At 65.6% G+C, this 57,671-nt stretch carries 50 protein-coding genes (2 of these 50 running past the window's edge); 20 read left to right on the top strand and 30 right to left on the bottom strand.

Features of this window, described 5'->3' with window-relative positions; translation table 11 throughout:
* Positions 1-1,199, top strand: the 3' portion of a protein-coding gene (locus DES52_RS14335) for an acetyl ornithine aminotransferase family protein (protein WP_110887508.1). It extends 163 nt beyond the left edge of the window; 1,199 of the gene's 1,362 nt are visible here — the last part of the coding sequence; the start codon falls outside the window, past its left edge; its stop codon occupies positions 1,197-1,199.
* Positions 1,200-1,263: 64 nt separating this feature from the next.
* Here DES52_RS14335 and DES52_RS14330 read toward each other — a convergent pair whose 3' ends face one another.
* Positions 1,264-1,452: a hypothetical protein gene (locus DES52_RS14330; protein WP_110887507.1), complete on the bottom strand. Its 189-nt coding sequence runs from the start codon at positions 1,450-1,452 to the stop codon at positions 1,264-1,266.
* 219 nt (positions 1,453-1,671) lie between these two features.
* Here DES52_RS14330 and DES52_RS14325 point away from each other — a divergent pair, with 219 nt between their 5' ends.
* From DES52_RS14325 to DES52_RS14310, 4 genes are all read left to right on the top strand, one after another.
* Complete coding sequence (locus tag DES52_RS14325) at positions 1,672-5,511, top strand: ExeM/NucH family extracellular endonuclease (protein WP_110887506.1); 3,840 nt, start codon at positions 1,672-1,674, stop codon at positions 5,509-5,511.
* 161 nt (positions 5,512-5,672) lie between these two features.
* Entirely contained in the window at positions 5,673-7,055 is a 1,383-nt protein-coding gene (locus DES52_RS14320; RefSeq protein ID WP_110887505.1) for an NCS2 family permease, read from the top strand.
* Positions 7,056-7,159: 104 nt separating this feature from the next.
* On the top strand, positions 7,160-8,299 hold the full coding sequence (locus tag DES52_RS14315; protein WP_170131062.1) for a PucR family transcriptional regulator: 1,140 nt from the start codon (positions 7,160-7,162) through the stop codon (positions 8,297-8,299).
* 18 nt (positions 8,300-8,317) lie between these two features.
* Complete coding sequence (locus tag DES52_RS14310; protein WP_110887504.1) at positions 8,318-9,004, top strand: SDR family oxidoreductase; 687 nt, start codon at positions 8,318-8,320, stop codon at positions 9,002-9,004.
* On the opposite strand, the gene DES52_RS14305 is transcribed toward DES52_RS14310, so the two are convergent.
* The 4 genes from DES52_RS14305 to recD2 form a co-directional block, all read right to left on the bottom strand.
* Positions 8,982-10,523, bottom strand: coding sequence for a GMC family oxidoreductase (locus DES52_RS14305; RefSeq protein WP_110887503.1), 1,542 nt, complete (start codon positions 10,521-10,523; stop codon positions 8,982-8,984). The genes DES52_RS14310 and DES52_RS14305 overlap by 23 nt on opposite strands.
* 27 nt (positions 10,524-10,550) lie before the next feature.
* Positions 10,551-10,736: a hypothetical protein gene (locus DES52_RS22595; RefSeq protein ID WP_146237301.1), complete on the bottom strand. Its 186-nt coding sequence runs from the start codon at positions 10,734-10,736 to the stop codon at positions 10,551-10,553.
* A gap of 131 nt (positions 10,737-10,867) precedes the next feature.
* Positions 10,868-11,980 (bottom strand): CARDB domain-containing protein, encoded by a 1,113-nt coding sequence (locus DES52_RS14295; protein WP_110887501.1) that lies wholly within the window; start codon positions 11,978-11,980, stop codon positions 10,868-10,870.
* Between the two features lie 99 nt (positions 11,981-12,079).
* The gene (gene recD2 / locus DES52_RS14290; protein WP_110887500.1) at positions 12,080-14,158 is read right to left on the bottom strand and encodes an SF1B family DNA helicase RecD2; all 2,079 of its coding nucleotides are present in this window, start codon (positions 14,156-14,158) and stop codon (positions 12,080-12,082) included.
* A gap of 252 nt (positions 14,159-14,410) precedes the next feature.
* Here recD2 and DES52_RS14285 point away from each other — a divergent pair, with 252 nt between their 5' ends.
* The gene (locus DES52_RS14285; protein WP_110887499.1) at positions 14,411-15,610 is read left to right on the top strand and encodes an exonuclease SbcCD subunit D; all 1,200 of its coding nucleotides are present in this window, start codon (positions 14,411-14,413) and stop codon (positions 15,608-15,610) included.
* Positions 15,607-18,360 carry an AAA family ATPase gene (locus tag DES52_RS14280; RefSeq protein ID WP_110887498.1) on the top strand — a complete coding sequence of 918 codons (2,754 nt, stop codon included), beginning with the start codon at positions 15,607-15,609 and terminating at the stop codon, positions 18,358-18,360. Before DES52_RS14285 ends, DES52_RS14280 begins: the two co-directional genes overlap by 4 nt.
* Positions 18,361-18,441: 81 nt before the next feature.
* On the opposite strand, the gene DES52_RS14275 is transcribed toward DES52_RS14280, so the two are convergent.
* A complete protein-coding gene (locus tag DES52_RS14275; RefSeq protein ID WP_245901011.1) occupies positions 18,442-18,990 on the bottom strand; it encodes a hypothetical protein in 549 nt (182 codons plus the stop codon).
* A 136-nt stretch (positions 18,991-19,126) separates the two neighbouring features.
* Between DES52_RS14275 and DES52_RS14270 the strand changes: the two genes are divergently transcribed.
* Complete coding sequence (locus DES52_RS14270) at positions 19,127-20,779, top strand: outer membrane protein assembly factor BamB (protein WP_170131061.1); 1,653 nt, start codon at positions 19,127-19,129, stop codon at positions 20,777-20,779.
* 15 nt (positions 20,780-20,794) lie between these two features.
* Here the strand turns inward: DES52_RS14270 and DES52_RS14265 are convergent, their stop codons facing one another.
* The 6 genes from DES52_RS14265 to DES52_RS14240 all read right to left on the bottom strand — a co-directional run bounded on the left by DES52_RS14265 (position 20,795) and on the right by DES52_RS14240 (position 27,325).
* Positions 20,795-22,480, bottom strand: a complete 1,686-nt coding sequence (locus DES52_RS14265; RefSeq protein WP_110887495.1) for a helix-hairpin-helix domain-containing protein — start codon at positions 22,478-22,480, stop codon at positions 20,795-20,797.
* Positions 22,473-23,261 carry a histidinol-phosphatase HisJ family protein gene (locus DES52_RS14260; RefSeq protein WP_110887494.1) on the bottom strand — a complete coding sequence of 263 codons (789 nt, stop codon included), beginning with the start codon at positions 23,259-23,261 and terminating at the stop codon, positions 22,473-22,475. The genes DES52_RS14265 and DES52_RS14260 overlap by 8 nt, the downstream gene beginning before the upstream one ends.
* Before the next feature lie 37 nt (positions 23,262-23,298).
* On the bottom strand, positions 23,299-23,748 hold the full coding sequence (locus tag DES52_RS14255; protein ID WP_110887493.1) for a hypothetical protein: 450 nt from the start codon (positions 23,746-23,748) through the stop codon (positions 23,299-23,301).
* A gap of 23 nt (positions 23,749-23,771) precedes the next feature.
* Complete coding sequence (locus DES52_RS14250) at positions 23,772-24,416, bottom strand: histidine phosphatase family protein (protein WP_110887492.1); 645 nt, start codon at positions 24,414-24,416, stop codon at positions 23,772-23,774.
* Positions 24,413-24,832: an acyl-CoA thioesterase gene (locus DES52_RS14245; RefSeq protein ID WP_110887491.1), complete on the bottom strand. Its 420-nt coding sequence runs from the start codon at positions 24,830-24,832 to the stop codon at positions 24,413-24,415. The genes DES52_RS14250 and DES52_RS14245 overlap by 4 nt, the downstream gene beginning before the upstream one ends.
* A 234-nt stretch (positions 24,833-25,066) precedes the next feature.
* The gene (locus tag DES52_RS14240; RefSeq protein WP_110887490.1) at positions 25,067-27,325 is read right to left on the bottom strand and encodes an ATP-binding protein; all 2,259 of its coding nucleotides are present in this window, start codon (positions 27,323-27,325) and stop codon (positions 25,067-25,069) included.
* Between the two features lie 589 nt (positions 27,326-27,914).
* Here DES52_RS14240 and lon point away from each other — a divergent pair.
* Both lon and DES52_RS14230 read left to right on the top strand, forming a co-directional pair.
* A complete protein-coding gene (gene lon / locus DES52_RS14235; protein WP_110887489.1) occupies positions 27,915-30,392 on the top strand; it encodes an endopeptidase La in 2,478 nt (825 codons plus the stop codon).
* A 149-nt stretch (positions 30,393-30,541) separates the two neighbouring features.
* Positions 30,542-31,066, top strand: a complete 525-nt coding sequence (locus DES52_RS14230) for a YqgE/AlgH family protein (protein WP_110887488.1) — start codon at positions 30,542-30,544, stop codon at positions 31,064-31,066.
* Positions 31,067-31,100: 34 nt separating this feature from the next.
* On the opposite strand, the gene dnaG is transcribed toward DES52_RS14230, so the two are convergent.
* The 8 genes from dnaG to DES52_RS14190 form a co-directional block, all read right to left on the bottom strand.
* Entirely contained in the window at positions 31,101-32,861 is a 1,761-nt protein-coding gene (dnaG, locus tag DES52_RS14225) for a DNA primase (RefSeq protein ID WP_110887487.1), read from the bottom strand.
* A gap of 142 nt (positions 32,862-33,003) precedes the next feature.
* Positions 33,004-33,993, bottom strand: a complete 990-nt coding sequence (gene ruvB / locus DES52_RS14220) for a Holliday junction branch migration DNA helicase RuvB (RefSeq protein WP_170131060.1) — start codon at positions 33,991-33,993, stop codon at positions 33,004-33,006.
* 52 nt (positions 33,994-34,045) lie between these two features.
* A complete protein-coding gene (locus tag DES52_RS14215) occupies positions 34,046-34,636 on the bottom strand; it encodes an SCO family protein (protein WP_110887485.1) in 591 nt (196 codons plus the stop codon).
* A 49-nt stretch (positions 34,637-34,685) separates the two neighbouring features.
* The gene (locus tag DES52_RS14210; protein ID WP_110887484.1) at positions 34,686-35,480 is read right to left on the bottom strand and encodes a PhzF family phenazine biosynthesis protein; all 795 of its coding nucleotides are present in this window, start codon (positions 35,478-35,480) and stop codon (positions 34,686-34,688) included.
* A 61-nt stretch (positions 35,481-35,541) separates the two neighbouring features.
* A complete protein-coding gene (locus DES52_RS14205) occupies positions 35,542-37,962 on the bottom strand; it encodes a cbb3-type cytochrome c oxidase subunit I (RefSeq protein WP_110887483.1) in 2,421 nt (806 codons plus the stop codon).
* A gap of 15 nt (positions 37,963-37,977) precedes the next feature.
* Positions 37,978-39,123 (bottom strand): cytochrome c oxidase subunit II, encoded by a 1,146-nt coding sequence (gene coxB / locus DES52_RS14200; protein ID WP_110887482.1) that lies wholly within the window; start codon positions 39,121-39,123, stop codon positions 37,978-37,980.
* 107 nt (positions 39,124-39,230) lie between these two features.
* Positions 39,231-40,127 carry a heme o synthase gene (locus tag DES52_RS14195; protein WP_110887579.1) on the bottom strand — a complete coding sequence of 299 codons (897 nt, stop codon included), beginning with the start codon at positions 40,125-40,127 and terminating at the stop codon, positions 39,231-39,233.
* A 2-nt stretch (positions 40,128-40,129) separates the two neighbouring features.
* Entirely contained in the window at positions 40,130-41,107 is a 978-nt protein-coding gene (locus DES52_RS14190; protein ID WP_110887578.1) for a COX15/CtaA family protein, read from the bottom strand.
* A gap of 210 nt (positions 41,108-41,317) precedes the next feature.
* On the opposite strand from DES52_RS14190, the gene DES52_RS14185 reads away from it, so the two are divergent.
* Both DES52_RS14185 and panB read left to right on the top strand, forming a co-directional pair.
* Positions 41,318-41,806, top strand: coding sequence for a DUF420 domain-containing protein (locus tag DES52_RS14185; protein WP_110887481.1), 489 nt, complete (start codon positions 41,318-41,320; stop codon positions 41,804-41,806).
* A 61-nt stretch (positions 41,807-41,867) separates the two neighbouring features.
* Positions 41,868-42,788, top strand: coding sequence for a 3-methyl-2-oxobutanoate hydroxymethyltransferase (gene panB / locus DES52_RS14180; protein WP_110887577.1), 921 nt, complete (start codon positions 41,868-41,870; stop codon positions 42,786-42,788).
* A gap of 6 nt (positions 42,789-42,794) precedes the next feature.
* Here the strand turns inward: panB and DES52_RS14175 are convergent, their stop codons facing one another.
* Positions 42,795-43,319 (bottom strand): OmpH family outer membrane protein, encoded by a 525-nt coding sequence (locus tag DES52_RS14175; protein ID WP_110887480.1) that lies wholly within the window; start codon positions 43,317-43,319, stop codon positions 42,795-42,797.
* 126 nt (positions 43,320-43,445) lie between these two features.
* The gene (locus DES52_RS14170) at positions 43,446-43,937 is read right to left on the bottom strand and encodes an OmpH/Skp family outer membrane protein (RefSeq protein WP_110887479.1); all 492 of its coding nucleotides are present in this window, start codon (positions 43,935-43,937) and stop codon (positions 43,446-43,448) included.
* Between the two features lie 103 nt (positions 43,938-44,040).
* On the opposite strand from DES52_RS14170, the gene DES52_RS14165 reads away from it, so the two are divergent.
* Entirely contained in the window at positions 44,041-44,667 is a 627-nt protein-coding gene (locus DES52_RS14165) for a CBS domain-containing protein (RefSeq protein ID WP_110887478.1), read from the top strand.
* Between the two features lie 18 nt (positions 44,668-44,685).
* Here DES52_RS14165 and DES52_RS14160 read toward each other — a convergent pair whose 3' ends face one another.
* Positions 44,686-45,486, bottom strand: coding sequence for a segregation and condensation protein A (locus DES52_RS14160; protein WP_211317932.1), 801 nt, complete (start codon positions 45,484-45,486; stop codon positions 44,686-44,688).
* Positions 45,483-46,508, bottom strand: a complete 1,026-nt coding sequence (gene trpS, locus DES52_RS14155; protein WP_110887477.1) for a tryptophan--tRNA ligase — start codon at positions 46,506-46,508, stop codon at positions 45,483-45,485. Before trpS ends, DES52_RS14160 begins: the two co-directional genes overlap by 4 nt.
* 46 nt (positions 46,509-46,554) lie before the next feature.
* Between trpS and DES52_RS14150 the strand changes: the two genes are divergently transcribed.
* Together DES52_RS14150 and DES52_RS14145 are read left to right on the top strand one after the other, a co-directional pair.
* Positions 46,555-47,169 (top strand): HD domain-containing protein, encoded by a 615-nt coding sequence (locus DES52_RS14150; RefSeq protein WP_110887476.1) that lies wholly within the window; start codon positions 46,555-46,557, stop codon positions 47,167-47,169.
* A 223-nt stretch (positions 47,170-47,392) separates the two neighbouring features.
* On the top strand, positions 47,393-47,830 hold the full coding sequence (locus DES52_RS14145; protein WP_110887475.1) for a cobalamin B12-binding domain-containing protein: 438 nt from the start codon (positions 47,393-47,395) through the stop codon (positions 47,828-47,830).
* A gap of 6 nt (positions 47,831-47,836) precedes the next feature.
* Here DES52_RS14145 and DES52_RS14140 read toward each other — a convergent pair whose 3' ends face one another.
* From DES52_RS14140 to buk, 3 genes are all read right to left on the bottom strand, one after another.
* Positions 47,837-48,157: a hypothetical protein gene (locus DES52_RS14140; protein ID WP_425451128.1), complete on the bottom strand. Its 321-nt coding sequence runs from the start codon at positions 48,155-48,157 to the stop codon at positions 47,837-47,839.
* 56 nt (positions 48,158-48,213) lie between these two features.
* The gene (locus tag DES52_RS14135; protein ID WP_110887576.1) at positions 48,214-49,176 is read right to left on the bottom strand and encodes a bifunctional enoyl-CoA hydratase/phosphate acetyltransferase; all 963 of its coding nucleotides are present in this window, start codon (positions 49,174-49,176) and stop codon (positions 48,214-48,216) included.
* Between the two features lie 70 nt (positions 49,177-49,246).
* Positions 49,247-50,326: a butyrate kinase gene (gene buk, locus DES52_RS14130; protein ID WP_110887473.1), complete on the bottom strand. Its 1,080-nt coding sequence runs from the start codon at positions 50,324-50,326 to the stop codon at positions 49,247-49,249.
* A gap of 136 nt (positions 50,327-50,462) precedes the next feature.
* On the opposite strand from buk, the gene DES52_RS14125 reads away from it, so the two are divergent.
* From DES52_RS14125 to DES52_RS14110, 4 genes are read left to right on the top strand one after another with little or no spacing between them, the layout of a single operon-like run.
* The gene (locus tag DES52_RS14125) at positions 50,463-51,734 is read left to right on the top strand and encodes a S1C family serine protease (RefSeq protein ID WP_110887575.1); all 1,272 of its coding nucleotides are present in this window, start codon (positions 50,463-50,465) and stop codon (positions 51,732-51,734) included.
* Entirely contained in the window at positions 51,731-52,810 is a 1,080-nt protein-coding gene (locus DES52_RS14120) for a tRNA nucleotidyltransferase/poly(A) polymerase family protein (protein ID WP_110887472.1), read from the top strand. The genes DES52_RS14125 and DES52_RS14120 overlap by 4 nt, the downstream gene beginning before the upstream one ends.
* 3 nt (positions 52,811-52,813) lie before the next feature.
* Entirely contained in the window at positions 52,814-53,440 is a 627-nt protein-coding gene (locus DES52_RS14115; RefSeq protein ID WP_110887471.1) for a hypothetical protein, read from the top strand.
* Between the two features lie 57 nt (positions 53,441-53,497).
* Positions 53,498-54,121, top strand: coding sequence for a site-2 protease family protein (locus DES52_RS14110; protein WP_110887470.1), 624 nt, complete (start codon positions 53,498-53,500; stop codon positions 54,119-54,121).
* Here the strand turns inward: DES52_RS14110 and DES52_RS14105 are convergent.
* From DES52_RS14105 to DES52_RS14095, 3 genes are read right to left on the bottom strand one after another with little or no spacing between them, the layout of a single operon-like run.
* Positions 54,108-55,418, bottom strand: coding sequence for a HAMP domain-containing sensor histidine kinase (locus DES52_RS14105; RefSeq protein ID WP_110887469.1), 1,311 nt, complete (start codon positions 55,416-55,418; stop codon positions 54,108-54,110). The genes DES52_RS14110 and DES52_RS14105 overlap by 14 nt on opposite strands.
* A gap of 11 nt (positions 55,419-55,429) precedes the next feature.
* Entirely contained in the window at positions 55,430-56,095 is a 666-nt protein-coding gene (locus tag DES52_RS14100) for a response regulator transcription factor (protein ID WP_110887468.1), read from the bottom strand.
* A gap of 53 nt (positions 56,096-56,148) precedes the next feature.
* Positions 56,149-57,225, bottom strand: coding sequence for a S1C family serine protease (locus DES52_RS14095; RefSeq protein ID WP_170131059.1), 1,077 nt, complete (start codon positions 57,223-57,225; stop codon positions 56,149-56,151).
* A 241-nt stretch (positions 57,226-57,466) separates the two neighbouring features.
* On the opposite strand from DES52_RS14095, the gene DES52_RS14090 reads away from it, so the two are divergent.
* Positions 57,467-57,671, top strand: partial view of a hypothetical protein gene (locus tag DES52_RS14090; RefSeq protein ID WP_110887466.1) — the 5' portion only. The gene runs 524 nt beyond the window's last position; the window shows 205 of its 729 coding nt (coding positions 1-205); it begins with the start codon at positions 57,467-57,469; its stop codon lies beyond the right edge, outside the window.

Here is a 57,671-nt window from a genome sequence, read left to right as displayed (position 1 = left end):
TGGACGGCAACACCATGCTCGACTTCATGGCGGGCATCGCCGTGAGCACGACCGGATACAACCATCCGCACGTCACGAAGGCCATCGCCGAGCAGGCGGGCAAGTTCATGCACGTGTGCCTCACGGACTTTCCGCAGGCGGTCACGACCGATCTCGCCGAGCGGCTCGTTCGTCACGTCGAGCGCCCCGGCGAGAAGTGGCGGGTATTCTTCGGCAACTCGGGCGCCGAGGCGGTCGAGGCGGCCGTGAAGCTCGCGCGGCACCACACGGGCCGCTCGCACATCATCTCGACGCTGGGCTCCTTTCACGGCCGCACGTACGGCGCGCTGACGCTCACGGGCTCCAAGACGAAGTACCGTCGAGGCTTCGGACCCTTGATGCCGAACGTGTCGCACATTCCCTACCCGAACCCGTTTCGTCCCGCCCTCGGCGCCACGCCTGAAACGGTGGGCGACGCGGTGCTGTCGTACCTCGAAGACACCTTGTTCAAGACCGTGATTCCGGCCGACGAGGTCGCCGCCATCATCATCGAGCCGTTGCAAGGCGAAGGCGGATACATCGTGCCGCCCGCCGACTTCCTGCCGAAGTTGCGCGCGCTCGCCGATCGCCACGGCATCCTCTTGATCTTCGACGAGGTGCAAGCCGGGATGGGCCGCAGCGGGAAGTTCTTGAGCTACCAGCACTTCGACGTGCAGCCCGACATCATCACGATGGCCAAGGGCCTCGCGTCGGGCATGCCGATCTCGGCCATGCTCGCCAAGGAAAGCGTCATGACGTGGACGCCCGGCACGCACGGCTCGACGTTCGGCGGCAATCCGGTTGCGGCGGCGGCGGCCATGGCGACCCTCGACCTGCTCGACGGAACCGTGAAGCATCCCGGCTGCGGCGAGAACCTCATGGAGAACGCCCGCGTGGTCGGCGACTTCCTGATGGACGAGTTCTGGAAGTTGCGCGCCGAGTTTCCGTTCATCGGAGACGTGCGCGGCAAGGGCTTGTTCATCGGCGTGGAATTCGTGGACGCGGCGGGCGGCCCGAATCCGAAGTTGCGCGACGCCGCCTCCCAAGCGATGTTCGAGCGGGGTTTGCTGAACCTCGATTGCGGCGAAAGCGCTTGGCGCCTCAGCCCGCCGCTGATTCTCACGAAGGACGAGGCGGCCGTCGGCTTGGACATCGTGCGAGACGCTCTGCGGTCCCTCTGATCGAGCCGAGCGGCGGACAAGTGAAGGGGACGGCCGTAAGCCGTCCCCTTCGTCTCGCGTTCTCTCAGGGTGTCGGGCCGCTCGGCGGGTCGCGGCGCTTCGTGGAGTTCACGCCCAAGATGATGCCGAGGCCGAGCAGGACGACGGAACCGATTAGAACGTACGACTGCGGCCACCCGAAGGTGTTTCCCGCGATGAACAAGGCGACGATCAGGACAATGATGCCGATCATGTAGATGCCGAACGATGACATACGCTCCTCCTCTTGTGATGGCAGTGTATGAGGAACCTGGACACGAGTGAATTGCGCGAGTCTTACGGCTTTCTCTGGAGGAGCGTCAGAAATGAAGAGCGAGGCAACTCGGCCAAAAGCTCTTAATCTATGGACGAAACCTGAATCTCTCCTGAAGTTCACATGACGAACGTTCGCTTCTCTTGATAGGCTTACGACCGCGCAGTTCAAAGGAGCCTAATGAAACGAACGTCGTTGCTTTCCGCCGCCCTGCTTATCACGGCCTGTTCGCAAAACGCTCAACTTCCCCCGGACGTTCAAGGCCACGCGTCCGTTCGCGTTCTCGCCTTGCCCGCCGAAGTCAAGAGCGTCACGCTCGACGTGGTCGGCAGCGGTGGTGACGCGGCGAACGTGACGCGTTCCATTGACCTCACCCTCGCCAACGGAACGGCCACGGCCACCGTCGACGGACTTCCGAAAGGCAACTACACCTTCACGGCGCGCGCCTTCGACGGCACGGACGCCGACAAGGTCGTGCTGTACAAAGCCAGCAAAACCGTCGCCGTGACGTCGAACGCCGGCGTCGACTTGCGCCTCAACCGCGTCACGAGCGCCCTCACGGTCAACGCCACGGGCGTCATCGCCAAGAGCAACGTCGTCGTGGCGAAGGTGGCAGGCCAAGAAGCGCGCCTCGTCGTGAACGGCACGACCGCCACGGGCACGGTGCAGGGTATTCCGACGAGCCGTGCGCTCAACGTCCTCGTGGAAGGCCGCGAGCTCGAAGCGAACCTCGCCCTGCGCCAGCAGGGAAGCGCGACTGCCCGCCTGTCCGAAGCGGACGGCTCGGTGAGCGTCGCTCTCACCGACGTGACCGCCGTCGCGCCCGCCACGCCGACGCTGACGCTCGACAAGACGGAAGTCCTCAGCGGCGGCAGCGTGAAGCTCACGGTGAACGCCGCGCAATCCGGCGCAACCGACACCTTGAGCAAGATCACCGTCGCCTGGGGCGACGGCACGACGACCTTTCGCAACGTGAGCGGCGCGTCCGCCACCGAGTCGTTCGACAAGACCTACACCGGCGAAGGCCCGCAGACCATCACCGTCACCGTCGACAACACGGCGAACCTCTCCAACACGGCGAGCACCTCGGTGCGCGTCATCGGAACGGCCGACGTGCCCGTCACGGTCGACATCGGCGCGGAACTCGTGTCCGTGCCCTTCACCATCTCCGGCGTTCCGGCGGGAACCGAGCGCGTTCAAGCGGTCATCACCGCGCCCTTGGGCGCTCAGCGTGTTCGTCCTCAAGCGCTGCAAGGCCAGTACGTCGTCGAACTCGTTCCGCGTGGCGGCGGCGTGTGGGGCGCGACCCTCAGCTTGCCGCGCGGCTTCGAGTACACCCTCGTCACCAAGGCGACCACCGGGGCGACCACCGTCGAAAGCACGTCCTCGACGTTCGCGACGCCCGCGAGCGGTGACGTCGCGGTCAGCAAGACGTTCGAACCGCGCGCGAGCGCCGACGCGTGCCCCACGCCCACCGCGACCCTGCGCACCATTCCCGCCGTTCAAGGCAGCGCCGCCGCCAGCTCCTTCGTCGGTCAAGTCGTGACGATTCGAGGCGTGGTGACCGCCGATCAGCAGTACACCTTCGACGGAAGCACCCGAACGAACGGCATCGGCGGATTCTACGTGCAAGACGCGAGCGGCGACGCCGACAGCAGCACGAGCGACGCGATCTTCGTCTTCACCGGTAACACCCGGCAAAACGTCCAAGTCGGGGACTTCGTGCAAGTGACGGGCTCGGTCGCCGAATTCGGAACGGCGCCGAACACCCTCACGCAACTGACGGGAATCACGGCCGTCGCCAAGTGCAGTTCGACCGTGAGCATCGACGCGACCACGATCACCGCGCCCTTCAACTCGCTGGAGCGCTACGAGGGCATGCTCGTGCGTATTCCGCAGACGTTGACGATCACGGAGACGTTTCAACTCGGGCAGTTCGGCGAGATGTCTCTTTCGGCCACGGGCCGTCAATTCAACCCGACCAACTTCGCCGATACCCGCGCCAATCAGGCGGCGGTCACGGCCGACCTGCTCGCGAACCGCATCAAGATCGACGACGCGAACGCCAATTCCAACCCCAACCCCGTTCCTTATATCGACCGCTCGAGCGCCCAGAAGCTTCGCCGAATCGGCGACACGGTCAACAACCTGACGGGCGTGTTGTACTTCGGCAACGGGTCGTTCAAAGTGCAACCGACCGTCGCCCCGACGTTCGTCAACACCAACCCGAGAACGAACGCGCCTGAAAGCGTGCTCGGAAACGGCGATTCGGCGAAGCTTCTCAAGATCGCCGGCGCCAACGTCCTCAACTACTTCAACGAACTCAACCCCACTTACAACAGCGCGCTGCGCGGAGCGAACAACGAAATCGAGTTCAACCGCCAGAAGACGAAGATCGTCTTGGGCCTCAAGGCCCTCGACGCGGACGTCGTGACGCTGATGGAGATGCAGAACAACGGTGACTTGGCGCTCAACGACCTCGTCTCCGCGCTCAACGCCGCGTACGGCCGCACCGAGTACGCCGCCGTGCAAACGGGCAAGATCGGCACGGACGCCATCAAGGTCGCCGTGATCTACAAGCCGGGCCGTGTGAACCTCGTCTCGTTCGCGGTCGACAACAACAGCGTGTTCAGCCGTCCCCCGATCGCCGCCACCTTCCAAGACAAGGTCACGAGCGGAACGTTCACCGTCATCGCCAACCACTTCAAGAGCAAAGGTTGCGGAAGCGCGACGGGCCTCAACGCGGACCTGAGCGACGGCCAAGGCTGCTGGAACCAGCTTCGCAAGGAGCAAGCGACGGCCCTGCTCGACTTCGTCACTCAAATCAAGACCAACACCAAGGATAACGACGTCCTCGTCATGGGCGACTTGAACTCCTACGGTGCCGAGGATCCCATCAACGTCCTCACGAGCGGCGGCTTCGAGAGCCTGAACTTGCGCGTTCCCGCCGAGAAGCGCTACTCGTACGTGTTCGACGGTTTCAGCGGATACCTCGACCACGCCCTCTCGACCGCCAGCCTCAGCAGTCAAGTCACCGGCATCACCGAGTGGCACGCGAACAGCGACGAACCGACCGTCTTCGATTACCAAGTCGAGTTCCGCAACACGCCCGGCTGCGTCGTCGACTTGCCGACGACCAGCAACAAGTGCCTCGGCGAAGATCCCTTCGACGGCAGCATTGCCAACCGCTACAGCGATCACGACTCCGTGCTTGTCGGCTTGAACCTCACCGCTGATCAAGCGCCCGCTCCGGCCGCGCCGACGTTCAACTTGAACGACGCTCCGAGCACCGTGCAGTCCGGTCAGACGTACACGGCGACGCTCAACGCCAGCAGCATCACCTTGGCAAACGGCGCGACCATCTCGAAGCTCGAGGCGGACACCGGAGCGGGGTATCAAATCGTCGAAGCTTCGAACGGCGTCTACACCATCACGAAGGCGAACGTCACGGCCAACTTCACGCTGAAGGTCAAGGTGACGGACAGCAACAGCCAAGCGACCGAGCAGACGAAGGCCGTGACCGTCAACGCGCCGAGCACGGGCGCCAGCTACGTGCTGATCAGCCAAGTGCGTACCGCTGGCGCGACGGCTTCCGACGAGTTCGTCGAGTTGTACAACCCGACCTCCGCGAGCGTGGATTTGACGGGATGCAGCCTCGTGTACCGTTCCGCCGCGGGTACGAGTGACGTCACCCTCGTGAGTAACATCAACCGAAGCATCGGCGCCAACAAGTTTCTGCTGTTCGGCGGCGCCGGGTATGTTCCCAACGGCGTGGCCGCTGACCTCGCCTTCACGGCGGGCTTGTCTGGGACAGGTGGCGGCGTCGCCTTGAAGTGCAACTCTCTCGTTGTCGACTCGCTTGGCTTCGGAACGGCCACGAACGCGTTCGTCGAAGGAACGGCCGCTCCTGCCCCTACGACTGCGGAGAGCTTGCTGCGCACCCCCATCGACAAGGACACGAACAACAACAGCGTCGACTTCGTCAAAGTGACTCCGGCGCCGCGTAACTCGAGCAACTAACCCTTTCTCTTCAAAGCGCCCCGCGAGGGGCGCTTTTTTTGTGTCGTCATTAAGTATCCCTCAAGGACGGCGTGGTACTCTTGCGGAGGTTTCGTCGCGTGAGGCGAGGCCAGGTCATTCCCCCACGGCTCGCCGCGTGAGGCGGGCGGAACAGGAAGCACATGCAAAATACTCAAAGCTCGCCGATCGGTGGGTGGCTCGAGCAGTACTTCGGTATTCGCTCCAGCGGCTCGACGATTCCCCGCGAAGTCCGCGCCGGCGTCACGACGTTCCTCACGATGAGCTACATCCTCTTCGTGAACCCGTCGACACTCGGGCCGGCCATCAACGTCCCGAACGCCTTCGTGCAGTTGCTCGTCACGACGGCGATCGCGGCCGCGTTCGGTTCGCTCATGATGGGCCTCGTCGCGCGTTACCCCTTCGCGCAGGCGCCCGGCATGGGCCTCAACGCCTACTTCGCCTTCAGCGTCGTCCTCGGTCAGAAGATTCCGTGGCAGACGGCGCTCGGAGCGGTGTTCATTTCCGGTTTGCTGTTCGTGATCCTCTCGGCGCTCGGCGCTCGTCAGGCCGTCGTGAAAGCCATTCCATCGGCCTTGAAGTTCGCCGTGACGGCGGGCATCGGGGCCTTCCTCGCCTTCATCGGCTTGAAGAACGCCGGCATCATCGTTGCCAATCCCGCGACGTTCGTCGCGCTCGGCGACTTGCGCTCGGCGCCTGCTCTCGTCGCCATCTTGGGCCTCATCGTGACGGCCGTGCTCTTGTCGCGCGGCGTCGTCGGCGCGATCCTGATCGGCATCGCCGCGAGCTCCGTCCTCGCGATCATCACGCGCGCGCCCGTCTACGCGGGCGGAGCGAACGGCGCGTTGCAGCCCTTCCAAGGCTTCGGCAACGGCATCGTCGCCGCGCCCATCTGGCCGCACGACCTCGTCGGGGCCCTCGACATCGGCGGCGCGCTCGGCTTGGGCCTCTTGTCGGTCGTGTTCACGTTCTTCTTCGTCGACTTCTTCGACGCGACGGGCACCTTGACGGGCCTGGCGAACAAAGCGGGCTTCATGACGCCCGAAGGTGACATGCCGCGCGCGCGACGCACGTTCATTTCCGACGGTCTCGCGGCGATGTTCGGCGCGTTCATGGGAACGTCCACCACGACCGCGTACATCGAAAGCGCCAGCGGCATCGAGGAAGGCGGTCGGACGGGCTTGACCGCCGTCGTCGTGGGCCTGCTGTTCCTGCTCGCCATCTTCTTGTGGCCGCTCGCCGGAGCGGTGCCCGCCGCGGCGACCGCGCCCGCCCTCGTCCTCGTGGGCGCCATGATGCTTTCGAGTCTCGCGCGCATCGAGTGGGACGATTACGCCACGACCATCCCCGTGTTTCTCACGGTGATTTCCATGCCGCTGACCTTCTCGATCGCCAACGGCGTGAGCTTCGGCGTGCTGAGCTACGTCGCCATCAAGGCCCTCAACGGCCAGGCGAAGCAAGTGCATCCGCTGCTGTACTTCGTCGCGGCCTTGCTGCTCGTGCGATTCATCTGGCTCGAAGGCTGATTCCCTCGCAGTCGTTCGACGTTAAAGGGAAGCTCAAGACTTCACGTCCTCCTCGGCACGCGAGGAGGACGCGCCCCTTTGCACAATGAGGCGAGGTCACAAAATTGCACCCTCCCAGTCCCCCGTTCGAACGCATCGCCCGCGAAATCAGCCGACGCGCCGCCGAACTGCTGTCGGCACCCACGACCGTCCTCGACGCGCAAGGCGGCGTCGTCGCCTCGAGTGACGACGCGTCGTCGACCGTCGCGCACGAATCGACGCTGCGCGTGCCCTTCCGCGTCGCCGATCGCCACGGTCACGTCGTGGTCGGCGAGGGAACCGGAGAGGAAATCATCTCGCCTCGCCTCGCACGCTCGGTCGTGGAACTGCTCGTGAATCAGGCGCGCGCGCGCGAAGACTTTCCGCACGGCCCCGAACTCAAGGACAAGTTGCTGCACGACTTGCTGCTCGGCGAAGCTGTCAGCGAGGACAGCTCGACCGCTCGCGCCCGTCTGCTCGGCATGGACCTCGCGCCGCCACGGGCGGTGCTTCTCGTGGACGCGGCCGAGTTCATCCTCGGCTCGAACGGGGAGGACGACGCGCGATCGCGCCGCCGCGCCGACCTCGTCATCGGAAGCGTGGCAGGCTTCTTCCGCTTGCCGCTCGACACGATCTGCACGTATCTCGGACGCGGCGAAGTCGCCGTTCTCAAAGCGTCCGATTCACGCAACCTGGAAACGTGGGCGGAAGACGACGAGGCGCGCACGCCTTCATGGTCGAACCTCGCCGCGCTCAAACGCGCGGCGACGCAACTGCTGGAGCAACTGCAAGTAGACACGGGACGTCACGTCACCATCGGGCTCGGACGCTATCACCGCGGCCTGCGCGGCTTGGCACGCTCGCATCAAGACGCGCAGGCCGCCTTGTCGCTGGGGCGGCGACTGCACGGCGACGGACGGGTGTACAGCCTCGACGCGCTCGGCGTCGCCGCGTTTCTCGGCGTGCCCGACGAGCGCATCAAGCTCGACCTCGCCCGCCACCTACTGACGCCGCTCGACGCGGAAGCCGAACTGCTGTTCACGCTCGACGTCTTCTTTCAGCACGATTGCCATCCCTTGCCGACCGCGAAGGCCCTCGGCATCCACCGCAACACGCTCTCGTACCGCCTCGACAAGACGCAACTGCTCACGGGCCTCGATCCGCGTCACTTCGATCACGCCGTGCAGATTCGCCTCGCGATGCTCCTGCGCGACTTCGCGCGCTGAGAACGTTATCCTGCCCGCATGACTTCACGACCCACGGCGCTCGTCACGGGCGCGACGGGCGGCATCGGACTCGAACTCGCCCGCTCGCTCGCCTCGACGCACGACCTCGTCCTCACGGGACGCAGCGATCAAAAGCTGGCCGCGTTACGCGCCGAGTTTCCGAATGCCCGCGTGCTCGCCCTCGACCTCTCTCGGCCCGCCGACCTCGCCGCGAACCTCCCGCCCTTCGAAGCGCTCGACGTCCTGATTCACAACGCGGGCGTCGCCGAACTCGGCACGGTCGCAGAGACGCCCGCCGACGTGTGGGACGAGACGATGCGCGTGAACGTCCTCGCGCCCGCCGAACTCACCCGCCTGCTTCTCCAGGCGCTTCGCGCGGCGCGCGGTCACGTCGTCTTCGTGAATTCCGGAGCGGGCCTCAATGCCTCGCCCGGTTGGGGACCGTACGCGGCCAGCAAGTTCGCCCTCAAAGCCCTCGCGGACGCCTTGCGCGGCGAGGAGTCGAGTCGGGGCGTGCGCGTCACGACCGTGTATCCGGGCCGGACGGCCACGGACATGCAGCGCCACGTTCGCCAACAGGAAGGCGGCGCGTATCAACCTGACGTTTACATCCGGCCGAGCAGCGTCGCCCGCACGATCCTCGCCGTGCTCTCCACGCCCCGCGACGCTTTGCTGACCGACGTCACGGTGCGTCCCTCAGAATGAACTCCGCGCCGCGCTGACCGATCATCATGGCCGCCGCGTTCGTGTTCACGCGCGGAATCACCGGAATCACGGACGCGTCCGCCACCCACAATCCCTGCAATTCGTGCACGGCGAGGCGAGGCGACACCACGGCGTCCGCGCGGACGCCCAGAGCGCACGTTCCCACCGGGTGGTACAGCGTCTGCGCTTCCGCTCGGACGTGCGCTTCGAGGTTGGGATGCGCGGGCAGGACTTCCTCACTACGAAATCCCTTGAGAGGCTGCGACCGAGAAATCTCACGTCCCACGGCCAGACCGCGCACGAGGGCGTCGAGGTCCTCCTCGGCGCTGAGGTAATTCGGATCGATGACGGGTGGACGCGTCGGGTCGTTCGTCTCCAACGTCACTTCGCCCCGTGACTTCGGCGTCACGAGAACCGGCCCGAGCGAGAAGAAGTCGCCACGCTCGCGCGTGAAGCCGTGGTTGCGGAAGTACGCGGGACCGAACAGAAACTGCACGTCGGGAAGCGCGAGGTCAGGCGTCGACCGGATGAATCCGCCCGCCTCGGCGATATTCGACGCGAGCGGCCCTTCACGCGTTCGAAGGTAGCGCGCCGCGGCGCGCAAGGTAAGCGCCGTCGAGTCGAGGGTCGCCACGCGCGCCGAGAAGATCAGCGGGGCCGCCAAGTGATCTTGCAAGTTGCGCCCTACGCTCGGCGCGTCGAGGACCACGTCGATTCCGACGCGCTCCAAGTTCTCGCGCGGCCCCACGCCCGACAGCATCAGCAAGTGCGGCGAGTGCACGGCGCCCGCCGCGAGGACCACGCCGCCCGCCCGAAGAGTTCGCGTCTTGCCGCCGCTTCGAATCGTCACGCCGACGGCGCGCTTGCCTTCGAAGTCGACGCGCAACACCGTCACGTTGGTTTTCACCGTGAGCTTGGGGTGCGGCACGAGCGGCGCGAGAAACGCCCGCCACGCGCTCACGCGCTCGCCGTTTCGGTGGTTGCACTCCAGCAAGCCGAAGCCTTCGATGGCTCCGTCGTTGAACGACCGACGCGTTTCGAAGCCCGCGCTTCTCGCCGCCTCCACGAACGCGTACGACAGCGGATGCGTGAACGCCCGCGCTCCCACGGGCAACTCTCCGTCGCCGCCGCGCGTGGCGCTTTCACCGCCGTCGAACGTTTCGATCACTTTGAAGGCGGGCAGGACGTCCGTCCACGACCAACCTTCGCCCCACGCGCCGAAGTCTTCTTGCGGCGGGCGAATCCAAATCGTCGCGTTGATGCTGCTCGACCCACCCAACACCCGGCCGCGCGGCCAAAAGAGGCGGCGGTCGTCGAGGTGCCGCTGAGGCTGCGTTTCCAGCGCCCAATCGAAGCGCGTGCGAAACGTTCGCGAGAACGCCGCCGGAGCGGTGACGCGCAAATCGCGGTCGTGCCCGCCCGCTTCGAGCAGCAGCACGCTCGCGCCCGCGTCCACGAGGCGGCGCGTCAGGACACATCCCGCCGAACCCGCCCCGACGACGATGAAATCGAATGTCATTGGGGCAAGTATACGGCGCGCCGCGCGTCACTTCGATTCGTTCTGGATCTTCTCTCGCGCCGAGTCCGGCTCGCTCTCCAAGGCGTTGCCGCTCGCGCCCGTACCGCCTTGACTCGTTTCGGGATGCGCCTCGCCCGGCCGGACTTTGGTGAGGCCCGATCCTTCGCCGTGTCCGGTCGTCGCCTCGTCCGTCGTCTTCGTCTCGTCGCTCATGCGGTCAGTGTGGCCGTGACTCTGCCCCGCGAGGTGACAAGAGCGTGAAGAAGGCGTGCGGTACAAGTCGCCTTCCTCGCTTTCGGCGAGCGAGGAGGTGCGGCGAACGCACCTCCTCGCTTGGACGTCGATTATTTGCCCGCCGAGCACAACCCTGCGGGGACGCTCACGGTGACCACGCCGTAGGCGTTGTTCGCGGTGTTCGACTCCTCGATCCAGCCTCCCGCGTTCACGGCGACGGCGAAGCGGTGCCGACCGGGCATGAAGGTCGGGTCGGACGCCAGGTAGTAGATCGGGAAGCGAACGACGGTGCTTTCACCGGGCGCGAGGCCGGGCACGTTCGCGCCGTTGCCCCACCCGTTGCCCGACGCGTGCAGGGCGCTCACCATTCCGACGTCCGAGGACGGCACCGAGCTCGCGGCCGTCCCGATGTTTTTCACCTCCGCCTTGACGTACAGAATCGGGGCGTACGGCCGGCACGTCGAGGCGACGTCGATGCTGGCTGCCGTCACGACGAGATCGGGTCGCCCTGATGGTGCGGACGTGGTACGCAGGTCGACGCCTCGCTCGTCGCCGTTGCGAATCGCCATGCGCGATCCGGGCGCGGCGAGACCCGTGAAGGTTTCCGTGCCGTCGTTGTACGCGTACACTCGCAACTTCACGGTCGTGTCCGCCGGCAAAGTGTTCGCGGGAATGGTGAGCGCGCGAGCGGCGCCCGCCGCCTCGAAGGTCTTGCCGGCGCCGCACCCCGCTCCGCATGACCACGTCGCGGCGACCGTGAAGCGGTCCGGGGACGTCGCGGAATTCCAGCGGACGGTGATGGGCGCGCCGACGTTCAAAGGGCCGCTCGTCGGCGCGGCGAGCGTCGGGCGCTCGGGCACGGTGTCGAACGCGGTGATTTCCCCTTCCGGCACGACGACGCGCAGTCTCAACGCGCTGCCGACGGGCGTGGTCGAGGCGAGATTTCCGAAGAAACCGGGAAAGCCCGAGGTCGAGAGGCCGAGCGGCATCTCGTTCACGAAGACGTGCGTCGCCGTCCCTCCGCCGTCGCGGCTCACCACGACGTTTTGGGCTTGCGCACTCATGTCCTGCCCGGCGACGAGGTAGCTCGCCGACCGCGCTTCGGCCCCACCGACCAGCAAACCTCCGGCCAGCAAAACCGCCGCCATCAAGAGCGCGTGGCTCGTCGAACGCCCACCCTCGTACTTCGCCGCCGTCGTCGTTCCTCGTTCGTTCGTGTTCATGTCCTACCCCCTTCGACCATCAAGGTAGGAAAGGAGGCTTGAACGACCCATGAACGCTCGCGGCGAACTGTTCAGGCCCGACGATCGGCGCGGTTGGACTCAGCCACGGATTCGTTCGAGCAGGTACGTGTGCCGCACTTCTCGCTGTCTCGTCGCGGCGATCGTCCAAGCGCGACTCGATCCGACGGCGACGAAGTTTTCGCGGGCGCGCGTGAGGGCGGTGTAGGCGAGGTTGCGAGACAGCATGTTCGCGTGCGACTCGTGCAGCGCGCACAAGACGGTGCGCCACTCGGAGCCTTGCGCTCGGTGCACGGTGAGGGCGTAGCCGAGCTGAAGGTTCCACAATTCCGCGCCCGCGAGTTCCACCACGTTGCCCTCGAAGTCCACCTGCACCTTGCCGCCGCCTTCTCTCAAGACGATGCCGAGGGTGCCGTTGAAGACTTCGTTTTGGTAATCGTTCTTCGTCTGGACGACGAGGTCGCCCGCGCGCACCTCGAAGTCCCCGATGCGCGTTCCACCGCTGCCGGGATTGAAGGTCGCCTGAAGCGACGAGTTGAGGAGTTCCACGCCGAGCGGCCCCTTGCGCATGGGGGAGAGGACTTGAACGCTCATCGGCCCGCCGAGATCGCGCACGAGTCCCGCGACGCGACGAGCCGCGCCGTCCGGGTCGAGCTCCACGAGGCGGAGATCTTTGTGCGTGAAGGTCGGCGCCTGGCCGTGCAGCAAGCCGTGCGCGGCGGACACGATGGGGCTTTCCTGCGCTTGTCGGTACACGCGTGACAGACGCACGGTCGGCGCCGTCTCGGCGAGGGCGATGAGAGGCAAGCCCGCGTCGACGGGCGGAAGCTGATCCGCGTCGCCGACCAGCAAGACCCGCGTGCCCGGCCCGAGGGCGTTCAGCAGCGCGAGCAGCAGGGCGTCGCCGCACATCGACACCTCGTCGACGATCACGAGGTCGTACAGCAACGGCTCCATGTGCCCGAAGCGGAAGCCGTCGGGACCGAAGGCGAGCAGACGGTGAATGGTGCTCGCGGAGCGGCCCGTGACTTCCCCGAGGCGCCGCGCCGCCTTGCCCGTCGGAGCGCACAGGGCGACGTCGAGCCCGAGCTTCTCGGCGAGGTCGGCAACTTTGCGGGTCGTCGTGCTCTTGCCCGTGCCGGGACCGCCCGTGAGGACGACGAGGCGGTGGTCTTGCAGCAAGTGCAACACCTTCGCCTGCTCGTCGCTCAGTCCCTTGGCGTCCTCCTTGCGCACCGTCCACTCGTCGCTCGGCGGCGTGGCGAGCAGCGTACGAACGACGCTCGCGAGCTTCTTCTCGGCGCGCAGGACGTGCGGAAGGTAGACGCGGCCGTCGTCGTCGACGACCCGCCCGAGTTCCACGGCGCTTTCCAACGCGAGTTGCGCTTGCGCGGCGGACACGCGCGTGTAGTGCGACAAGCCCTTCAAAGCGCGTTCCTTGGGCAGATAGGTGTGTCCGCCCGTCTGCTGCGCTTGCTGCAGGGCGTACACGCTCGCCGCGACGAGACGCCTGGGATCGTCGTCGTCGATGCCGAGCCCCACGGCGAGCTTGTCGGCGGTGAGAAACCCGATGCCCTCGACTTCTGTGAGGGCGTAGATGTCTTGCCGCAACGCGTCGAGGGCCGCGCCGCCGAAGTGCTTCAAGGCCCGCTGCGCTTGGGAGATCGACAAGCCGAGGCCTTGCAGACCGGCGAGCAGTTTGCGCTCGCCGCCCGCGTCCTCCCAACTCTGCACGATCTTGTGCAGCGTCGACTCGGTCACGCCCGGCACTTGCAGGAGACGCTTGGGCTCCTCGGAAATGATCTCGAAGGTGGCCGTGCCGAAAGTCTTGGCGATTCGGCCCGCCAAGACCTTGCCGACTCCCTTCACGCGCGCCTCCAAGTACGCGGCGACGCCTTCCTCGCTGAGCTGCACGGGCGTGTCGTCGAGGATCATGCTCGCCACGCGGTATTGATAGCCGTAGTCCTTGTGCTCTTCCAAGGTCACCTCGGCTTGGAAGGTATCGCCTGCCTCGAGCGGGGGAACGCTACCGACGAGGGTCGCGTCCTCGTCGCGCCCCTGCTCGTTCTCGATGGAGGCAGAAAAGATCGCGAAGCCGCTTTCCGCGCGAAAGCGAACTTTGTTGACTTGACCGCGCACTTTCAGGACTTCGACCGTCACGACTTTAGAGAATAACAGAATGGCTTTCGCGTCGTCTGTCAGAGTTTTGAGAGAAAGGCGCCTCTATACTGCCGCATGGACTTCTCCCTGGCTTTGGATGCTCTGGTGCTCCTCGTCCTCGTGTCGGCGGGTTTGTCGACGCGCCGTCCCAAGACGGAGAAGGTTCGCGTGCGCACGTCCCAACGGCGCTGAGCTCCAAGTTTGTTCACATCTTCGCCCTGCCTTCATTTCGGGTAGGGCATAATACTTTGGATGCGACTTCTTCACACGGCCGACTTTCACGCGGGGCGGGTGTTGCGCGGCGCGGACCGCACCCCCGAGATCCGCGACGCGCTTCAGGAGGTGACGGGACTCGCGCGCACCGAGAAGGTGGACGCGGTGCTCGTGGCGGGCGACTTGTTCGACACCGTCAACCCCGGCGCGGACGCCGAGCACGCCGTCTTCGAGTTTTTCTTGCGCCTCAAGGAGCTCGGCATTCCGAGCGTGGCGATCGCCGGAAACCACGACTCCGCCAACCGCCTCGCGAGCTTGGCAGGTTTGCTGGGTTGGGTGGGAACGCAACTCGTCGCGCGGCCCACGCCCAATCCGCGCGACCTCGTTCGAACTTTGACGGCGCGCGACGGAACCGAGCTCGTCGTGGGCGCCTTGCCGTACCTCCCCGAGCGCCGCATCGTGCAACTCGCCGACGTGATGGGCGCGGACGTCGGCGCGTGGCGTCAGAAGTACCGTTCCGGCATGGCGTTTTTCTTGGAGCAACTGGAAAAGTCGTTTCGGCCGAACGCCGTGAACACCTTGATGTTCCACGGCACGATGGACGGCGCGCGGCCTTCAGGCAGCGAGCGCGACTTCCAGTTCGACCTTTCCAACGCGTATACGGTGTCCGGTCAGAACGTGCCGCAAGCGGCGCAGTACGTGGCGCTCGGACACATCCACAAGCCGCAACAGCCGTCGGAGAGCGTGCCCGCGTACTACCCCGGCAGCCTCGTCCAACTCGACTTCGGTGAGGCGGGCGAGCAAAAGGGCGTGATGATCGTGGAAGTCGAGCCGGGCCGTCCCGCGCGTCCGCACTTTTTGGAGCTCTCCAGCGGCAAGCCGCTCAAGGTCGTGCGGGCGACGCCCGACAACTTGGAGGCCAAGCTCGCGCGCGTGCAAGACTTCCCCGGCCACCTCAAGGTCGTGGTAGACGTGCCGGGCGGCGCGCCGTTGCCGGGCCTCAAGGACCGCGTGCTTCGCCTCGCGCCGAACGCGCTCGCCGTGGAGGTCGACAAGGGCGACGCGGGAAGGGAGAGCGAGCGCGCCAAACGCGAAGGGCTTTCGCTGCCTCAACTGTTCGAGCGCTACTACCGCGAGCGCAAGGGCGTGGACTTGCCCGAGACGCTGCTGAGCGCGTTCGAGGAAGCGAATCGCGCCGTGGTCGACGAGCACGCCGACGTCGAGGCGGTGGGCACGTGAAGCCGCTGAAGCTCACGATGCAGAACTTCTTGAGCTACCAAGGCCATCACGAGATCGACTTCGACGGCTTGGAGCTCTTCGGGATCGTCGGTCCGACGGGCGGAGGCAAGAGCGCGCTTCTGGACGCGATGATGTACGCCTTGTACGGCTGCACGCCGCGCGTGAGCCGCATGGGGCAAGGATCGCTCGTGTTCGACAGCCGGGACGTGACGGGCATGGCGGTGAAGTTGGAGTTCGAGGTGGCGGGCCGACGCTACGCGGCCGCGCGTCGCTACGAGAAGCGCAGGTCGGGCGGCGCGACCGAAGCCCGCTTGGAAGAGTGGAACGGCGACCGCTTCGTGAGCCTCTCGGAAAACAGGACGGCCGACACGAACAAGGCCATCGAGAAGGTCGTGGGGCTCGATTTCGACTCGTTCACGCGCGCCGTCGTCTTGCCGCAAGGTCGCTTCGACGAGCTCCTCAAGAGCCCCGCGAGCAAGCGGCGGGAACTGCTCGGCTTTCTCGTGGGCCTCGACCACGTCGGACGCATGGCCGAGGTGGCGGGCAAGCGCAAGGGGCGTCTCGACGCGGAGCACCGAGCGACCCTCAACGTGCTCGACGAGGAGTACGCGGGCGTCACGTCCGACGCGGTGCAAGAATGGCGGCGGGACGCGGAGCGCGCCGAGGACGAGGCGGCGCGCCTCGAGGGGGTGCGCGCGCAACTCGCCGAGCGTCAGGCGGTCCTCTCCGAACTGGCGAACTTGCACGAGGAACGCCGAAAGGCGGCGGTCGACGCGCGGTCGCTCGAAGACGCACGGACGAGCGTCGAGGAGGGACTCGCCCGCGCGCGGCGCGCCCGCTCCGTGGCGAGCTTGCTGCCCCTGCTGGAATTGCGCGACGCGGCGGACACACGGCGCGCGTCCGCCGCGTCGGCGCTCGCGCAGCGAGAACGTGAACTCGCCGCCGCGCGAGCGGCCGTGGAGGAGGCGCGTGGCGTGCGCGAGGCGGCCGAACTCGCCTTACGGGACGTGCCCGCCTTGGAGGAGCGCTGGCAAGCGCTGCGGGAAGCCGAGGCGAAGCTCGCGACGTTGCGGCGCCATGGCGGCACGCCGTCGCTTTCGCATGCGCGCCCTAGGACGTGGGACGAGGACGCCCTCGTCGCCATGAAGGCGCAGGCGGCGAAGCTCGACGCGCTCGACGCCGAGGCGAAGCTCGTGGCGACCGAGGAGCGTGAACTCGCCGCGTTCGAGTTGCGCATGAAGCTGCGCGGCGAGAACCTCGCCGCGTTGGAGGTGAACCTCTCGAAGGTGACGGCGCTCGGCAAGGAGATCGGCGCGGCGTGCGAGGTGGCCGTGGCGGCGTTGGAAGACGCGCGCCGCCGAGCGGGCGCGCTTTCGCTGCGCGGGCACTTGCACGTCGGCGAGCCTTGCCCTTTGTGCGAGCAGACCGTGAAGGTCTTGCCGTCGTCGAGCGCGTCCGACGTCACCGCCTTGGAAGTCGAGGCCAAGCGGCTCACGGAGGAGCGGCAAAGTCTGCGCGAGAAGTTTGCCGAAACTCGAGCGCGCCTCACGGCGGAGAAGGACTCTCTGACGCGGGACCGCAGCGACTTCGAACGCCGCCGCGAGGACGTCGCGAAGCGTCGCGGTACCGTGGAAGCCGCTCGGACGATTCTCGACGCGAACGCGAAGGACGAGGTGACTCGTCTTCTCGCGGGGCTCGCGGCGCAACTTCGCGATCTCGGCGAGGACCCGTCGCGCGGAGCGCACGCGGTCAAGGCGGACATCGAGGGGCGGCGCAACCGCATGGAGAAAGCTCGGGGAGACGAAGCGCGCGCCGCCGCGAAGCTCGCGAGCGCCACGACCGCGCACGAGAACGCCGAGCGCGACGCGGCCGAGCGAGAAGAGGAGCGGGCGCGAACGTCGGCGGCCGTCGAAAGCGCGTTGTCCTCGCTGGGCTTTTCCGAAGCCGAGGCGCGCCGCGCGGCCTTGCCCGAAGTGCAGGTGCGGCGCCTGGAGGACGAACACCGCGTGTGGCAAGGGCGGCGCGAGCGGGTGGAGGGCGCCCTGGCCGAACTCGACGAAAAGCTGGCGGGACGAACCTTCGATCCCCAGGAGTACGAGCAGGTGAAGGCGGCGGCTCGCTCGACCGAGGCCGCGCTCGTGGCCGCCAGAAAAGAAGTGGGCGCGGCGAGCCAGCGCGCGCGCGACGGCGAGGTGAAGCTCGCGCGCAAGGCGGAGTTCGAACGCAAAGCCAAGGCCTTATCGCTCGAACTCGACACGTGGGCCGAACTCGCCACGGCGCTGCGGGCGAACGAGTTTCCGCAGTTCCTGCTCGCGGAGATCGAGGAGGAATTGCTGGAGCGGGCGGGCACGCTGCTGTCGCAGCTCACCGATGGACGGTACGAGCTGCGGTTGGAGAGCGGCGAGTACAGCGTGCAAGATGCTTGGAACGGCGGCGAGATCCGCTCGGTGAGGACGCTGTCGGGCGGCGAGACGTTCCTCGCGTCGCTGTCGCTCGCCGTCGCCCTCAGCGATTACTTGGCGGGCAACGCGATTCTCGGGGCGCTGTTTCTGGACGAGGGCTTCGGGACGCTCGATCCGCAGGTGCTGGACGCCGTGGCGAACATCATCGAGCAGCAGCAAACGGGTGGCCGTGTCGTCGGCATCATTACGCACGTCGAGAGCCTCTCGGAGCGACTTCCCGCCCGCATTCTCGTGAGCAAGAGTGTGACGGGAAGTCGCGCGATGCGCTTGGACGCCGCGCTGGCTTGACGGCGCTCGGGCAGGTGGGAGCGGCCGCGCCAAGCAAAGCGAGAGGGTGACCAATGTCACCCTCTCGTCGTCACCGCTCTCTTACTGGCCGAGGCGGGTCGAGATGTCTTGCAGCGATTGATTGTTTTGCCACGCTTGGCCTTGCGTGACGTATTGGCGGGCCGCGTCGCGGTTGCCGTTTTGCAGCGCGAGGTACGCGAGCTTGGCGGCTGCGAGGCTGGCGATGGCCTTTTCTTGATCCGTGAGTTCGCCGAGGCGCAGCCAGGCGTTGTACGCAGCGATCCACCACTGCGTCTTCGTGAGCAGTTGCGCGGCGTACGATTGGTAATCACGATTGCCCGGCTCGCTGGTGGCGGCGGAGACGGCGTCGTTCACGGCGGCCTTCCACAGGGTGCGGTCGTAGAAGGACACGGGATACGCGACTTCGGCTTGAACCGCTTGCTCTTGCGCGCGCTGGAACAATTGGGCGGCGCTGAGCGTCGGAGCGGCGGACGACTCGGTGTCCGTCGTTTCGGTCTCCGTCGACGGAGTGTCGGTCGACTGCGTCTCAGTGGACTGCGTGGAGTCCGTCTGAGCGAAGGCGTTCCCGGTCGCCGCAAGCATCAATGCAATCATGAGAATCTTTTTCATTGCACTTCGCATTGTAGAAACCGCCCGTAGTATCGTCTACCTGGGAAAAGACACCCGCCAGACTGCGTAAAGGTCTCATAAAGGAGAACGTCGTTTCATGAAAGTTCGATGGACTATCGCTTTAGGATTACTTCATGTGACGGCTGTTTCCTTCGCTCAAGGTGCCCCTCCGGTCTCTTGGCAAAAGGATTTCAAAGCCCTCAGCTCCGTCACGATCGCCCCCAATGGAGACTTGTTCTTCATCGGCGCGGACGCCCGCCTGCGCCGAATCGACCCGCTCGGCAACGAAAAGTGGACGTTCGCCCTCGGTGACATCAGCCGGGGCCAGCCCGTCGTAGACGCCTCGGGTCGCGTCTACGCCGTCAGTTACGACGACTCCGTCTACGCCGTCACGCCCGACGGCAAACTGGCATGGTCCTTCCGCGTCGGCGGGGACATCTTCGCGTCGCCCGCCCTTCGCACCGACGGCAGCCTCGTCGTGGCGTCCAGTGCGGGGCGCGTCGTCGCCCTCGACCCGAGCGGCCGACTCGTCTGGTCCTTCCAGGCGAGCGCGCCGATCTTCTCCAGTCCCGCGATCGCCCTCGACGGCACGATATTCTTCGGCTCGCAAGACGGCACGGTGTACGCCCTGAGCGCCGACGGAAAGCGAAAGTGGACGTTCCGAGCGGGCTCCAGCGTCTTCTCCAGTCCTGCCATCGACACGGACGGCAACATTTACTTCGGCTCGGCCGACCGCAACGTCTACGCCTTGTCGCCCGACGGAAAGGAACGCTGGCGCTACCGAACGAGTTTGTTCGTGAACGCCAGCCCGATCATCACCCAAGAAGGGCTCGTCGTCGTCGGCAGCTTCGACGGCAAGCTCTACGCTCTGCGCAAAGACGGAACGGCCGCGTGGGTGTTCGACGCGAACGGACCCGTGTCCGCGCCCGCCGTGCAGCTCGCCGACGGCACCATCCTCGTGGGTGACACGCGCGGCATCGTCACCGCGCTCGACCCGACCGGAGCACAGAAGTGGCGCTTCGACGCCCGCGCCCGCATCGACACGGCGATCGCCGTGAGCGACCTCGGCCAGCTCGTCGTCACGCCGAACGACGGCCGCGTCATCACCTTTCCCAGCACGTCCGCGCTCGCCGCGAGCGAGTGGTCGTCCGCTCGATCCGTTTCCAGCGCTTGGGGCCGCGCCCTCACGCCGGAAGAACGCGCCGTTCGCGCACAAGTCCGCGTCACGACGCCCATCTCGCCGCCGCCCCCCGTGACGGTCACGCCCGCCCAACCTCCCGCGCCGACCCGACCGCCCGCGGCCGTTCCGCCCGTCACGGCGCCCTCCGGGACGTCCGTGCCGCCCGCTGGGACGGGGGCCGGTGCCACCACCCCGCCTGCCACCACCACACCTGCCATCACTCCGACGAATTCGACCGCGACTCCGGTCACTGCTCCCAGCCCCGCCGCGACCCCTGCCGCGCCGCCCGCCCAAGTGCTGCGCTTGCCTGCGAACGGCGTCCTGACCGCCAACGGCACGGCGTACGCGCCGGTACGCGCGCTGCTCACGGCGCTCGGAGGCAGCGTCGAAAGCTTCACGCGCACCAGCGTCACCGTCCGCCTCGGCGACCAGACCCTGACGCTCGTCACCGGCCTGCTGAACAACACGTCATACGCTGCCGTCGGCGGTCTGCGCGTCCTGCCGGGCGTGCGCGTGAGCTACGACGGCAAGCTGCGAGAAGCGCGCATCGAAGCGAACGGCCGCGTCGTCTTCGTCAAGGTAGACCCGATTCCGCAGCGCACGCTCTGAGCGTACGCCCGAACGTCATGCGCCCGAACGCTTACGCTTCGCGAACGACGCGAAGTCTTCGTACGACAAGCAATTGACGACATCGTCGCGCGTGAGGCCCGCCTTGCGCGCGACCATCACCCCGAAACGCACGTCCCGCAAGCCCGACGGGACGTGCGCGTCCGTGTTGATCGCGAACTTCACGCGTCCTCTCCACTTCAGCGCTTCGCGCCAATCGAGGTCGAGTCGGTACGCGTTGGCGTTGATCTCGATCACCGTGCCGCGCTCGCTCGCCGCGCTCATCACCGCGTCCAAGTCCACGTCGTACGACGGGCGGCGCAGCAGCAAGCGTCCCGTCGGGTGCCCGAGGATCGTCACGAGCGGATGCGACACGGCCCGCACGAGCCGCTCCGTTTGCCGCTCGCGGCTCATCTGGAACAGGCTGTGGACGCTCGCGACGACGTAGTCGAGTCGCTCCAGCACATCGTCCGGGTAATCGAGCGAGCCGTCCTCCAAAATGTCCACTTCGGCGCCCGCCAAGATCTTGAATCCCTCGGCCTGCAAGGCGCGTACCTCGGCGATCTGCGCCAGAAGCCGATCGACGCTCATCCCGTTCGCGTACGCCGCGCCACGCGAATGGTCGCCCGTTCCCAGGTAGGCGTCCGCGCCGTACAAGCGCCTCGTTTCCGCCGCCATGTCGCGCACGCTCGACGCCCCGTCCGACCACGTCGAATGGGTGTGAAGGAGGCCGAGGACGTCGGAAACCCCCACCAATGCTTCCTCGGACGGCAATCCAGAGACGCCCGCGTGCTCGACTTCACGGTACGGTGGCGGCACGAAATCAAGGTCGAGCCGCGCCACGACGTCCCGCTCGGTCGGCGTGTCGAACACGTCCAAGCCGCGCTTCAAACCCGCGCCCGTCAAGCTCAGCCCGAGCTCCTCGGCTCGCCCGACCGCCAGATCGCGGTACGCCCCGCCCGTCTGGACGAGGTCGATCGCTCCGCGCGCGCTTCGCGCCGCGTAGCCGACTTCGATCGGCACTCCGTTCACGTCGCCGCTCCACACCGGGGTGGCGTCCGAGTGCGCGAGGTTCGCGACGAGCGGCTTCAGCGCCGCTTCCACCTCCTCACGGCGGGCCGTCACCGTGAGGTCGACGCTCTCCACGCTCTCCATCCCGCGCCTCAAGCCTCCCGCGAAGCGCGGCTCGAACGCCTCCAGCACTTGACACAACTTCTCGGCGACGCTCACCGCCGTCGAGAGGTGCTGACGGCCCGCCACGCGCAGCGCGAACTCCACGCTCTCCAGAATGCTCGCCTGACTTTTCGCGCCGAAGCCCTTGAGGGCGGCGACGCGCCCGTCGAGGCACGCTTCGCGCAGCACTTCCAGCGAGTCGATGCCCGCGCTCCAAAGCGCCCCGATCTTCTTCGGACCCAGGCCGCGCACGCGAAACAAGCTCAGCACGCCCGGCGGCACTTGCGCCGCCGCGTCCTCGAAGGTCGGCAACGCGCCCGTCTGCGCGAAGGTGCGCAGCTCGGCGCCGAGGGTCGCGCCGACTTTCGGCACGCCTCGAAAGCCTCGCGCGGCGACGTCGTCGAAGTCCTCGATCGCCTCGAAGGACCGCGCGGCGGCGCGGTACGCGCTGACTCGAAAGCCGTCCTCACCGAGGAGTTCCAGTAAGTCCGCCGTGGCCTTCAGGACGTTCACGACGCTCTTCTTATCCATGCTGACGCTCACGACCGCGAAACGTGACGATCGCGGCGCCCGCCTCGCTCAGAGAGGCGCGGGCGTCCTCGAAGCGGTGCCCGACTTCTTCGGGACGGTGCGCGTCGCTGCCGAGCACGAACGGAATGTTTCGCGCGGCCGCTTCGAGGACGAGGTTCGGCGCGGGGTAGGCTTCCGCGACGTCCTTGCGCCAACCGGCCGTGTTGAAGTCCAAGGCGACGTCCATGGTCGCGACCGTGTCGAGCGCGCGTAGAGCCGCCGAGCCGTTCGTGTCACGGTGACCGAACTTCTTGGGAAGGTCGAGGTGACCGACCGCGTCGAAAAAGCCTGACCTCGCGGCTCCTTCCACGAGGACGTAGTAGTGTCGGTACAGCGAGTCGAGGTCGCGCCGATCGTACTCGTCCTTGAACTCGGGATTGTCGAAGCCCCACGCGCCGATGTAGTGCACGCTTCCGATCACGTAGTCCCACGGATGCGCGCTCAGCACCTCTTCCAGCCAGCGCTCCGTGCCAGGATGGAAGTCGGCCTCCAAGCCGAGGCGCACGTCGAGTCGTCCGCGAAACGCCTCTTGCGCTTCGCGAACCATCGCGACGTACGTGTCCAATTGATCGCGCCGCATTCTCCAGTCGGCGTCGTACCAAGCGGGCATCGGCATGTGATCCGTGAAGGTGACGCCGCGCAGGCCCGCGTCGAGAGCCGCCTTCGCGTACTCCAGCGGCGTGCCCGTCGCGTGCTTGCACAGCGGCGTGTGCATGTGATTGTCGAAGAAGGCGGCGTTCATGTGCCGCCCATCGTATCGCGAAGCCGTCTCGCCGAGATTACTTGCCCGTCGCCGTCAGGAAGTACACGCCGTCGGCGCGTTTCGTGACGAACAGCGCCATCGGTCGGCCCTCGTCGTTCGCGAAGTCCGTGCGCGTCCACGTGTCGGCACCGACCTTCACGGTGCGCGAGGCGCTCTCCATGAAGCCCGACGCGGCGAAGCTCGTCTTGAGGTTGGCGACGTACGCGTCGGCGAGGCGCGTGGCGTAGCCGCGAGCGACGAACAGCTGGTATTCGCCGAACTTCGGCGACTCGGCGGCCAGCAGGCTCGGCGCGAGCTTGTCGGCGTAGGCGCGGTTGCTCACGAAGCTCGTTCCGGTCGGAAGGCGAATCGTGAGCGTCTTGTCGAGCGTCGACTGGATGGCCGTGACGGTGAGGAGTTCCGCGACGGTTTGCGCGGACGCGAGAGAGCAGCTCAGGACGGCGAGGACGGCAATGGCGCGCTTCATATCCTCAGCGTACCGTGAAGTCGTCATGAATGCTGCGAAGTTTGCTGCGAGGCGTCGCTCGACGTCCAGTGTTCGAGGTGGCTGTCGTCGCCGAGACGCTCCAACGTCCAGTCGTTCTCGGCGCGGCGCACGACCGTGAGCGAGGTGTGCGGCGTCGAGAGAGGCACCGGGAAGATACGGTGCGGCGACGAGCGAAAGGGAATGTCGATGAGGTGGCACACGAGCGAGCGGATGAAGAGCGAGTGCGTGAACGTGACGACGTTCGCGCCGTCGGGCAACGTGGACGCCCACGCGAGCCCTCTGGTGACGACTTCGCTCAGACTTTCGCCGCTCGGCGTGGGCACTTCGAAGGGCCGCTCGGCCCACGTGGCGAACAGGGGGTGCAAGCGGATCTGGTCGAAGGTCCGACCGTCGAACTCGCCGAAGTGAACTTCGCGCAACCGCTCGTCGACGAGGACCGAGACGCCGGGCAAGGCGAGCTCCGCCGTTCGCCTCGCCCTCACGAGATCGGAGCTGTACACGAGATCGAAGGACTGGCCTTTCAGGCGCCGTGCGAGCAAGCGGGCTTGGTGTTCGCCCGCCTCGCTGAGCGGATTGTCCGAGTGGCCTTGCCAACGTCCGAGGGTGTTCCACTCCGTGACGCCGTGCCGCACGAAGGTCAATTTCATTCGGCGACCTCCGAAGGCGTTTCCAAGGACGGGACGGGAGTGGGCTTGCCGGAAGCGTCGACGGCGACGAACACGAACGTGCCGGACGTGGCGAGTTGCTGCTCGCCCGTCGCGAGGTGTTCGCGGTACACGTCGACTTGCACGGTCATGGACGTTCGCCCGACCTTCACGACTCGGGCTTGCAAAGCGACGGCGTCTCCGACCTTGATGGGGACGTGAAAGCTCACGCCGTCCATGCGGGCGGTGACGACGTTCGTTCGCGCGTGGCGTACGGCGGCGACCGAGGCGGCCTTGTCCATGAGGCTCAGCACGAAGCCGCCGAAGGCGGTGCCGAGGTAATTCGTGTCCTTCGGAAAGACCAACTCGAACATTCGCGCACTTGCCGGCGCGAGAATTTCTTTGTTTCCCTCACTCATGTGACCCCTGTGCTACTGCTACGAGTTCGAATCAAGCACTTCATTCAGTCCGGCCGTCACGTGCAACGACGCCGCGTTGCGACCCTCGGCGCGGGAGTGAGTGTACATCTTCAGCGTGACCGACACGTCCGCATCCCCTGAAAGCCAAGCGTCTCGACTGAGGCCGCACCGACTCGGCGTCGTCCCCGAGACTCGTGGGTGTTGGTGACGCGAAGCGCCGAAAGGGCTCGCCGTTCAGCGATGCTTCGGAAGCGAGAAACCGAACGTGGCTCCTCGGCTCGGCCGTCCCTCGGCCCACACGCGTCCGCCGTGCCGCTCGACGATTCGCCGCACGTTCGCCAATCCCACCCCCACGCCCTCGAACTCTTCGGCTCGGTGCAGTCGCTGGAACACGCTGAACAGCTTGTGTCCGTACTGCGGATCGAACCCCGCCCCGTTGTCCCGCACGAACACGCGTGATTCGCCTGCCGCGTCCTGCGCCCACACCTCGATCCGTGCGACGCTCTTGTCCCTGGTGTACTTCAAGGCGTTCGACAGCAAGTTCATCAGCACAAGGCGGAGCGTGTCATGGTCGCCCATCACGAGCGGAAGAGGTTGGACGAGCCATTCGACGTCCCGATCGACGAATTCCATCTCCAAGTCCGCTCGAACGGCCGCCACGAGGGCGTCGAGGTCCACGACGACCAAGCGCAACGGAAGCCGTGACGTGCGCGCCAAATTCAACATCGCCTCGATCAACGTATCCATGCGGCGGACGGCTTGGTCGATCACGTCCAGGTACCGCTCGGTCTTGTCGTCGCCTTGTCCTCGAAGCGAGTTGCGGAGCAGTCCGGCGAAGCTCGTGATGTGCCGCACGGGCGTTCGCAAGTCGTGGCTGACCGAGTAGGAGAAGGCCTCGAGTTCCTCGTTGGCGGCGGCGAGCTTGCGTCGCTCCTCGGCGAGTTCGGCGAGGCTTTGCGTGCGTTCGAGCGCGAGCCCGAGGTTATGAACGACGCTCTCCAAAGTGACCTTGTCGACGCGGGACCATACCCGCGCACGGTTCAGCGCGAACGCGAAGACGCCGCGCGGTTCACCTGCCACCAGCACGGGCAGGCACGCCGTGGACTGCACCGAAGCGGTGAGGTGAGCGACCCCGTCCGTCGCGTGATCGTAGGCGTCTTGGTAGTACGGTTCTTGGCGCGTCCACGGCAGCAACAGATTACGCGTCTCCTCGAACGACAGACCTCGGTCGATGATCGCTTGAAGGGACGAGCTGCCGAGACTTCCGACCTGCGCTTTCAAGCGCCACAAGCTGCCCTCGGGCTCGTAGTACAACGCGAATCCGTCGGGCAGGAGCGTCACGGCGAGTTGCTGAGCGCGGCGAACGAGCGCGTACGGATCGGTGTTGAGGCTCAGGTCGCGCGTGAGCTGGGCGAATCCCTCCAGCGCCTTCGTGCGCGCCTCGAGTTCCGACGCTTGGGATTTGAGCGTCTCGGCTTGCTTGGCGCGTTCGAGCGCGAGGGTGAGGCTTCGTCCGACGGCGCGGACGAGGGCCTTGTCGCGTTCGGACCACTCGCGGGTGTCTCGAAGGCCAACTGCCAGCAGGCCGGTCACGTGCTGCTCGTGAACGAGCGGGTACGCGGCCCCCGCGCCGTACTCGTCCGTGACCTCCACTCCCTCCTCGCGGGAATTCCAGGCGTCGACGAAGAGGGGCGCCTTCGCTTGCGACGCCCGCGCGAACAAGGGCAGGTCGGCGGGAACACCGGCTTGAATCATGGCGAGGACGTCGCTCCGCATGTCGCCCGTCCAGGCCCGAGCGCGCCAGACTTGGCCGTCGAGCTCGTAGTACGCACAACTTCCGTGCGGAAAGCGCGCGCTCAGGACGGTCATGGCGTGCTGCGCCACGGAGTCCACGTCCATTTCCGTTCCGACCGCCTCGGTGTACGTGACGAACGTCGCGAGGGCCAGGCGTTCCTCGTCGAGGGCTTGCACGTGGTAGGCGCGTTCGAGCGCGAGGGTGAGGCTTCGTCCGACGGCGCGGACGAGGGCCTTGTCGTGTTCTTGCCAAGCTTGGCTGCCGCGAACGCCGAGTCCGAGCACGCCCCGAACTTGCCCGGCGACGATGAGGGGCACGCTGGCCGCCATGTCGTAGGATTCGCTGCCCCGAATTTGTTGCGCTTCGGGATTCCAGACGTCGGCGAACACGGCTTGTCGTTCGCGAAGGACGGCGGCGATTCCAGGCAAGCGGTCGGTCACGCCCTCGGTGAGTTGCCGCACGATGTCTTCACCGAGGTCGTCACTCCAAACCCGCATCTTCCACAAGTTCCCGTCGCGTTCGTAGTACGCGGCGCTCCCGCCCGGAAAGTGCGTGCACAGAACGTGGATGGCTTGCCGCGCGAGCGCGTGGACGTCGGTTTGGAGGCCGACGGCTTCGCTGAGTTGCACGAAGGCTTCGAGGGCCAAGGAGTGAGGGTCGTCGCCGTGCGGCTGAGGATACGGCGGCGTGGAAGACATGGAAGCAGGATACCGAGCGCGGGGAGCACGCGTTGGCTGAACGAAAGGCTCGCTACATTCAGTGCCGTGCCGCGTGTCGAATCGCCGAAAGGTCGCTGTGGTTCGTGGCGTTCTTCTCGAACGAAATCGACTTGGTTCTCGGAGATGAGTTTTCCGGACGCTTGAAATCGACTCGCCGAATCGCTCGGGAAAGTCGATGCGGAGGCCGCTGAAAGGAAGGAGCACGCGTCGTGCGGTCGCCCGACTTAACGTTCGAGGTACACTTTATTCACCTGCGGAGGGCAGTTTTGCGAAATGATACGAGTTATGCGGCGATTCGTTCTGACCTTCCGTCGATGGCGAGCGGCGAGAGCTGCTCGCCGCTCGCTCAAACGCTTGGGTTTGTGGGATTGAGCGGGCGGCTGCCCGTTCAAGACTCGCACAAGGTCGATACGGGCGCCGAATAAGGTTGGGAGCAGGAAAAAGTGGTCTGATAGGAGCGTTCTACCGGGCGGCGGGACGCTTGCTTCCCCTCGTCAAACTTGATAGACTTGCACTCAACTTTCTTGGGCAAGAGCTTCCCTCTTCACCCGTTCAAAGGAGCGACACAATGCCCGCAGACCAAGGCAAGGAAAGCATCCAAAGCCAAACTCCGCTGCCCGCCAACGTGCCCGTGTGCCCCGTGCGCGGCAGCGTCATCTACCCGACGATGGTCCAGCACATCGACGCCGGGCGCGCGCTCAGCATCGCGGCGATCGACGCGGCCATGGCCGAGAACAAAGTCATCATGATCGTGTCGCAGCGCGACAAGGACATCGACGAGCCCGAAGGCGAAGACCTCTATGACGTCGGCTCGGCATGCTCCATCCTGCGCGTGCGCAAGAATCCCGACGGCACCCTGCAAATGCTGGTGTCGGCCCTCAGCCGCGTCAAGGCCACTCGCTACACCAACGCCGGCGGCTTCATCCGCGCGGACATCCAACCGTTCGTCGTCACTGACGGCGACGCGCGCGAACTCGAAGCATTGTCGCGCGAACTCGAAGGCAAGTTCGAAAGCCTCATCCAAGGCGGCAAGTTCATGGCGCCCGAAACCGTCCAGCAAATCCAGAACATGGAGGACGCGGGGCAGATTGCCGACAACATCGCCTTCAACATGGACTTCAAGCTCGAAGACAAGCAGGCGGTTCTCGAGGCGCCCACGCTCACCGAGCGCCTTCGCAAGGTCCTGACGCTTCTCGACGCCGAGGCGGAAGTGCAAAGCATCCAGCAGCGCATCCGTCAGCAAGTCAAGGAAGAGATCGACCGCAATCAGCGCGAGTACTACTTGCGCGAGCAGATGAAGGTCATCCAAAAGGAACTGCACGGCGGCGAGGAAGGCGAAGGCGACGAAGCCGACGAGTTCCGCCAGAAGGTCGAGAAACTCGGGCTCAGCCCCGACGTTCGCAAGGAAGTCGACCGCGAAATCAACCGCCTCGCGCGCATGCACCCCGACGCGGCGGAAGCGGCCGTCATCCGCACGTACCTCACGTGGATCACCGAGTTGCCGTGGAACACGCGCTCCGAGGACCGACTCGACATCGCCGAGGCCAGCAAGATCCTCGACGAGGACCACTACGGCTTGGAGAAGGTCAAGGACCGCGTGCTGGAATTCCTCGCCGTGCGCCGTCTGCGCAAGGAACGCGCCGAACGTGGCGAGATCGACGCCGCCGAAGTCAACAAAGGCCCGATTCTCGTGTTCACCGGCCCTCCCGGCGTCGGCAAGACGTCCATCGCGCAAAGCATCGCCAAGAGCCTGGGCCGCAAGTACGTTCGCATCGCCCTCGGCGGCGCGCGTGACGAGTCCGACATTCGCGGTCACCGCCGCACGTACATCGGCGCGATGCCGGGCCGCATCATCCAGGGAATGCGCACGGCGGGAACGAAGAATCCCGTGATGCTGCTCGACGAAGTCGACAAGCTCGGCTCCTCGTATCAAGGCGATCCGAGCGCCGCGTTGCTCGAAGTGCTCGACCCCGCGCAAAATCAGCACTTCACCGATCACTATCTCGGCGTGGCCTTCGACCTCAGCGAAGTGATGTTCATCGCCACCGCCAACTACCCCGAGCAGATTCCGCCCGCCTTGATGGACCGTATGGAAGTCATCGACTTTTCCAGCTACATCGAGCAGGAGAAACTCGAGATCGCCAAGCGGTACCTGCTGCCGCGCCAACTCGTGCAAAACGGCCTCAAGCAAAACCAGATCGCCATCACCGACGCGGCGCTGGAAAAGCTCATCAGCCACTACACGCGCGAAGCGGGCGTGCGCAACTTGGAGCGCGAGATCGGGACGGTGGCGCGCAAGGTCGCTCGCCGCATCGCCTCGGGCGAACTCAAGCGCGCGAAGGTGACCGACAAGGAACTCGACCGCTACCTCGGCAATCCTCGCTACATGCCCGAGCACGAAGCGCGCGAGGACATGGTCGGCGTCTCCACGGGCATGTTCTACACTCCCGTCGGCGGAGACATCCTCTTCGTGGAGACGTCGGTGATGCCCGGCAAGGGCCTCGTCCTGACCGGACAACTCGGCGACGTCATGAAAGAGTCGGCGCGCGCCGCCCTCACGTACGCGAAGAAGAACGCCGATCGCTTCCATATTCCGCGCGAGCGCCTCGACGACTCCGAAATCCACATTCACGTTCCCGCGGGCGCCATTCCGAAGGAAGGGCCCAGCGCGGGCACGACGATGAGCGTCAGCTTGATTTCGGCCTTCACCGCCATCCCGGCGCGACGTGACGTGGCCATGACCGGCGAAATCACCCTCACGGGCCGCGTCCTTCCGATCGGCGGCCTTAAGGAGAAGGTTCTCGGCGCGCGTCGCGCGGGCATCAAGCACATCATTCTTCCCAAAGCGAACGAAGGCGATTTGCGGGACATCCCGGCCCACCTGCGGACCTCCATGGAATTCCATCCGTGCGAAACCATCGACGAAGTGCTCGACGTGGCCCTCGTGGGCGGCTTGGCGGCGTTGGAGCGCCGCGAAGGCGAACCGCCGAAGCGCAAGACGAGCAATCGCCGCAGCAAGAACGCGGACGCGGGCGCGAGCGCCTGACACTGGAAAGCGGCCCCCTCGACGGGGCCGCTTTTCGCTGTTCGACCTCTCACGCTCGTCTGTCACCCTGACGGTACGGCTCGGCTTGTCATGCGTAACGTATCAACTTCTTCTTGGCGATTTCGTTCGCGTTTCATCGGAGGTCCCTCGTGACTCAAAACCTGACGTATCTGGTTGCGACGCCGCACATGATCGGCAACATGTTCGAGCGCAGCGTCATCCTGCTGCTTGACCACAACGCCGAAGGCGCCATGGGGCTCATCGTCAGCCTTCAAACGCAAATGCCGATCAGCGAGCTGCTTCCGAACGCCAAAGACTGCCCCGACCTCGCTTGGCTGGGAGGACCGGTCGATCCGCAAGTCGGGTGGTGTCTGTACGAACGACCCACGGGCAAGAGCGGCGAAGCGCAACTCTCGGACGACTTGTACGTCACGTCGAGCCTCGACGTGCTGCAAGACGTCATGAAGCGCGAGGGGCACTTCATGCTGATCCTCGGCTACGCCGGTTGGGGCCCCGGACAACTGGAAGAGGAGACGCACCTCGGCTCGTGGCTCTTCCTCGAAAGCGGCCCCGAACTCGCCTTGCACGTTCCCGCCGCCGAGAAATGGGATCGCGCCTGGGAGGCGCTCGGCGTGAATCCCGCCTCGCTCGTCGCGGGCGGCGCGCAAGCCTGAACGGCGAGCCTCGCCGCGCGTCTGCAAGCTGACTTCAAGCTTGCAGACGCGCTCTTTTTTCGGCTTCGATGGCGCGTGACAGGTCGCGAATCTGGCCCAGCAACTCCATCTGCCGAGCGCCCGCCGCCCCCATCACTTCCTTCTTGAGGCGCGTCACTTCCGCCTTCATCTCGTCGATCGTCAGCTTGCTCTCGATCTCGACGGCTGCCCGCTGAGCGGTTTCTTGTGCTTTTTCCTCGTGCTGGCGGGAATTTTCGCGGCCCAGCAGGCCCGGTGAGCGCGCCTCGAACAGCAGGCGAATCAGGAGTTGCTGCTCGGGCTGGCCGTCGAAGGTGCGAATGATTTCCTCGGGCCTGCGCGTGCCTCGAGCGGCCAGCATGATCTTCTTGACGGTGTCGTTGCGCCAAGTTCGCAAACCGTCGAGTTTTTCGAGGAGGGTCGGGTCGAGCAAGATCGCCTTGAGCAGGGCGACTTCCGCGTCCTCTTCGTTGCGAACGTTCGACATCCCGTCGAGTTGCACGTCCGAAAGCTCTTTGCGCTTGGCTTTGCTGGCGATCCAGTCCAGCAAGGCCTCGGGGCGAATCCCGAGCTTCTCGCACACGGCGGACCTCATGCGACTGGCGACCTCGTCGAGCGGATCGAGGTTTTGCATGCGCGGAAGCAGCATGTGCAGAATCGCTCGCTTTCCCGCAGTCGTCGTGGCGTCATGCTGCGCGAGCGCCGCCAACACGCGGAACTCCACCTCGTCGAGCCCTTCGGCGAGCGCCGAGCGCAACAAGTCCGCTCGGCCTCCTGCCAGGGTGTCCGCCGGGTCCTTGCCGTTTGGCACGCTGAGGGCGCGAACGCTGAACTTCGCGCCGACCACTTGGTCGAGGCCCGCCAAGGTCGCGCGTTGCCCGGCGGCGTCACGGTCGAACAGCAACGACAGCGCACGAACTTCCATGCGCGCGAGAAGCGCGGCGTGCTCGGCGGTAAGGCTCGTGCCGAGCGTCGCGACGGCGGTGTCGAAGCCGTGCTGATGCATCATGATGACGTCCATGTACCCTTCGACGACGACGAGTTCGCCGCTCTTCTGGGCCGCGACGCGCGCCTTGTCGAAGCCGTAGAGCAGTTCGCCCTTCTTGAACACCTCGGTTTCCGGCGAGTTGAGGTACTTCGGCTTGTCGTCTCCCAGGACGCGCCCTCCGAAGCCGACGAGGCGCCCGAGGTGATCGCGAATCGGGAACATGACGCGCCCGCGAAAGCGGTCGTACAAGCGGCCCGACTCGGGATTTTCGGAGAGGAGCCCCGCCTCCAGCAGTTGGCGCTCCGTGAAGCCGCGCGCCTTCGCCCGCTTCAACAGACCGTCCCAGCCCGGCGGAGCGAAGCCGAGCTCGAAGCGTTCGATCGTTTCGGGCGTCAAGCCGCGCGAGGCGAAGTAAGCCTCGCCTTCGCCGCTCAAGTGCTCGCGGAAGTAGGCGAGCGCGAAAGCGTTGACGTCGTACAAGTCGCGTTTTTCCCGCTCGCCGCCGCGCGTCTCGACGGCCACGCCCGCCTTCTCAGCGAGCTTTCGCATGGCGTCTCCGAAGGCGAGGTTCTCGACGCGCATCAGGAAGTTGAAGATGTCGCCGCCCGCCTTGCATCCGAAGCAGTAGAAGTAGCCTTGCGCGGTGTCCACTTGAAAAGACGGCGTCTTTTCCTTGTGGAACGGACACAATCCCTTCATGCGCCCGGTCCCGGCCGGAGTGAGGCGCACGTATTCGCCGACGACATCGGCGATCGAGAGGCGTGCGCGGATTTCTTCCTTGCTACTCATGCGGACACCAAACGAAGCGCGCCGTACTTGGATCGCACGACACGAAAGAAAGCTGAGGGTCACTCCGCGCGGTGCGGTAGGACCCTCAGTGTAGTACATCGCCAAGAGTGGTGGTAGGGGCGACGGCGTATTTTCTTGAGATTCAGTTCGCCAAGAAACGAGGGTCGTACTCGTCGAAGGGAACGGGCAGGCCGAGGTGTACGTACGCGTGCGCGGTCGCCACGCGTCCGCGCGGAGTGCGTTTCACGAAGCCGAGCTGGATGAGGTACGGCTCGTACACGTCCTCGATGGTGTTGGCATCTTCGGAGAGGGCGGTCGCGAGGGTGTCGACTCCGACCGGACCGCCGGAGAAGCGGTGGATCATCGCCTCGAGCATCTTGATGTCGCGCTCGTCGAGTCCCGCCGAGTCGATGCCGAGCTTGTCGAGAGCGTCGTGCGCGCGCTCCAGCGAAACCTCCTTTTCGCCCGCGACTTCGGCGTAGTCGCGCACGCGGCGCAGCCAACGCTTCGCGATGCGCATCGTGCCGCGCGAACGCGCCCCAATCTCCAAGGCCGCTTCCTCGGCGATGCCGTACCCGCTGAGACGCGCGTCGCGCATGAGGCCGAGCGCGAGTTCTTGCGGCGTGTAGTACTCCAAATGCTCGATGATGCCGAAGCGGCTGCGCATCGGCGCCGTGATGAGGCCGGGCCGCGTCGTCGCGCCGATGAGCGTGAAGCGCGGAAGCGGCAACTCGATGGTGCGCGCGGCGGGCCCCTGACCGAGGACGATGTCGAGCTTGAAGTCCTCCATCGCCGGGTAAAGGTGCTCTTCGGCGACGCGGCCGAGACGGTGGATCTCGTCGATGAACAGCACGTCGCCTTCTTCGAGCGAGTTCGTCAGGATCGCGGCGAGGTCGCCGGGCTTCTCGATGGCGGGGCCGGAGGTGACTTTGATGTTGACGCCCATCTCGTAGGCGATGATGTGCGAAAGCGTCGTCTTGCCAAGGCCCGGAGGGCCGAACAGCAAGGTGTGATCGAGGGCTTCACGACGACCTTTCGCCGCTTGCAGGTACACCTTGAGCTTCTCCTTGAGGCGCTCTTGGCCGACGTACTCGTCGAGGGTCTTCGGGCGCAGGGCGACGTCTTGCTCCATAATGCCCATGTTACGCTATATGCGAAATAAAAGCCAGGGATTCAGCATTTCATCAGTAGCGCCCGCTCGCGAGGCGCGGCAAGTCCGCCGTCAAGACGCCGCCGCTGACTTCGTCTTGGCTGTACACGCGCCGCATTCGTCCCGTACGGTCGAGCACCGCGACCGCGTCTCCGTGCGTGAACGCGCCGGGACCCGAAGGTACCGAGTAAATGTAAAATCCCTTGCGCGTCGCTTCGAGCGCGCTCGGCGCGCCCGTGAGCCCGACGAAGTCCTTGTCGAACTTGTCGAGGTACGACCGAAGCTGCGGCGGCGTGTCGAACTGCGGATCCACCGTAATCAACACGACCTTGAGCTGCTGCCGCTGCTGCTCGTTGAGAGCCTCGTACGCCCGAGCGAGCACGCCCATGGTCGTCGGGCAGACGTCGGGGCAGCGCGTGAAGCCGAAGAACACGAGGCGTGTCTGCCCGTTCGAATCCGACAGGCGCGCGGGCTTTCCGTCGTCGGCCACGAGTTGCTCGACGGGCACGAGCGGCCTCGCGTCGACCGTGGTGCCTCCGAGCGGCTTGGCGAAGGCGCGGAAGGCGAGCACCCCCCCGAGCACGAGGGCGACGACGAGGAGGAAGGCGGTCACGACACGAGGCATGGCGTCAAGTTAGCGTTTCTTCACGAGTCAAGTGTCCTCACGTGCGCGCTCACACCTGCAGTTCGCCTCGCACGACCGTCACGGCCCGTCCGCGCAACTTCACTCGGCCGCCACGAACGCCGACCTCGATTTGCCCGCCACGCTCGGACGCTTGATACCCCACGAGGTCTGCCTTCCCGAGCTTCTCCATCCAGTACGGGCCGAGCGCGCAGTGTGCGCTGCCCGTCACGGGGTCCTCATCGACTCCAATTCCCGGCGCGAAGTAGCGTGACACCATGTCGAAGCGCGCGTCGTCCGATCGCGCCGTGACGATCGCGCGGCCCGGGACGGTCGCTCGCAAGGCGGCGAAGTCGGGCTGCAAGGCGCGCACCTTGCTCGCCTCGTTTACTTCCACGAAAAAGCGCACGCCCGTCCAACCCACGAAGCGAACGCTTCGCACGCCCAACGCCTCCAGCAACCCGGACGGCGCTTCGCACGGCTCTGCGACTTCGGCGGGAAAGTCGAGCTCGATCTCCTCGCCGACTCGCGTGGCGGTGAGGCGACCGCTGAGCGTCTCGAACTCGGCCGCCTCGTCGAGCGGCAAGCGGCCTTGCTTCCACAGCACGTACGCCGTCGCGAGCGTCGCGTGTCCGCACAACTTCACCTCCGCTTGCGGCGTGAACCACCGCAGACGCCACGCTTCGCCTTCGCGCGCCACGAACGCCGTCTCGGACAAGTTCATCTCGCGTGCGACGAGCTGCAGCCAAGCGTCATCGCGCGGCGCGTCGAGCAGCACGACGGCGGCGGGATTGCCGGAAAATGGCTCGGAGGTGAAGGCGTCCACGATGAACAGGGGAGAGGGCATGATCAGAAGCCTAACAAAAACACCCCCGGCTTTTGACCGGGGGTGACGGAAGCGGCGAACGCTACCAGATGTAGAACAGAGCGAGAATGCCGATCCATACCACGTCGACAAGGTGCCAGTACAAAGAGGCGGGTTCGATCGAACCGTGGTTGTACTTGTCGATCTTGCCCGTCATCGCTTGGTAGTACGCCATGGCGACGCCGACTCCACCGATGATGATGTGCAGACCGTGCAGACCGACGAGCAGGAAGAAGCACGAGGTCCACAAGTTCTGACGCCAATCGACTTCCGAGCCGAAGTGCACGAACTCGTACGTCTGGATCAAGAAGAACAGCGAGCCCAGCAGCAGCGTGATGAACAACCCGAGGCGGAAGCGCGTGTACTTGTGCTTGTGGTGATCTTGCTCCGCTTGGTGAATCACGAAGGACGACGCGACCAGCAAGAAGGTGTTCACGGCCGCCAGCCAGATGGCCGGACGATCCACGGGCGGCACGGCGTTTCCCGTGACGCGAAGGTACACGTACCCGGCGATCAGCACGCCGAAGAGGCTGACTTCCGAGATGATGAACCACGCCATTCCCAAGAAGCCGTTGTTGTACTTCGTGAGGTGATGGTGATGCACCGGCACGTCGTACTCGAAGGTGCCCGCCCAGCGGAACAGCGAGTACACCAAGTACAAGGCGCCGCCGTAGAGCGCGATCGTGTTGATGGCGTCGGGAAGCGAACGGAAGCCCGAGTTCATCCAGCCGTGGCTGAGCCCGTAGCCTGTGATGAGCAGGGCCAACGCCGAACTGAACGGCCAGAAGCTGCTTTGCGGCAAGTGAATCGACGCGGGGTCCACCGGCTTGAGCTTCATGCCTTGCTGTTCCCAGTCGTACAGCGGACGCTCGGTCGGGAAGGTACGGGGGAAGTCGTGCGCGAAGTTGTACGCGGCGGGCGGCGAAGCGGCCGTCCACTCCAGCGTGTAACCGCCCCAAGGGTTGGGGCCGAGCGTGGCGGGCTTGCGGAAGCTCGCGAACATCGCCCATAGCATCACGATCGTTCCGGCCGCCAAGAAGAGCACGCCGATGGACGAAATCAAGTTGAGCTCGTTCCACAAGGTGTTCGTGTCAGGGTACGTGTAGTAGCGGCGCGGCATGCCGAGCAGGCCCAGCAGGTATTGCGGCAGGAACGTCACCCACGAACCGATCATGAACAGCCAAAAGTGCATCTTCCCGAGGCGCTCGTCCATGAAGCGGCCCGTCATCTTCGGCCACCAGTAGTACAAGCCCGCGAAGACCATGAAGGCCGTGCCGAACATCATGACGTTGTGGAAGTGCGCCACGATGTAGTAGGAATTCGTGACTTGGTAATCGAACGGCACCATCCCGAGCGACACGCCCGTGATGCCGCCCACGAGGAAGTTGAAGACGAAGCCGATCAGCCAGTACAGCGGGGCGCGCATCATGAGGCGACCGCCCCACATCGTGCCGATGATGTTGAAGATCTTGACGCCCGTCGGAACCGCCACGATGAGGGTGAACAGTGCGAACGCGAATTGCCACGATTGCGGCAAGCCGACGGCGAAGATGTGGTGTACCCACACGAGGAGCGACGCGAGCGTGATTCCCATGAGGGAGTACACCATCACGCGGTAGCCGAACAGCGGCTTGCGTGAGAAGGTCGAAGCGATTTCCGCCGCGATCCCCAGGTACGGCAACAACATCACGTACACGGCGGGGTGCGAGTAGAACCAGAAGAACTGCGTGAACAAGATGGGCACCCCGCCGATGGCAGGATTGAACATCGTGAGGCCCATCTTGAGTTCCATGTACGTCACGAGGGACGCTGCCGTCAGACCGCCGAGCGACAGCAGCTGAAGGATCGCCGTCGCGAAGATGCTCCACGTGAAGATGGGCATCTTCCACAACCCCATGCCGGGCGCGCGCAAGTTGAGGATCGTGGCCGCGAAGTTCGCCGATCCCAGCAGCGAACCGATCCCGTTGAGGATCAAGGCGATCATCAGGGTTTCGATGCTCGTGCCTTGCTGCGTGACCGACAGCGGGTAGTAGAAGGTCCACCCGACGCCCGGACCGCCGCCGTTCCACAACGACGTGACGAGCAAAATCGCCGAGAAGACGAACAGCCACACCGCGAAATTGTTGAGGCGCGGCAAGGCGACGTCACGAACGCCGAGTTGCAGGGGCAGCAGGAAGTTCCCGAAGCCGAACAGGCCCGCGGGAATTAAGAAGAAGAAGATCATGAGCGCGCCGTGCGCCGTCAGAACCTCGTTGTACGTCTGACCAACCAAGACGGTGTTGTTGGGCACCGCGAGCTGCAGACGAATTGCCATCGCCAAGACGCCGGCGAGGGCGAAGCCGATCACGGAGGTAAGGAGGTAGAGAATGCCGATCTTCTTGTGATCGGTCGTCGTCATGTAGTCCCAAAGCACGCTGATGATCGACGGGCGTGCGCGAGACGGTTGGGGTGCGATAACTGCCATGGTTCAGGACACTCCTTAGCGCTCGGGGACCTTGAAACGCTTCGTTTCCCAGCTGTAGTACGCGGCGTCTTCGGGAAGCTTGAGAGAATCGAGGTAAGCGACGAGGTCGCCGATGTCGCGGTCGTTGAGCTTGGGATAAGCGGGCATCAAGCTGCCCGGCTTCACGCCCGGCGAGTTCTTGAGCCACAGCGGCAACTCGCGTTGACGCGCCTCGCCTTCCCACATCCCGGCGCCCAAGGTGTAGCGCGACCCGAAGTAACTGAGGTCCGGGCCTGCCGCCCCGTTGAAGGGCGTTCCTTGCACGCGGTGGCAGTTTTGGCAGGCAGGTTGACCTTCCTTGCCGTTGGCGAAGATTTGGTAGCCGCGCTCCTCGGCCGAGCCGGGCGCGGGCTCCGGCGCCTTGAACGCCTGAGCGGCGGCCACGAAGCGGCTGTACTGATCTTGCGGAAGCGCGATGACCTTGTAGCGCATGTTGGCGTGAGACGCGCCGCAAAGCTGCGAGCAATTCCCCTGGTAGACGCCTTCGCGCGTCGTGTCGATCGAGTACGTCGACGTGTGCCCGGGAATGTTCATGCGCTGACCACCGAGGTTGGGAGCCCAAAATCCGTGCATGACGTCACGCGCCGTGACTTCGAGTTGCAAGGGCTGACCGGCGGGCACCACCATCTCGTTGCCGTTGCGGATCCCACCGTGCGTGGGGTACTCGAAATTCCACCAGAACTGCGCGGCGTACACTTGCACGCGCTCGGCTTCTGCCGAGACCGTGTTCACGCGCGCCATGGTGCGGGCCGTCAGCACGGCGAGCACCGTGATGATGACGAACGGCACGGCGATCAAAACGACTTCCAACGTGTTGTTGCCGTGGAACTGCGAGGGTTCGCGCGTGTCGCCCTTGCGCTCGCGGAACTTCCACACGCTGTAGAACAAGGCCGCCGACACGCCGATGAAGATGATGATCGACATCACGATGGCCGGAATGCTCATCCACAACACTTCGCGGTTGTACTGCGAGCTCATGTCAGCCAACGTGACCGTGTGCTTGGAGACCGTATCTCCACGCCCCCCGGTCTGTTGAGCGAGCGCCACGCCGAGACTCAGCAGCGTCAAGGCCAGCCCTCGATGCCATGTCGGCGCGGAAAGTCGGTGGGAAATGTTCAACATGTCTCCTTTCTAACGCTCATCAGTGTAGGTCGTTTTGCCATTTCGTGGGAGTCCCTCGCGGTGAAGAGAAAATCAAGTCGAGCCCTCCGTGGAGCGACCCTCGCAGGTCAACTCAGCAAGGCGCGGTCGATCGCGCCCGCCAAGAACAAGATGGCGAGATACAGCATGGAGTACTTGTACAAGCCCACGCACGCCGCGCGCGTCACCGAACCGTGCTCGCGGTAGTAGACCCACAGCCGCCACGACCCCTGCAGCAACAAGAAGCCCGAGGCGAGCGCCGTGAGCACGTAGATCCACGACACCGCGCCGAACAACAGCGGTTGCACGCTCAGCACGACCGTGAGAATGGCGTAAAGGCCGATCTGCACGACCGTCAACTTGTCGCCGTGCACGACGGGCAACATCGGCACGCCGACTTCGCGGTACTCCTCTTTGATCATCAGCGCGAGCGCCCAGAAGTGAACGGGCGTCCAAAAGAAGATGATCGCGAACAAATACCACGCGAAGAGGTCGAGGTGTCCGGCGACCGCCGCGTACCCCACGAGAGGTGGAAAGCAACCCGCCGCGCCGCCGATCACGATGTTGTGCCACGTGGTGCGCTTCAGCACCATCGTGTACACGACGACGTACGTGAGCAGACCCGCGAGGCTCAGCACGGCTGTCAGGAAGTTGGCGGCGATCCACAGCAACAAGAAGCTGCCCACGGCGAGCACCGCTCCGAACACGAACGCGTCGCGTGTGGAGATCTTACCGCTGGACGTCGGCCGAGCGCGCGTCCTCGCCATGCGATGGTCGATGTCCCGGTCGATGATCATGTTGAACACGCCCGCCGCGCCCGCGCTGGCGTACCCGCCGAGCGAAACGGCGAGCAGGAGCAGCACGTCGGGCGTCCCGTGCGCCGCCATGAACATCGCGGTGATGGTCGTGAAGAGCAGCAAACTGATGACTTTCGGCTTCGTGAGCGCGAGGTAGTCACGCCACGTGGCTTGGTCGGCGACGAGCACCGTCAAGCGGTCACCTCCTTGGAAGCGCGCGAAGGCGCGGACGAGCGGGAAGACGCGGCGAGCACGTTGTAACCCAGCAGCACCGTCGCCAGCCACAGCAGACAGGCGAACAGCAAATGCGAAAGTTGCAGCCAGTTCGGCGCCTTGAGCGCCACGTTGAGAAAACCGACGAAGCCTTGCGAGATGATCAGCGCGGTCACGGCCGCGCTCCACCGCGCGACGTCCGCCGAGGGGCGCCGCGCCATCGCCGTGCGCGCCAAGACGAAGAGGCCCGCGCACACGAGGACGCCCAAGACAGGATGCACGACGCGCAACTGCTCGAAGAACGTCGCCGTGGCGGAGAAGTCCGAACGCAGCGTGTCGAGCGGTGTGCTTCCGGTGGGGCGGTACAGCAAGTCGCCGAGCGCCGTCACGGCGCCTGCCATGCCGAGCGCCAGCACGCCGACGAGTGTGGACACGACGCCGACGCTCCACCAGCCTTGACCACGCAGACGCACGAGGGGCGCGCCGCGCAGCCAATGGATGGTAAGCGCGAACGCCGCGATCAAGGAGAAGGTGTTGGCAAGGTGCACGCCTTGAATGAAGCCGCGCCCGGGATGGGTGCTGTCCGCCGTCCAACCCAGCCGCACTTGCAGCCCGCCCACGAGGCCTTCGAACACCAGCAAGACGAGCGAAGCTGCGGCGCCGAGCCGCGCCGGGTCGCCTTTCGGACGAGCGCGAAAGACCCACACCACGAGGACGAGCGCCACGAAGCCCGACAAACCGCTCGTGAGGCGGTGGCTGAACTCGATGAGGGTCTGCACGGTCGGCGTGGGCGGCACGACGGCACCGTTGCACAGCGGCCAGTGATCGCCGCACCCCGCGCCCGCCCCGGCGATGCGCACGACCGCGCCCCAGAGAATGACGAGGACGGTGTAGACGAGCGCACCCCACGCGAACGTGAGCAGCGCCTTCTCCGAACTCCGACGTGCTTTCAACATGTTCTCCTTCTCGCGCTCCTTCAAAACCACACTGCGCACTGCCCGAGGTCGCCACGCGGCACGTTCGCGGCGGGTGAGCTCACGACAAACGGTCGGCCCCGCCGACCGTCCTGAGCGCAGTGTAACGCAATTCTAGGACCGTCCGAAGGGCGAGTTTCAGTACAAACGTCCCCGCTCCAGAACGGCAAAAACATTCATACTGAATGCCACATGAGCTCTTTTGGCGAGACCCTCAGCCTCTTGTCGGTCATGACGATCGTCCTCAGCGGCCTCGCGCTGCTCGCAGGCGTGGTATTCATCAAACGCGGTGAGCGCGAGTGGCACATGCGGGCCATGCTGACTGCCTCCAGCCTAGCCACCGTGTTCATCGTCTTCTACCTGTGGCGCATCGGAATCGGCTACAGCAAGCATTACGTCGGCCCCGACGCGTGGCGCGGCGCCTACTTCGCCGTCTTGATTTCCCACACCATCCTCGCCGCGCTCAACTTGCCTTTGGCGATCATGGCCGTGCTCAACGCGTGGAGGGGCCTGAGAGCCGCCGGGAACTTGCAGGCGATCGGCACGCCTCCCGCTCGTTCGTACTTCGACCGCCACCGCGCCTGGGTGCGCTGGACGGTGCCCGTGTGGCTGTACGTCGCCGCGACGGGCTGGGTGATCTACTTCGTGATGGAGCACTGGGGCGCCGTGAAGGGCGTCTGAGCCAAGTGGCCTAGGAGCGAAACAGCTTTCTCGCGGCGAGCGGAGGTCTATGCTGAAGCGCATGAGCGTCCGCCCGAAGAAGACCATCCCCGACTTTCTGCACCATGATGACAAGATCGTCATGGTGACTGCCTACGATTACCCCGGGGCGGCGCATGCCGAACGGGCGGGCGTCGACATCATCCTCGTCGGCGACAGTCTCGGCAACGTCGTCTTGGGGTATGAAAGCACGACGCAAGTCACCCTCGACGACATCGTGCATCACGCCAAGGCGGCCCGTCGAGGCGCGCCGAACACCTTTCTCGTGGCTGACATGCCCTTCGGGACGTACCACACCGGCCTCAAGCGCGCGCGCGAAGCGGCCGTGCGCCTCATTCAAGAGTCGGGCGCGGACGCCGTGAAAGTCGAGGGAGCGACGCCCGAGATCCTGGAGGTCGTGCGGGTGCTGAGCCGCAACGGCATTCCCGTCATGGGGCACGTCGGCCTCACGCCTCAGACGGCGACGAGCCTCGGCGGCCTCAAGGTTCAGGGCAAGACCGTCGAGCACGCGCTTCGCATTCTGCGTGAAGCGCGAGACGTCGAGGCGGCAGGTGCCTTCGCGGTCGTACTCGAAGCCGTGCCGAACAAACTCGCGGGGCTCGTGACCCAACGCCTGCGCGTGCCGACCATCGGCATCGGCGCGGGTCCCGATTGCCGCGGTCAGGTGCTGGTCTACCACGACTTGCTCGGCGTGTACGAGGAGCACAAGAAACTCGCCAAACGCTACGCGGAACTTGGCCGCGACGCGACCGCGGCCCTTGAGGCGTACGCACGCGAAGTGCGCGAGGGCGCCTTTCCGCAGCCTGACAACGGCTTCTTGATGAAGTCGGACGTGCTGCGCGAAGTGCGCGAACGGCTCGAGCACGACGATGAACGCGAACGGCCCTCCGAGCAGACGCTCGAAGGGCGCGAGGACGCCGAATCGATCGGCAAACTCTACTGAATCGCCTTACTTCTTGAGCCGGTTGAGCGCGGCTTGCGTGAGGTCCACGGTCTTCGTGTCCGCGTAGACGATGAGGCCCGTGGTCTTCGCGACGTTGGAGTCCAGCACGATGGCGAAGCCCTGCGCGCTCGCCGCGTTCTTGATGGCGGTGTTGACCGTGCTCGCGACGGGCGCGAACTTCTGCTCCAACTGCTTCTTGTAATTCGCCGAGGACGTGTTGAACGCCTTGACCGCCGCGTCGAGGTCCGTCCGATCCTTCGCGGTCGCCGTGTTCGAAGCGACCTTCTGCTGCAAGCCTTGAACTTTCTGCGCCTGCTTTTGAAGGTTCGCGTCCGCTTCCTTGCGCAGCGCCGCGTAACTCGCGCCACCCGGCGCGGCCGCCACGACGCGCGCGACGTCCACGATCGCGACGCGCGTCGCCGCGCGTTGCTGCGCGTGCGGTCCCGTCAGCAGAAGCAGCGGTGAGGCGAGCAGTCCGAGCAGTCCGACTTTCCAAACGTTGTTCTTGACCGAGTTCGAATTGATGTTCATAAGTCCTCCTAAAAACGCACCCCCGCGAGCGGCGGGGGTGACGATGCGAGCATTTCCCCGAGCGAGGGGCGAAATCGCCGCTCCGGCCTCCGAATGTATCCACCCGGACTGAGCGAACGACTCGAATTACTTCTTGATCTGGTTAACGACCGCTTGCGTGAAGTCGGTCGTCTGCTCGTCGGCGTAAATCACGAGTTGGCTGCTCGCCGCGACCGCGCGGTTCATGACGACCGTGAAGCCCTGCGATTTCGCGGTGGCCGCGATCGCCTTGTTGACGTCTTCGTCGATGGGGGAGAGGCGCTTGTTGATGTCGTCCGTGAGCTGCTGCTGCGTGCTTTGGTACGTCTTGACGAGCGTGTCGAGCGTCTGACGCTCTTGCGCGGAGATGTTGGTTCCCTTCGCCTGAAGCGCGCGAATTTGGTCCTCGGTCGGCTTGAGCTTCGCGGCCGCGTCCGTTCGGGCTTTTTGGAAGGTGGCCCAGCCCGGGTGAGCGTTGTACACCGCTTCCACGTTGACGAAACCGATTTTTTGCGGCGCCGCGGTTTGGGCGTGCGGGGCGAGCGTCACGAGCGCGAGGCCCGTGGCGGCGGCGAGAGGCAGCAACTTGGCGACTTTCATGAGGGCGAGTTTAGCACGCACTTTTTGAGCATTGTGAACTTGATTTCAGAAGCTCGTCAGCTGCTGTGCGAGGGGGTCACCGGTCCTCGGCTAAGATGGCCGCATGCTCGTACGCGATTGGATGACCGCGAATCCTGTGACCGTCACGCCCGACACGGCGGTCCTCGACGCCCTCAAGATTCTCAAGGAGCGAGGGTTTCGCCGTCTGCCCGTGATGGAGGGCGGACGCTTGATCGGAATCGTCACGCGCAAGGACCTCAAGGACGCCATGCCGAGCAAGGCCACGACCCTCAGCGTGTGGGAGCTCAACTACTTGCTGTCCAAGCTCACCGTGTCGGAAGTCATGGCGAGGCCCGTCGTTACCGCCGTCGAAGGCGAGTACATGGAGGACGCGGCCCTGCGCATGCAAGAACACGACGTCGGCGGAATGCCGGTTCTCGACGACTTCGGACACGTCTCGGGCATCATCACCATCACCGATATCTTGCGCGCGTTCATCGAAATCATGGGTCTGAAGGAAGGCGGGCGCCGCCTCACCTTCGTCATGCCCGACGTGCCGGGCAGCCTCGCACGCGCCACGTCGGTCGTGCAGCCCAGCAACATCATCTCGCTCGCCACCGTCGGCCACAAGGACGGCCACCGCCGCTTCGTGATGCGCATCGTCGGGCAAGGCGTCGACACGGCACCGCAACGGGCGCGCGAAGCGGGAATCGACGTCCTCGAACAGTGATCGGCCGAATTCGCGACCTCAAGTCGAAGAAGTCGCGTCCGCCGCGCGCACGTCCGGCTCGTGGGCGTCGTCTCGCACGGAACGCGTCTCCACCTCGATCGGCCCGAACGGCGCTTCCTGCGTCACCTCGAACTCGCCGTCCTTGACGCCCTCCAAAAGCGCCGTGAAGTACGTCGTGCGCTCTGCCCAGTCGTGCACGGTGATGGCGCCGAAGACGAAGCGTCTCAAGCGCGTCGCGTACGCCCGAAGCGACACGAGGGCGTCGCGCAAGGTGGTGCGGTCGTGCGCGAGAAGCGGCACCGTCACGTCGCGAACCGCCGCGCGCGCCGCCTTCACGAGCTTCGCGAGCGTACCGGGCGGCGCCTTGCGTTCACGCCTCGGCAAGCCGAGGTCGAGCGGCCGCGCCGCCACCACACCCGCACGTTCCACGCGGCGTGCTTGCAGAAAGCTCACGAGGGCGTCGAGATCCGCCAAGGTTTCCACGCCGCTCGTCACGTCGTTCGAGAAATCCCCCTCGCCCTCGTCGTCGAAATCCTCAGGGGTCGGCGCGGGCGGCAGGAGCAGCTTCGCCTTCAAGGCGATCACACCTGCGAGAAGGGGCAACACCTCGCAAGCCGCGTCGGGCTGCGCCGCTCGCAGAGCTTCCACGCGGGCGAGGACGCGCCGCGTGAGGTCCAGCAACGGCACGTCCTCGGGCGGCACACGCCCGCTCCGCAAAGCGGACGCGAGTTCGAGCAGCGTGCCGCGAAACGCGGGCAACTCGACCCACGTCGCCTGCGGTACGTCGGCTCTAGGAAAGTCGGCTTGAAGGATCGTCACTTCGTCGAGGCGGTCGTCTCGGCGAGTCGACCGAGGCGGTAAAAGCCCACCTTATCGTTCACTTCGCTCATCGTGCGCTCGGCAATCGCGCGCGCCTCGTTCGCGCCGCGCTCCAACGCGCCTCGCACCGCGTCCGAGTCGCGCCGCAACGCCGACGCTCGGTCTTGGATCGGCACCAGGGTGCGCTCGACGCCCGGCATCAACATCTTCTTGCAGTCCACGCAACCGATGCCCGCCGTGCGGCAGCCCTCGTAGACCTTCACGATGGTCTCGTCGTCGCTGAACAGCTTGTGATAATCGCCGATGAGGCACTTGTCGGGATCGCCGGGATCCGACCGCCGAACGCGCGCCGGATCGGTCGGTGCGGGCCGCACCTTCTGCCAAATGCTCTCCATGTCTTCGAGCACGCCGATGGTGTTGCCCTTCGACTTGCTCATCTTGCCTTGCCCGTCGATGCCCGGCACGCGAAGCGCGTTTTTGGCGTGCACTGACTTCGGTTCGGGGAACGTCGCGCCGAAGGTGTTGTTGAAGCGCCGCGCGACTTCTCGGGTGAGCTCGATGTGCTGCTCTTGGTCCTCGCCGACGGGCACCGTGTCTGCCTTGTACAGCAAAATGTCCGCCGCTTGCAGCACCGGGTACATCAAGAGGCCCGCCGGGACGCTCTCGAGGGTGCTCGCCTTGTCCTTGTACTGCGTCATGCGCTCGAGTTCCCCGACCGGGGTGAGCGTCGTGAAGATCCAGCCCAGTTCCACGTGGTCACGCACGTGGCTTTGAACGAACAGGATCACGTTCTCGGGGTCGAGGCCCGCCGCCATGTTCACGAGCGTCGCCTCGTGCGTGCGTTGCGTGAGCAGGGCCGGGTCGTAAGCGGCGGGATTGGTCAAGGCGTGCAAATCCACGATGCAGTAGATGGCGTCCTTGCCGAACTGTTGTCCGAGTTTCACGTAATTTTGCACGGCACCGAAGTAATTGCCGATGTGGATGTCACCCGTCGGCTGAATGCCGGAGAACACACGCGTCATGGCAGGATTATAGCGACGTGGAGCGCGTTAAGCTGACAAGGTGCATATGACGGACGCGCGATCCCGCTGGATGGACGTCGAGTCACGACTCGGTCGCCAACCGGAATTGTTCGCCGAACTCGTGGCCCGCTACGCCGAACCGCACCGGGCGTACCACGATCTCTCTCATGTCCTCGATGTTCTGAACGCGCTCGACCGCTTGCCGTTGCAGGACCCGCTCGCCGTGACGCTCGCCGCGTGGTTTCACGACGCCGTGTACGATTCTCGTGCGAGCGACAACGAGGAACGAAGCGCGGACCTCGCCGTGGCGAACCTTTCAAAGTCGGGTTTAGCGTTCGAGCGCGTCGAAAAGGTCGCCGCCCTGATTCTGGCGACGAAGCGTCACGGCCCGACGCACGATCCTGACACGCGCGCCCTGCTCGACGCGGACCTCGCCATCTTGGGCAGTCCGAGCGAGCGTTACGACGTCTATGCCCGCGCCATTCGCCGAGAGTACGCCTGGGTTCCCGACGAGGAGTATCGTGCGGGACGCGGGCGAGTGCTCGAAGAATTTCTGGCTCGTGACCGCCTGTATCAAACGACGAGCCTGTTCGTTGTGTTGGAAGGTCCGGCCCGACACAACCTCGCACGCGAACTGGCTGTCCTGACGCGCATCGCATGACCGAGTCGTCCAACGCCCGCTTCACACGAAGCGACGGCGGGGACGACGCCGCGCCTGAAGCTTCGAGGCTTGCAAGTCGGACCGTATCGAACGTGGCGGCGAACCTCGCAGCCGACTTATGGAGGAGCTTCGGAGACCACGTGGCACGCGGGAACGTTCCACCGACCGAAACTTCACGTCGGTGACTTCACTAACGGTCGTTCGGCTTTACAATGACGTCGTCATGACAACTTCCCACTCACGTCCGATTCGCGTTCTCATCGCCAAGCCCGGCATGGACGGGCACGACCGGGGCGCCAAGGTCATCGCCCGCGCGTTACGCGACGCCGGGATGGAAGTCATCTACACGGGCTTGCGGCAAACGGCCGAGATGATCGTGAACGCCGCTTTGCAAGAAGACGTGGACGCCATCGGCCTCTCGGTCTTATCGGGAGCGCACATGCACTACTTTCGTGAAGTCAAGGCCCTCTTGCAAGAACGCGGCGCGCAGGACGTCATCCTTTTCGGCGGCGGCATCATTCCTGACCAGGACCTGCCGAAGTTGGAGGAACTCGGCGTCGGCAAGCTCTTCACGCCCGGGACGAACACCGACGATCCCGTGGAATGGCTGCGCGAAGTCGTTCCGCAGCGCTGGGCGAAGCTCGAAGCACAAGACCTCTGAAGAACGTCAGCGCATCCGGTCGCGCACCTCGTCGAGCGTTTCCTCGAAAGCTTCCAAAAACGCCTCCTCGAGGTGCAGATCGCGGATGAGGGCGTCCTGCTCGGTGCTGGCCTGCTGCTTGGCCCAGCGAATGCGCGCGCCCCACGCGCGGTACACGTTGCCTTTCCCGGCGATGAAGCGCGCGGCGTGCTCCACGGCTTCCTTCGGGTCCTTCGTGGGCGCGATGACGGAGAGGTTGCGCAGGCCGCCGTCGTCGTTCACGAGGCTGGCGACGACTTCGACGCGTCCACCTTTGTACGTCAAAAACACTTGATCGACCCGCCACATGCTCGTCGCTCTCAAAGGCGTGGCGGGTCGATGCTGGCGGCGCGCTCCCTTGGCCATCAGACGAACTGCAGCCGCTCCGCGAGGACGCACGCGAGCGCGACGGAGTAGAATTTCGCCTCCTCCGAGTCGGCGCGACTCGTGAGAACGATCGGTGCCTTCGCGCCCATGATGATGCCCGCCACGCGCGCCCTCGCGAAGTACACCAGGGTCTTGTAGAAGACGTTGCCGACGTCGATGTCGTCCACGACGAGGATGTCCGCCTTGCCTGCTACGGGCGAGTTGATCTTCTTGATGTGCGCGGCGTGCTCGCTCACGGCGTTGTCGAGTGCGAGCGGCCCGTCGATGAGGGCGCCTTTGATTTGGCCGCGGTCGCCCATCTTGGAGATGATCGCGTCATCGACGGCGGTGCTCATGTCGGGATTCACCACCTCCACGGCGGCGAGCATCGCCACCTTCGGCTGGTCGATGCCGACGGCGTGCGCGACCGTCACGGCGTTCTCGACGATTTGGATCTTCGCCTTGAGGTCGGGCTCGATGTTCATGGCACCGTCGGACATGAAAAAGAGTCGGCCGAAGTCCGCGCCGGGCACGTCGTAAGCGAGAACGTGCGAAAGGAGCCTGCCGGTGCGAAGCCCCCACTCTTTGTTGAGAACGGCGCGGAGCAGCACCGCCGTGTCCAACAGCCCCTTCATGAGGATGTCGGCCTCGCCGCTCGACACGGTCTTCACGGCCGCTTCGGCGGCGGCGTCGTTGTTCGCGGCGGGCCGCACGTCCACCTTGGAGAGGTCGAGCCCCACTTCCCGCGCGGCGGCGGCGATCTTGTCGGGGTCGCCGAAGAGGATAGGACGAATGAGACCTTCGATGCGGGCCTCGTGCACGGCGGACAGAACGTGCGGATCGGCGGCGGCGGCCACGGCGACACGTTTGGGGCCCCGCACGTTCGCGATGAGGCGCGCGAGGTCCACGACACCGCTGATGGATTTCAGCGGCTCGATGGTGCGAAAGTCGATGCTCGTCATCGAGGGCACTGTATCAAGGGTGTGAGGCGCCGTGGGTAGTTCGTCGCGGAGAACCGAGCAAAGCGTTCTTTCAGACGCGCTCGCGGGGCTTCCACTCGTGCGCGCTTTCGACGCCGAGCAGCACGCGTCCCGCACCTTCGGCGAGCGCTTCGAGTTCGAGCTCACCCGCGAAGACCATGACGGGCGCGATCCAGCCGACGTTCGCTTCGACGCGGTCCACGAGCGCTTCCCAGCGGGCCACGCCGCCCGTCATGACGATGGCGTCCGGTCGGCCTTGAATCGCGCTGTACGCGCCGATCGACTTGCTGACCGCGTGCACGAACGCTTCGATCGCGAGGCGAACGTCGGCATCGGTGCGCTCGCGCCGCTCCAACTCGCGCAAATCGGCCGTTCCCGTGAGGCCCTTCAGGCCGCTGTCCTGCGTGAGGCGCCGTTCCAAATCTTCACGGGGCGTGGAGTACACGAGGTCGAGCAAGCCACGCACGGGAATGGTCCCGGCGCGCTGAGGTGAAAACGGTCCCTCGTCGAGCAAGGCGCCCGTCGTGTCGATGGCCCGCCCGCCTTTGAAGGCCGTGACGCTCACGCCGCCTCCGAGATGCGCGACGACGATGCGCGCGTCTTGGAAGCGCTTGCCGACTTCGTGCGCCGCGCGCCGCGCGACCGCGCGGGCGTTGAGGGCGTGGAAGCGACTTTGCCGTTCGATTCCCGCCACGCCGCTCACGCGCGCCTCGGGCAGCAACTCGTCGACGGTGGGAGGGTCGACGATGAAGGCGGGCACACCGTGGTGGGACGCGAGCTCGAAGGCGAGGGCCGCGCCGAGATTGCTGGCGTGCTCGCCGAACGGCGAGGCGAGCGAAAAGGCGACGAGTTCCGACGTGACGCGGTACGTTCCGGCGGCGACGGGACCGACAAGTCCGCCGCGTCCCACGATCGCGCTCGGCGCGGGCCAATCGCGCGTCGCGCGAGCGACGAGCTCGCGGACACGAGGCAGCCGTTCCTCGAGGCTGCCACCGAGGTCGGGGTGGCTCACCTCGTGTTTTTCGAGGGTGACACGCAACTTGCCCGGCAAGTCGGGGGTTTCGCTGCCCTGAATGCGTGCGAGGGCGAGTTTGGTGCTCGTGGAGCCTGGATTGATCACGTACGCGATCATGACCGCAGCCTAGCATGCCGTCTTCTTGTCTCATTCTTCGCTTCGGCTACGGCAAGTTTAAAAGTAGTAAGAAGTATGAAGCGACTCTCATCCTGCCGCGCCTTCGTCTTTCATGTCGCTCGCGTGCAATGAATCCATGAAGCCAGGCCTGACCGTTCTCGCCGTCCTCGTCGCTCTCGGACTGGGCGCGACGATCTTTCGCGACTCCATTCCGCTCGGCAACGCTCAGTCTCCTTCGACGACCCAGAATCAGGAACGCGCCGCGCCCATCAACGAGGACCGCGCCCGCTTGGAGAACGAGCGCAACACCGTCGACATCGTCAAGCGCTTCGAACCGGGCCTCGTGTACATCGGAACCACGTCCGTCGCCGTCACCCAAGATCCCTTGTCTCAATACTTCGGCGGTGCGCCGCGTCAGCAAGTTCAGCAGGGTGCGGGGTCCGGCTTCTTCGTCAACGACAAGGGTGACATCCTCACGAACTATCACGTCGTCGGGGAGGCCTCCCAAATCGAGATTCGCCTGCTCAACGGCCAGCGAACGTATCCGGCGCGCGTGATCGGCACGGCGGCCGCCTACGACCTCGCGCTCATTCGGCCGCAGAACGTCCCGAGCAACCTCGTCAAGCCGATTCCGCTCGGTGACAGCAGCCAAGTGCAAGTCGGCCAGAAGGCCATCGCGATGGGCGCGCCCTTCAACTTCGACTTCACCGTCACCGAAGGCATCGTCTCGGCCGTCAATCGGCTCGTTCCCGTGGGCGTGCCCACGAGCGAGGACCCGACGGCCGTGCCGCAACGCGTCATTCAAACCGACGCGGCGATCAATCCCGGCAACTCGGGCGGTCCGCTGCTCGACTCGTCGGGTCGAGTGATCGGAATCAACTCGCAAATCATCTCGCCGTCGGGCGCCGTCACCGGTCAAGGGCAATTCGCGGGCATCGGCTTCGCGATTCCCATCAACGTCGCCAAGCGCCTGCTGCCGAGACTGCAGGCGGGGGAGACCATCCGCCGCCCTCTCATCGGGGTGCAGGCCGCCATCGTGGTGCAAGACCCGCAGACGGGCGAAGTCGACGCAGCGAACTTGTCCGATCTCAGCTCGGCGCTGCGCCGCCAGTACAACTTGCCCTCGTCGGGCTTCCTCGTCGGGCAGGTCACACCCGGCTCGCCCGCCGCCAAAGCGGGCTTGCGCGGCGGGACACGCGTCGTGAATCCGGCGCGCAACGTGCAGATGCGCCTCGGCGGAGACGTCATCGTGTCCGTCGACGGCACGCTCATCAACGCGCAGGAAGACTTGCAGTCCGCTCTCATCGCGCGCAATCCTGGTGACAAGGTGCGACTCGAAATCAAACGCGGCGGCCAGAACCAAACGATCACCGTGACCCTCACGCAGGAGTCGCAACGCCGCCAGTGACGTCTCGTGACGCCGTTCTCTCGCACCTGCAGCCCGACGACCGAGCCTTTCTCGCACAACTTGCCGACCTCGCGCGTCCCGCTCGCGTCGCCTTGGTCGGCGGCGCCGTGCGCGACGCGCTGCTCGGACGAACACCCCTCGACTTCGACGTCGTCGTGCAAGGCGCGAACGTCGAGCGCCTCGCCGAGGCGACGACGTTGAAATTCGTGTACCACCCGCGGTACGACAACGCGACGCTCACCTTGCCCGACGGACGACACCTCGATCTCATTCACGCGCGTCGAGAAGCGTACGAGCACCCCGGCGCGGCGCCCGACCCGAGTCCCGGCACCTTGCACGAAGACCTCGCTCGACGCGACTTCACGATCAACGCCATGGCCTTCGAGCTCGGGCGAGACAGCCTCCTCGATCCCTTCGGAGGCGCCGACGACCTTCACCGCAAGCTCCTTCGTCCGTTGCACGACGCCTCTTTCCGAGACGACGCCTCGCGCCTCGTGCGCGGCGCACGCCTCGCCGCCCGCCTGAACCTCGACTTGGCGCCCGAGGGATACGCGCAAGTTCCCGACGCCGTCCGCTTCGCCTCCGAGACGCCTCGCGTGAAGCTCGAACTGCCGCTCGTGTTCGAAGAGGATCGCCCGGGCCTCGTGCTGAGCGCGCTGCGGCGCTGGGAAGCGACCTCCCTCCTCGGACAGGACGCGACCGACGCCTTCTTGGAACTCGACGCCTCGTCCGTCGCCACGCCGATCGAATACGCCGCCGCGTGGCTCGCTCATCAGCCGATCGGCGCGGCCTCTGCTTGGGGCGTGGGCGAGCGGGCCTCGAAGCTCTTGCAGCGCGCCCGAAGCGACCGTCCGTACCCGGACGACGCTCCCGAGACGCGGCTGCGCCGCGCGCTGCACCTCCCGATTCCGCGCGGCGGACTCACGGGCGCGGACGTGCTGGCGCTCGGCGTGCCGCCCGGTCCGCTCGTCGGGGCGGTTCTCGCGCACGTAGCGCAGCTGCGGACCGCGGGTCTCGTGGCATCTCGAGACGACGAGCTACGAGCGGCCAACGCCTTCTTGCTGCGGCATACTTGACCCGTGCTCGGGCCGCTCACCCTCATCGCGCAGGACCCGCTCATCGCCCTCGTCCTCACGACCTTCTTCGTCGTCGGCCTCGTCTTGCACGGGATGACGCAGACGTACGCGCTCGCCCGTTTCGGCGACGCCACCGCGCTTCGAGAAGGGTACGGCGCCTTCAACGCGCGGCACCTCACCGTGCCGGGGATGCTGTGGTTTCTCGTGCTGGGGCTCGCCGTGCCGCGTCCCGTGCCCCTGACGAGCACGGCGCCGCGCGCCGCGCGAGCGTTGCTGCTCGGGCCGCTCGCGTTGCTCGCGTACGCGCTCGTGCTGCTCCTCGCGCGGCAGCTGCTCGCGGCAATCGCGCCCGCGTACGACGTCGTATCGCAAGGCATGCGGCTCGCCGCCGTGACGACCGTGCTGCACGCCGTGTACTTCCTCGTGCCCCTCGGCGACCTCGACGGAGCGCGCGTTCTGCGCGCCTTCGCGTGGCCGTGGGAAGAGCGTGTGCGCGCCCGCTTGCGACCCGTCGAAGGCGCCCTGCCGTACCTGCTGTGGCTCGCCTCGTGGTACTTCGGCGTGCTCGCCTTCGTCTTGTCGCCGATCTGGAACGCGCTGCAAATCGTCTTGAGCTGGCTGCCCTTCTGACGGGCACGGGCTTATCGATTACCTTGCGAAGCCCGCCGCGCTGAGTATCATGACCGCGTGCTCATCAGCTTGCTTCTCTCCGACCCCTTGGCGTTCTTCATCGTCGCCGCCTGCCTCGTGCTGTCGTTGACGTTGCACGAGTGGGGCCACGCGTACGCCGCCGACCGCCTCGGCGATTCCACGCCGCGCCGCTTCGGGCGCGTCTCGCTCAATCCCGCCGCTCACCTCGACCCGATCGGAACCCTACTCTTGCTCTTCGCCGGATTCGGCTTCGCGAAGCCTGTCCCGGTGAACGGAGCGCGGGTCGGTCGTTGGGGCATGCTGATCGTCGCCCTCGCGGGCCCCCTGATGAACATCGCCGTGGCGCTCGTATGCGTCTTGCTGCTGCTGTTGTTCGGATCGGCCATTCTGAGTTCGACCGTCCTGACGACGGCCGTGCTGACGGTGCTTTCGATCAACATCCTGCTCGCGGTCTTCAACTTGCTGCCGATTCCGCTGTTCGACGGAAGCCGCATTCTGGCCGCCCTCTTTCCGGGCACCCTCGGGCGAAGCCTCGCCGAGTTCGAAGCGCAGCCCTTCTCCTTCGTAATCGTCATGTTGATCGTGTTCATCGGAAGCAACCAGATCGGTCAACTCGTGCGGGCCGTCCAAAGCTTCGCCCTCGGTCTCATCGGGTACTGACGCTTTCGCGGCGCACGGTGGCGGTCGCGGTGAAGCCGTCCCCGTGCGCGCTTTGCAAGACCAAGGTGCCGCCGTGAAGTTCTGCCACGCGGCGCGCGAGCGCGAGGCCGAGTCCGCTGCCCTCGCCGCTTCTCGCGGCGTCGGGGCGGTAGAAGGCCTCCCCGAGCCGCGCGAGCACTCCCGATTCGACGCCTGGCCCGTCGTCGCGCACCGACAGCGTGACGGCGTCGCCTTCGGCGCGCACCACGACGTCGACGCTCGCGCCGAGAGCGTGCTTCAAGGCGTTCGACACGAGGTTCTCCACGAGTTGCTCCAACAGCACGGCGTCGCCGCGCACCGTCGCCGACTTCGGCGCGTCCAAGTTCACGTCCGTGTCGGGCGCGCGCTCCCTCGCTCGGTCCACCGCGTTCGCCGCGATCGCCGAGACGTCCACGTCCACGAAGCGCAAACTGCCGGGGTCGCGGGCGAGCAGCAGCAAATGGTTCGCGAGGCGTCCGAGCCGGGCGACGTCGGCGTCGACTTCGCGAAGCTCGCGCTCCAGGTAGGCGGCGTCGCGTGGACGGGCGAGCGTCGCGCCGATGCGGCTTCTCATCGCCGCGAGCGGGCCTCGCAAGTCGTGGGACGCCGCCCGCAGGAAGTCCGTTTCGCGTCTCCGCGTGGCGGCAACTGCCCGAAAGGCTTCTTGAAGGGCGAGGGCGAGCCGTCCCAATTCGTCGTGCTGAGACGCGCCGGGCATGGGCCCTTCCAAGTCCCCGCTCTCTCCGACGCGGCGCGCGGCGCGCTCGAGGACGCGAACGGGCCGAAGCAAGCGGCCCGAGACGAACCCGCCCGCCAAACCCGCCAGGAGGAGCGCGAGGGGCGCCGTGACGATCAGGGCGCGCCCGAAGGCATTTCTCGGTGCTTCCAACACGCGGGTGTTGGTCGTGACCGTCAGCGTCCCGACGTTGCCGAGGACTTCCACGTGCTGCACGAGGACGGGACGACCGTCGACGTCGTAGAGCCCGGTCGGCAAGTTCGCCTTGACGTTCGGAAAGGCGCTCGAACGCGCGACTTCCGCACCGAGCACTTCCAACCGCGCCTCGACGTCCCCCGTGAGGCCGCTCGTCCGCGTGAGGCGAACCTCTCCGCTGCGGAAATCTTGCTGCGCCTGCACGATGCGCGCGGCGGCCCCGAGGCGGTCGGCTTGCGCGTAGAACAAGAAGCGGTTCAAGGCCGCGAACAGCACGACGGCGACGAGGGCCACGGCGAGCGTCGCGGCGAGCGCCACGGTCAGGGCGAGGCGGAAGCGCAGCGTCACACGTTACTCTTTCACGATCCGCCGAGCTTGTAGCCGCGCCCGCGCTCCGAGTCGATCGCCTCGGGCGCGAGTTTGCGGCGCACGTAGCGCACGTACACGTCCACGATGCGCGCTTCGCCGTCGAAGTCGGGGCCCCACACGTGATCGAGAAGTTCCTCGCGGGAAAACCAGCGGCCCGCCGAGAGGGCCAGCGTCTCCAGCAGCGTGTACTCGCGGTTCGTGAGCGTGACGTCCTGCCCGTCCCAAATCACGTCTCGGCGCGTCGTGTCGATCTCGCCGCGTCCACCCGCGAAGGCCACGCGCACGCTTCGCGTTTCCGCGCCCCTTCGCGCGAGCGCCCGCAACGTCGCGAGCAGTTCGGGCACCGCGAAGGGCTTCGTGAGGTACGCGTCGCCGCCGAGGTCGAGGCCGCGCACGCGATCGTCGAGCGTGTCCCGCGCCGTCAAGAACAACAAGCCGCCGCGTTCGCCCGCTTCTCTCAAGCGCCGCGCCACCTCGAAGCCGTCGAGATCGGGCAGCATCACGTCGAGGATCACGAGCGGGTAGCGTCCGCCGAGCGCTTCCTCCAGTCCGTCACGACCCGATGTTCGCCACGTCACCTCGAAGCCCGCGTCGCGCAGCGCCACGAGGGTTGGCTGCGCGATGCGGGGATCGTCCTCGACGAAAAGCAGTCGCATGCTGGTCAGTGTAGTGAACGGTCCGGACGGCGTGCGTGCCCGACTCGCTGAAGTCAAACTTGCGTCTTCGCGCCGAGCGTCACGGTGAGCTTGACGCTCTTCGCGTCGCGCTGCACCGTCAGGACGACGCGGTCGCCGATCTTCTTCGTTCGCAAGTACCCGACGAGGGCGTCACCGTCGACGACACGTCGGCCGTCGACAGCGGTGATGACGTCCGCGCTCAGAATGCGCTGACGCGAGAAGCCGCGCTCGTCGAGCTCACGCGTCGTTCGCGGCGCTCGCACGCCCGCCTTCGCGGCGCCCGAACCTTCGGAAACGCCCGTGACGAGCACGCCGCCGGGTCGGCCCAAACCGAGGCTCGCGGCGGTCTCCTCGTCGAAATTCGTGATCGTCACGCCCAGCATCGGAGTGCCGCGCTTGACACCCGCTCGAATCTCGGTCAAAACCTTGCTGCTCTTCGTGACGGGCGAGATGTAGCTGGCGTAACCGTTTTGCGACACGCCCACGGCGGTGGACACGCCCACGACTTGCCCTGCCGCGTTCACGACAGGTCCGCCGCTGTCACCCGGGGCGAGCGGCATCGTCGTTTTGATCAAGGCGCTCGGGAAGCTCGCGCCGAGCGTCGCCGAGGTGTTCGTGACTTCGCCGGTGCGCGGCGCGTTGAAGTCGCCTCGCGAGTTGCCGACTGCCAGGACGGCCGCCCCGACGTTGGGACTGGCGTCGGCGAGCGCGAGAAATCCGTTCGCTTGACGCGTCGTGTTGACCTTCAGAACGGCGAGGTCTCGGTACTCGTCGAATCCGACGAGCGTCGCGTTCAAGCGCTGACCCGACGTCGTCGTGACCTTCAAAGGTCCGCCCGAAAGCGCGACGTGCGCGGCGGTGAGGACAAGGCCGTCCTTGGAGATGAAAAAGCCCGTGCCGAGCCCGTCGTCGTTCGTGACGCGCACGGTGGCCGTACGCGTGCGCTGATACACGGTTTGCAGCGATGAGGGTACGTCTGCGGGGCTGATGCCGGGCGCGAGGTGGAAGGCAGTAGTAGGCGTTCGTTGAGCGAGGGTGGTGCCCGCGACCACGCCGAGCGCGGCGAGCGAGGACAGTACGAGCAGTTTCGAAGAGCGTCGAGCCTTCATGCGAACCTCCGCGAGCATGAGAAGTCGTGAGAAGCGGGGAAGACGCCGGGACCGATCCCTTCGTCGTACGCAGGTTAGAGGCGTGCTGTTAAATCGCGGTTAACGGCCGCCGACCTTCAGCCTCTCTTTCGACACGCCGTTTCTAAATCTCCCGTCAGGTCGTTCTAGAAAAAGTGAGAAGGTGAGGCTTGTATTCCTATGGAGTCAAGCGCGGTCAAGCGCGGCATCAAGGAGATACAACATGAAAAAAGTCGTGATCAGCGCAATTCTTATGAGCTCCGCCCTCGCGGGCGCCCAGTCCGTCACCTTCGGCGTCTCGCCCGTCGAACCGTTCACCACCGACATTGGGGTGGCGGGCGGTTATTACGGAGGCGGCAGCGTGGAGTTGTCCGTCACGGGCCGCAACCTCGGCGGCTCCAGCATCGGTCTGCGCGGCACGGTGGCCC

The organism is Deinococcus yavapaiensis KR-236, assembly GCF_003217515.1.
Classification (GTDB): domain Bacteria; phylum Deinococcota; class Deinococci; order Deinococcales; family Deinococcaceae; genus Deinococcus_A; species Deinococcus_A yavapaiensis.
The sequence above is the reverse complement of the archived record's forward strand: the minus strand, read 5'-3'. Positions and strand labels throughout refer to the sequence as shown.

What these genes read in the sequence shown, in the direction of transcription:
- DES52_RS14330 (WP_110887507.1), bottom strand. Translation starts at nt 1,452, where the DNA reads ATGTCATCGTTCGGCATCTACATGATCGGCATCATTGTCCTGATCGTC.
- DES52_RS14325 (WP_110887506.1), top strand. Translation starts at nt 1,672, where the DNA reads ATGAAACGAACGTCGTTGCTTTCCGCCGCCCTGCTTATCACGGCCTGT.
- DES52_RS14320 (WP_110887505.1), top strand. Translation starts at nt 5,673, where the DNA reads ATGCAAAATACTCAAAGCTCGCCGATCGGTGGGTGGCTCGAGCAGTAC.
- DES52_RS14310 (WP_110887504.1), top strand. Translation starts at nt 8,318, where the DNA reads ATGACTTCACGACCCACGGCGCTCGTCACGGGCGCGACGGGCGGCATC.
- DES52_RS14305 (WP_110887503.1), bottom strand. Translation starts at nt 10,523, where the DNA reads ATGACATTCGATTTCATCGTCGTCGGGGCGGGTTCGGCGGGATGTGTC.
- DES52_RS22595 (WP_146237301.1), bottom strand. Translation starts at nt 10,736, where the DNA reads ATGAGCGACGAGACGAAGACGACGGACGAGGCGACGACCGGACACGGC.
- DES52_RS14295 (WP_110887501.1), bottom strand. Translation starts at nt 11,980, where the DNA reads ATGAACACGAACGAACGAGGAACGACGACGGCGGCGAAGTACGAGGGT.
- DES52_RS14285 (WP_110887499.1), top strand. Translation starts at nt 14,411, where the DNA reads ATGCGACTTCTTCACACGGCCGACTTTCACGCGGGGCGGGTGTTGCGC.
- DES52_RS14275 (WP_245901011.1), bottom strand. Translation starts at nt 18,990, where the DNA reads ATGAAAAAGATTCTCATGATTGCATTGATGCTTGCGGCGACCGGGAAC.
- DES52_RS14265 (WP_110887495.1), bottom strand. Translation starts at nt 22,480, where the DNA reads ATGGATAAGAAGAGCGTCGTGAACGTCCTGAAGGCCACGGCGGACTTA.
- DES52_RS14260 (WP_110887494.1), bottom strand. Translation starts at nt 23,261, where the DNA reads ATGAACGCCGCCTTCTTCGACAATCACATGCACACGCCGCTGTGCAAG.
- DES52_RS14255 (WP_110887493.1), bottom strand. Translation starts at nt 23,748, where the DNA reads ATGAAGCGCGCCATTGCCGTCCTCGCCGTCCTGAGCTGCTCTCTCGCG.
- DES52_RS14250 (WP_110887492.1), bottom strand. Translation starts at nt 24,416, where the DNA reads ATGAAATTGACCTTCGTGCGGCACGGCGTCACGGAGTGGAACACCCTC.
- DES52_RS14245 (WP_110887491.1), bottom strand. Translation starts at nt 24,832, where the DNA reads ATGAGTGAGGGAAACAAAGAAATTCTCGCGCCGGCAAGTGCGCGAATG.
- DES52_RS14240 (WP_110887490.1), bottom strand. Translation starts at nt 27,325, where the DNA reads ATGTCTTCCACGCCGCCGTATCCTCAGCCGCACGGCGACGACCCTCAC.
- lon (WP_110887489.1), top strand. Translation starts at nt 27,915, where the DNA reads ATGCCCGCAGACCAAGGCAAGGAAAGCATCCAAAGCCAAACTCCGCTG.
- dnaG (WP_110887487.1), bottom strand. Translation starts at nt 32,861, where the DNA reads ATGAGTAGCAAGGAAGAAATCCGCGCACGCCTCTCGATCGCCGATGTC.
- ruvB (WP_170131060.1), bottom strand. Translation starts at nt 33,993, where the DNA reads ATGGAGCAAGACGTCGCCCTGCGCCCGAAGACCCTCGACGAGTACGTC.
- DES52_RS14215 (WP_110887485.1), bottom strand. Translation starts at nt 34,636, where the DNA reads ATGCCTCGTGTCGTGACCGCCTTCCTCCTCGTCGTCGCCCTCGTGCTC.
- DES52_RS14210 (WP_110887484.1), bottom strand. Translation starts at nt 35,480, where the DNA reads ATGCCCTCTCCCCTGTTCATCGTGGACGCCTTCACCTCCGAGCCATTT.
- DES52_RS14205 (WP_110887483.1), bottom strand. Translation starts at nt 37,962, where the DNA reads ATGGCAGTTATCGCACCCCAACCGTCTCGCGCACGCCCGTCGATCATC.
- coxB (WP_110887482.1), bottom strand. Translation starts at nt 39,123, where the DNA reads ATGTTGAACATTTCCCACCGACTTTCCGCGCCGACATGGCATCGAGGG.
- DES52_RS14190 (WP_110887578.1), bottom strand. Translation starts at nt 41,107, where the DNA reads ATGTTGAAAGCACGTCGGAGTTCGGAGAAGGCGCTGCTCACGTTCGCG.
- DES52_RS14185 (WP_110887481.1), top strand. Translation starts at nt 41,318, where the DNA reads ATGAGCTCTTTTGGCGAGACCCTCAGCCTCTTGTCGGTCATGACGATC.
- panB (WP_110887577.1), top strand. Translation starts at nt 41,868, where the DNA reads ATGAGCGTCCGCCCGAAGAAGACCATCCCCGACTTTCTGCACCATGAT.
- DES52_RS14175 (WP_110887480.1), bottom strand. Translation starts at nt 43,319, where the DNA reads ATGAACATCAATTCGAACTCGGTCAAGAACAACGTTTGGAAAGTCGGA.
- DES52_RS14170 (WP_110887479.1), bottom strand. Translation starts at nt 43,937, where the DNA reads ATGAAAGTCGCCAAGTTGCTGCCTCTCGCCGCCGCCACGGGCCTCGCG.
- DES52_RS14165 (WP_110887478.1), top strand. Translation starts at nt 44,041, where the DNA reads ATGCTCGTACGCGATTGGATGACCGCGAATCCTGTGACCGTCACGCCC.
- trpS (WP_110887477.1), bottom strand. Translation starts at nt 46,508, where the DNA reads ATGACGCGTGTGTTCTCCGGCATTCAGCCGACGGGTGACATCCACATC.
- DES52_RS14150 (WP_110887476.1), top strand. Translation starts at nt 46,555, where the DNA reads ATGACGGACGCGCGATCCCGCTGGATGGACGTCGAGTCACGACTCGGT.
- DES52_RS14145 (WP_110887475.1), top strand. Translation starts at nt 47,393, where the DNA reads ATGACAACTTCCCACTCACGTCCGATTCGCGTTCTCATCGCCAAGCCC.
- DES52_RS14140 (WP_425451128.1), bottom strand. Translation starts at nt 48,157, where the DNA reads ATGTGGCGGGTCGATCAAGTGTTTTTGACGTACAAAGGTGGACGCGTC.
- DES52_RS14135 (WP_110887576.1), bottom strand. Translation starts at nt 49,176, where the DNA reads ATGACGAGCATCGACTTTCGCACCATCGAGCCGCTGAAATCCATCAGC.
- buk (WP_110887473.1), bottom strand. Translation starts at nt 50,326, where the DNA reads ATGATCGCGTACGTGATCAATCCAGGCTCCACGAGCACCAAACTCGCC.
- DES52_RS14125 (WP_110887575.1), top strand. Translation starts at nt 50,463, where the DNA reads ATGAAGCCAGGCCTGACCGTTCTCGCCGTCCTCGTCGCTCTCGGACTG.
- DES52_RS14100 (WP_110887468.1), bottom strand. Translation starts at nt 56,095, where the DNA reads ATGCGACTGCTTTTCGTCGAGGACGATCCCCGCATCGCGCAGCCAACC.
- DES52_RS14095 (WP_170131059.1), bottom strand. Translation starts at nt 57,225, where the DNA reads ATGAAGGCTCGACGCTCTTCGAAACTGCTCGTACTGTCCTCGCTCGCC.